Annotated in this window: 56 protein-coding genes, 1 other RNA gene and 1 pseudogene; 39 read left to right on the forward strand and 19 right to left on the reverse strand. The window is 38.6% G+C overall.

From position 1 onward, the window contains the following. Positions 1–1,383 (forward strand): phage tail fiber protein (locus ABN217_RS15980; protein WP_349459614.1); only part of this gene is annotated, 1,383 nt, incomplete at its 5' end. Positions 1,384–1,422: 39 nt separating this feature from the next. On the opposite strand, the gene ABN217_RS15985 is transcribed toward ABN217_RS15980, so the two are convergent. The 5 genes and pseudogenes from ABN217_RS15985 to smpB all read right to left on the reverse strand — a co-directional run bounded on the left by ABN217_RS15985 (position 1,423) and on the right by smpB (position 3,546). Continuing rightward, positions 1,423–1,611 (reverse strand): DNA polymerase III subunit theta, encoded by a 189-nt coding sequence (locus ABN217_RS15985; RefSeq protein WP_349459634.1) that lies wholly within the window; start codon positions 1,609–1,611, stop codon positions 1,423–1,425. Continuing rightward, entirely contained in the window at positions 1,577–1,738 is a 162-nt protein-coding gene (locus tag ABN217_RS20695; RefSeq protein WP_215534280.1) for a YnfU family zinc-binding protein, read from the reverse strand. The genes ABN217_RS15985 and ABN217_RS20695 overlap by 35 nt, the downstream gene beginning before the upstream one ends. 162 nt (positions 1,739–1,900) lie before the next feature. Next, positions 1,901–2,276, reverse strand: a pseudogene (locus tag ABN217_RS15990) (hypothetical protein). A gap of 361 nt (positions 2,277–2,637) precedes the next feature. Next, positions 2,638–3,004, reverse strand: a transfer-messenger RNA (tmRNA) gene (gene ssrA / locus ABN217_RS15995). A 59-nt stretch (positions 3,005–3,063) separates the two neighbouring features. Next, complete coding sequence (gene smpB, locus ABN217_RS16000) at positions 3,064–3,546, reverse strand: SsrA-binding protein SmpB (RefSeq protein ID WP_072068734.1); 483 nt, start codon at positions 3,544–3,546, stop codon at positions 3,064–3,066. 155 nt (positions 3,547–3,701) lie between these two features. Between smpB and ABN217_RS16005 the strand changes: the two genes are divergently transcribed. Next, the gene (locus ABN217_RS16005; RefSeq protein WP_006533588.1) at positions 3,702–4,136 is read left to right on the forward strand and encodes an SRPBCC family protein; all 435 of its coding nucleotides are present in this window, start codon (positions 3,702–3,704) and stop codon (positions 4,134–4,136) included. After that, complete coding sequence (locus ABN217_RS16010) at positions 4,126–4,422, forward strand: RnfH family protein (RefSeq protein ID WP_502929693.1); 297 nt, start codon at positions 4,126–4,128, stop codon at positions 4,420–4,422. Before ABN217_RS16005 ends, ABN217_RS16010 begins: the two co-directional genes overlap by 11 nt. A gap of 201 nt (positions 4,423–4,623) precedes the next feature. Here ABN217_RS16010 and bamE read toward each other — a convergent pair whose 3' ends face one another. The 3 genes from bamE to nadK form a co-directional block, all read right to left on the reverse strand. Beyond that, on the reverse strand, positions 4,624–4,986 hold the full coding sequence (bamE, locus tag ABN217_RS16015) for an outer membrane protein assembly factor BamE (RefSeq protein ID WP_036935295.1): 363 nt from the start codon (positions 4,984–4,986) through the stop codon (positions 4,624–4,626). 113 nt (positions 4,987–5,099) lie between these two features. After that, the gene (gene recN, locus ABN217_RS16020; RefSeq protein WP_340893462.1) at positions 5,100–6,761 is read right to left on the reverse strand and encodes a DNA repair protein RecN; all 1,662 of its coding nucleotides are present in this window, start codon (positions 6,759–6,761) and stop codon (positions 5,100–5,102) included. Between the two features lie 87 nt (positions 6,762–6,848). Continuing rightward, on the reverse strand, positions 6,849–7,748 hold the full coding sequence (gene nadK / locus ABN217_RS16025; RefSeq protein ID WP_072068732.1) for an NAD(+) kinase: 900 nt from the start codon (positions 7,746–7,748) through the stop codon (positions 6,849–6,851). 100 nt (positions 7,749–7,848) lie between these two features. On the opposite strand from nadK, the gene grpE reads away from it, so the two are divergent. Then, a complete protein-coding gene (grpE, locus tag ABN217_RS16030; RefSeq protein WP_196553823.1) occupies positions 7,849–8,460 on the forward strand; it encodes a nucleotide exchange factor GrpE in 612 nt (203 codons plus the stop codon). A 118-nt stretch (positions 8,461–8,578) separates the two neighbouring features. On the opposite strand, the gene ung is transcribed toward grpE, so the two are convergent. Then, complete coding sequence (ung, locus tag ABN217_RS16035) at positions 8,579–9,259, reverse strand: uracil-DNA glycosylase (protein WP_196553822.1); 681 nt, start codon at positions 9,257–9,259, stop codon at positions 8,579–8,581. Between the two features lie 334 nt (positions 9,260–9,593). Here ung and grcA point away from each other — a divergent pair, with 334 nt between their 5' ends. After that, complete coding sequence (grcA, locus tag ABN217_RS16040; protein ID WP_023581591.1) at positions 9,594–9,977, forward strand: autonomous glycyl radical cofactor GrcA; 384 nt, start codon at positions 9,594–9,596, stop codon at positions 9,975–9,977. Between the two features lie 145 nt (positions 9,978–10,122). Here grcA and srmB read toward each other — a convergent pair whose 3' ends face one another. Continuing rightward, positions 10,123–11,487: an ATP-dependent RNA helicase SrmB gene (srmB, locus tag ABN217_RS16045; RefSeq protein ID WP_197268988.1), complete on the reverse strand. Its 1,365-nt coding sequence runs from the start codon at positions 11,485–11,487 to the stop codon at positions 10,123–10,125. 264 nt (positions 11,488–11,751) lie between these two features. Between srmB and trmN the strand changes: the two genes are divergently transcribed. The 12 genes from trmN (at position 11,752) to acpS (ending at position 22,339) form a co-directional block, all read left to right on the forward strand. Next, a complete protein-coding gene (trmN, locus tag ABN217_RS16050; RefSeq protein ID WP_115350081.1) occupies positions 11,752–12,507 on the forward strand; it encodes a tRNA(1)(Val) (adenine(37)-N(6))-methyltransferase TrmN in 756 nt (251 codons plus the stop codon). A gap of 296 nt (positions 12,508–12,803) precedes the next feature. After that, positions 12,804–13,382, forward strand: coding sequence for an RNA polymerase sigma factor RpoE (gene rpoE / locus ABN217_RS16055; protein WP_023581594.1), 579 nt, complete (start codon positions 12,804–12,806; stop codon positions 13,380–13,382). Between the two features lie 38 nt (positions 13,383–13,420). Then, positions 13,421–14,050: an anti-sigma-E factor RseA gene (gene rseA, locus ABN217_RS16060; RefSeq protein WP_349440905.1), complete on the forward strand. Its 630-nt coding sequence runs from the start codon at positions 13,421–13,423 to the stop codon at positions 14,048–14,050. Positions 14,051–14,096: 46 nt separating this feature from the next. Next, positions 14,097–15,065 carry a sigma-E factor regulatory protein RseB gene (gene rseB, locus ABN217_RS16065; protein ID WP_072068726.1) on the forward strand — a complete coding sequence of 323 codons (969 nt, stop codon included), beginning with the start codon at positions 14,097–14,099 and terminating at the stop codon, positions 15,063–15,065. 12 nt (positions 15,066–15,077) lie between these two features. After that, positions 15,078–15,542, forward strand: coding sequence for a SoxR-reducing system protein RseC (rseC, locus tag ABN217_RS16070; protein ID WP_072068725.1), 465 nt, complete (start codon positions 15,078–15,080; stop codon positions 15,540–15,542). A gap of 302 nt (positions 15,543–15,844) precedes the next feature. Beyond that, positions 15,845–17,641: a translation elongation factor 4 gene (gene lepA, locus ABN217_RS16075; RefSeq protein WP_115350079.1), complete on the forward strand. Its 1,797-nt coding sequence runs from the start codon at positions 15,845–15,847 to the stop codon at positions 17,639–17,641. A 14-nt stretch (positions 17,642–17,655) separates the two neighbouring features. Then, complete coding sequence (gene lepB / locus ABN217_RS16080; protein ID WP_196553819.1) at positions 17,656–18,627, forward strand: signal peptidase I; 972 nt, start codon at positions 17,656–17,658, stop codon at positions 18,625–18,627. Positions 18,628–18,822: 195 nt separating this feature from the next. Continuing rightward, on the forward strand, positions 18,823–19,503 hold the full coding sequence (rnc, locus tag ABN217_RS16085; RefSeq protein ID WP_072068722.1) for a ribonuclease III: 681 nt from the start codon (positions 18,823–18,825) through the stop codon (positions 19,501–19,503). Further along, positions 19,500–20,408, forward strand: a complete 909-nt coding sequence (gene era / locus ABN217_RS16090) for a GTPase Era (RefSeq protein WP_036935334.1) — start codon at positions 19,500–19,502, stop codon at positions 20,406–20,408. Before rnc ends, era begins: the two co-directional genes overlap by 4 nt. 9 nt (positions 20,409–20,417) lie before the next feature. After that, complete coding sequence (gene recO / locus ABN217_RS16095) at positions 20,418–21,155, forward strand: DNA repair protein RecO (RefSeq protein WP_196553818.1); 738 nt, start codon at positions 20,418–20,420, stop codon at positions 21,153–21,155. Positions 21,156–21,227: 72 nt separating this feature from the next. Next, the gene (gene pdxJ / locus ABN217_RS16100) at positions 21,228–21,959 is read left to right on the forward strand and encodes a pyridoxine 5'-phosphate synthase (protein WP_072068720.1); all 732 of its coding nucleotides are present in this window, start codon (positions 21,228–21,230) and stop codon (positions 21,957–21,959) included. Further along, positions 21,959–22,339: a holo-ACP synthase gene (acpS, locus tag ABN217_RS16105; protein ID WP_072068719.1), complete on the forward strand. Its 381-nt coding sequence runs from the start codon at positions 21,959–21,961 to the stop codon at positions 22,337–22,339. Before pdxJ ends, acpS begins: the two co-directional genes overlap by 1 nt. A gap of 53 nt (positions 22,340–22,392) precedes the next feature. Here the strand turns inward: acpS and ABN217_RS16110 are convergent, their stop codons facing one another. After that, positions 22,393–22,653 carry a YfhL family 4Fe-4S dicluster ferredoxin gene (locus ABN217_RS16110; protein ID WP_072068718.1) on the reverse strand — a complete coding sequence of 87 codons (261 nt, stop codon included), beginning with the start codon at positions 22,651–22,653 and terminating at the stop codon, positions 22,393–22,395. A 340-nt stretch (positions 22,654–22,993) separates the two neighbouring features. On the opposite strand from ABN217_RS16110, the gene ABN217_RS16115 reads away from it, so the two are divergent. Together ABN217_RS16115 and tadA are read left to right on the forward strand one after the other, a co-directional pair. Further along, positions 22,994–23,629: a LysE family translocator gene (locus ABN217_RS16115; RefSeq protein ID WP_340893457.1), complete on the forward strand. Its 636-nt coding sequence runs from the start codon at positions 22,994–22,996 to the stop codon at positions 23,627–23,629. Positions 23,630–23,736: 107 nt separating this feature from the next. After that, positions 23,737–24,267 (forward strand): tRNA adenosine(34) deaminase TadA, encoded by a 531-nt coding sequence (tadA, locus tag ABN217_RS16120; RefSeq protein WP_196553816.1) that lies wholly within the window; start codon positions 23,737–23,739, stop codon positions 24,265–24,267. Between the two features lie 8 nt (positions 24,268–24,275). Here tadA and ABN217_RS16125 read toward each other — a convergent pair whose 3' ends face one another. From ABN217_RS16125 to mltF, 6 genes are all read right to left on the reverse strand, one after another. Continuing rightward, on the reverse strand, positions 24,276–24,824 hold the full coding sequence (locus tag ABN217_RS16125; protein WP_072068715.1) for a fimbrial protein: 549 nt from the start codon (positions 24,822–24,824) through the stop codon (positions 24,276–24,278). Beyond that, on the reverse strand, positions 24,824–25,894 hold the full coding sequence (locus tag ABN217_RS16130; RefSeq protein WP_072068714.1) for a fimbrial protein: 1,071 nt from the start codon (positions 25,892–25,894) through the stop codon (positions 24,824–24,826). The genes ABN217_RS16125 and ABN217_RS16130 overlap by 1 nt, the downstream gene beginning before the upstream one ends. 25 nt (positions 25,895–25,919) lie before the next feature. Then, a complete protein-coding gene (locus ABN217_RS16135) occupies positions 25,920–26,684 on the reverse strand; it encodes a fimbrial biogenesis chaperone (protein WP_072068713.1) in 765 nt (254 codons plus the stop codon). Positions 26,685–26,714: 30 nt separating this feature from the next. Further along, the gene (locus ABN217_RS16140) at positions 26,715–29,201 is read right to left on the reverse strand and encodes a fimbria/pilus outer membrane usher protein (RefSeq protein WP_349459618.1); all 2,487 of its coding nucleotides are present in this window, start codon (positions 29,199–29,201) and stop codon (positions 26,715–26,717) included. Between the two features lie 180 nt (positions 29,202–29,381). Further along, positions 29,382–29,930 (reverse strand): fimbrial protein, encoded by a 549-nt coding sequence (locus ABN217_RS16145; protein WP_072068711.1) that lies wholly within the window; start codon positions 29,928–29,930, stop codon positions 29,382–29,384. Positions 29,931–30,741: 811 nt separating this feature from the next. Beyond that, positions 30,742–32,214 carry a membrane-bound lytic murein transglycosylase MltF gene (gene mltF / locus ABN217_RS16150; protein WP_349459620.1) on the reverse strand — a complete coding sequence of 491 codons (1,473 nt, stop codon included), beginning with the start codon at positions 32,212–32,214 and terminating at the stop codon, positions 30,742–30,744. 264 nt (positions 32,215–32,478) lie between these two features. Between mltF and purL the strand changes: the two genes are divergently transcribed. The 7 genes from purL to ABN217_RS16185 all read left to right on the forward strand — a co-directional run bounded on the left by purL (position 32,479) and on the right by ABN217_RS16185 (position 43,850). Beyond that, the gene (purL, locus tag ABN217_RS16155; protein ID WP_349459622.1) at positions 32,479–36,369 is read left to right on the forward strand and encodes a phosphoribosylformylglycinamidine synthase; all 3,891 of its coding nucleotides are present in this window, start codon (positions 32,479–32,481) and stop codon (positions 36,367–36,369) included. Positions 36,370–37,058: 689 nt separating this feature from the next. Beyond that, on the forward strand, positions 37,059–38,507 hold the full coding sequence (locus ABN217_RS16160; RefSeq protein ID WP_196553811.1) for an ATP-binding protein: 1,449 nt from the start codon (positions 37,059–37,061) through the stop codon (positions 38,505–38,507). Beyond that, positions 38,507–39,562, forward strand: coding sequence for a two-component system QseEF-associated lipoprotein QseG (gene qseG / locus ABN217_RS16165; protein WP_349459623.1), 1,056 nt, complete (start codon positions 38,507–38,509; stop codon positions 39,560–39,562). Before ABN217_RS16160 ends, qseG begins: the two co-directional genes overlap by 1 nt. A gap of 11 nt (positions 39,563–39,573) precedes the next feature. Further along, the gene (gene glrR, locus ABN217_RS16170; RefSeq protein WP_087803278.1) at positions 39,574–40,911 is read left to right on the forward strand and encodes a two-component system response regulator GlrR; all 1,338 of its coding nucleotides are present in this window, start codon (positions 39,574–39,576) and stop codon (positions 40,909–40,911) included. A gap of 73 nt (positions 40,912–40,984) precedes the next feature. Then, positions 40,985–42,601, forward strand: a complete 1,617-nt coding sequence (locus ABN217_RS16175; protein ID WP_196553810.1) for an NAD+ synthase — start codon at positions 40,985–40,987, stop codon at positions 42,599–42,601. 15 nt (positions 42,602–42,616) lie between these two features. Next, positions 42,617–42,955: a nitrogen regulatory protein P-II gene (glnB, locus tag ABN217_RS16180; RefSeq protein WP_109392985.1), complete on the forward strand. Its 339-nt coding sequence runs from the start codon at positions 42,617–42,619 to the stop codon at positions 42,953–42,955. A 247-nt stretch (positions 42,956–43,202) separates the two neighbouring features. Further along, positions 43,203–43,850 (forward strand): hypothetical protein, encoded by a 648-nt coding sequence (locus tag ABN217_RS16185; RefSeq protein ID WP_196553809.1) that lies wholly within the window; start codon positions 43,203–43,205, stop codon positions 43,848–43,850. Positions 43,851–43,955: 105 nt separating this feature from the next. Here ABN217_RS16185 and hmpA read toward each other — a convergent pair whose 3' ends face one another. Further along, the gene (gene hmpA / locus ABN217_RS16190; protein ID WP_349459625.1) at positions 43,956–45,152 is read right to left on the reverse strand and encodes an NO-inducible flavohemoprotein; all 1,197 of its coding nucleotides are present in this window, start codon (positions 45,150–45,152) and stop codon (positions 43,956–43,958) included. A gap of 366 nt (positions 45,153–45,518) precedes the next feature. Between hmpA and glyA the strand changes: the two genes are divergently transcribed. After that, positions 45,519–46,772, forward strand: a complete 1,254-nt coding sequence (gene glyA / locus ABN217_RS16195) for a serine hydroxymethyltransferase (RefSeq protein WP_197268999.1) — start codon at positions 45,519–45,521, stop codon at positions 46,770–46,772. Between the two features lie 92 nt (positions 46,773–46,864). Further along, on the forward strand, positions 46,865–48,019 hold the full coding sequence (locus ABN217_RS16200) for a 3-phenylpropionate MFS transporter (protein ID WP_072068701.1): 1,155 nt from the start codon (positions 46,865–46,867) through the stop codon (positions 48,017–48,019). Positions 48,020–48,113: 94 nt separating this feature from the next. Here ABN217_RS16200 and suhB read toward each other — a convergent pair whose 3' ends face one another. Further along, positions 48,114–48,917 carry an inositol-1-monophosphatase gene (gene suhB, locus ABN217_RS16205; RefSeq protein ID WP_349459627.1) on the reverse strand — a complete coding sequence of 268 codons (804 nt, stop codon included), beginning with the start codon at positions 48,915–48,917 and terminating at the stop codon, positions 48,114–48,116. A 124-nt stretch (positions 48,918–49,041) separates the two neighbouring features. On the opposite strand from suhB, the gene trmJ reads away from it, so the two are divergent. The 11 genes from trmJ (at position 49,042) to ABN217_RS16260 (ending at position 57,511) form a co-directional block, all read left to right on the forward strand. Then, the gene (gene trmJ / locus ABN217_RS16210) at positions 49,042–49,770 is read left to right on the forward strand and encodes a tRNA (cytosine(32)/uridine(32)-2'-O)-methyltransferase TrmJ (RefSeq protein WP_072068756.1); all 729 of its coding nucleotides are present in this window, start codon (positions 49,042–49,044) and stop codon (positions 49,768–49,770) included. Positions 49,771–49,901: 131 nt separating this feature from the next. Then, a complete protein-coding gene (gene iscR / locus ABN217_RS16215; protein WP_006533450.1) occupies positions 49,902–50,396 on the forward strand; it encodes a Fe-S cluster assembly transcriptional regulator IscR in 495 nt (164 codons plus the stop codon). A gap of 68 nt (positions 50,397–50,464) precedes the next feature. Next, positions 50,465–51,679: an IscS subfamily cysteine desulfurase gene (locus tag ABN217_RS16220; RefSeq protein ID WP_072068700.1), complete on the forward strand. Its 1,215-nt coding sequence runs from the start codon at positions 50,465–50,467 to the stop codon at positions 51,677–51,679. A 24-nt stretch (positions 51,680–51,703) separates the two neighbouring features. Continuing rightward, entirely contained in the window at positions 51,704–52,090 is a 387-nt protein-coding gene (iscU, locus tag ABN217_RS16225) for a Fe-S cluster assembly scaffold IscU (protein WP_036935393.1), read from the forward strand. Positions 52,091–52,179: 89 nt separating this feature from the next. Next, positions 52,180–52,503, forward strand: coding sequence for an iron-sulfur cluster assembly protein IscA (gene iscA / locus ABN217_RS16230; RefSeq protein WP_036935396.1), 324 nt, complete (start codon positions 52,180–52,182; stop codon positions 52,501–52,503). Between the two features lie 48 nt (positions 52,504–52,551). Further along, on the forward strand, positions 52,552–53,073 hold the full coding sequence (gene hscB / locus ABN217_RS16235; RefSeq protein WP_196553806.1) for a co-chaperone HscB: 522 nt from the start codon (positions 52,552–52,554) through the stop codon (positions 53,071–53,073). An 11-nt stretch (positions 53,074–53,084) separates the two neighbouring features. Further along, positions 53,085–54,935, forward strand: a complete 1,851-nt coding sequence (hscA, locus tag ABN217_RS16240; protein WP_340893447.1) for a Fe-S protein assembly chaperone HscA — start codon at positions 53,085–53,087, stop codon at positions 54,933–54,935. A gap of 2 nt (positions 54,936–54,937) precedes the next feature. Then, on the forward strand, positions 54,938–55,273 hold the full coding sequence (gene fdx / locus ABN217_RS16245; protein ID WP_006533442.1) for an ISC system 2Fe-2S type ferredoxin: 336 nt from the start codon (positions 54,938–54,940) through the stop codon (positions 55,271–55,273). Positions 55,274–55,288: 15 nt separating this feature from the next. Continuing rightward, positions 55,289–55,483 carry a Fe-S cluster assembly protein IscX gene (gene iscX, locus ABN217_RS16250; protein WP_072068697.1) on the forward strand — a complete coding sequence of 65 codons (195 nt, stop codon included), beginning with the start codon at positions 55,289–55,291 and terminating at the stop codon, positions 55,481–55,483. A gap of 279 nt (positions 55,484–55,762) precedes the next feature. Continuing rightward, complete coding sequence (gene pepB / locus ABN217_RS16255; RefSeq protein ID WP_072068696.1) at positions 55,763–57,058, forward strand: aminopeptidase PepB; 1,296 nt, start codon at positions 55,763–55,765, stop codon at positions 57,056–57,058. A 27-nt stretch (positions 57,059–57,085) separates the two neighbouring features. Continuing rightward, positions 57,086–57,511: an enhanced serine sensitivity protein SseB C-terminal domain-containing protein gene (locus tag ABN217_RS16260; RefSeq protein WP_349439283.1), complete on the forward strand. Its 426-nt coding sequence runs from the start codon at positions 57,086–57,088 to the stop codon at positions 57,509–57,511. Positions 57,512–57,671 lie beyond the last annotated feature (160 nt).

A 57,671-nucleotide genomic window follows, 5' to 3' on the forward strand; every position in this document is an offset into this window, starting at 1 on the left:
AATACGAATATTCCGTATATGATTAAATCCGTTAATTCCGATACTGAATTAGTATTAGCACAACCTGCATTAGCCACAGCAACTAACACCACATTCTCAATTCATATTACTGAGCCAGATAATAATAGTGATGCAGCAAGAACGATGGTTGCAATAAATGCATACACACAATATTTCCTTGATGCAATGAATACATGGATGAGTGAAACAGGGCAGACAAAAATTGAGATGCCAAATGGTGAAGTTATCACACTCGATAGCATTAAGAAGATGCAGGGGGATATTAGTAAAAAAGCGGATGATGAAAAAACTATTCATATTGGTGATTTTGGATTAGGCCGTTCAAACACAACGGGAGATAAGCATACCCCTAATGCAAATGATATAAAATTCACAGGTGTAGCTACACCACCGGGTAGTAATGGAACTAATTACTGGAATAATTATTATCCGTTATTCAGCATGGTTCGTGGCGGGGGAAATATAGGCAATAATGTTCAGCTACAGATTACTCCTGAAGGAGTTGCATATAGGCGGACATCAACTAACGAGTGGGTTGATTGGATAAAACTAGTGAGTCCCGGTGATTACGGAATCGGTGGCGGTTCAAAGTCAGGGGCAGTACCACCAACATTTACAGATGCTCATGAAATCAATAACAGTGGTTTTTTTGCCGCATCAGGAGGGGATTCGAAGAACTTTCATGATAATTATGGCTCGATTATTGTTGGTGCCAGGAATGGGGGAACTGATGGGACGGGATTTTTAACGCTAATACAAGCGAGTACAAAATCATTAGCATATAAAACCCGTGCAGGTAATAGATATAGCGGATGGATTGAAACATGGGGCTCTGCAAATACAACGATAGATAGTAATGGCTTTATTAAACGAGCCTCTCCCATCATTGACATTTATCCCAACGGTACATTTACCACCAACGACGAATCAGAAGGTGCTACGGTTACTCGAGTAGCTCAAGGTGAGTATCTCATTGAAGGAGTTCTTGGGTTTAACGCTGACGCAGGCTGGGGCGGTGTTGATGGCGGTATTGAAATTCCACTCGATGTAAATAAACAACCCCTTATTTGGGTTAACTCTAAAGTTAATAAAGACGGTTCGATTCTCGTTAAAACGTATCACCGAACTCACCCCAACGCACCTAAGTTCGCCCGTAATGATATTGATGGCTATAATGATGGCGACCCAATTGATATCCCTGATGGTCGTTTTATTTCCGTGCGTGTACAGATGCCAGAAGGCTCAATCTATAACGTGAGAATGCGTGAGATGGAAGAAGCTCAGAAAGCGGAAGAGGAGCGCAGGCAAAAAGAAGAGATGGAAAATCAGGACACCAATAGCGCACCAGAAATTGATAACTGATTGATTATATAACTCGGTCGGTTCCATCGAGCATCGGCACTACTCTGTTTTTAAATACTGCACAGAATTAGCATCTGGCAACTTCTTGCTTCTCTCACGATAAAACGCTAATCGTTCATTAAAGTACGCTCTCAAATGTGCTGGTTGTTGTCGTTCAACTTCTACGGCAATAGCCAGCATATTGAGTTTAGTTTTATATTTTATTGAAATAAAACATGTAACCGCAATTCGGACACAATAAGATTAGGTTTTTCTTAAGTTTATGTTTGTTTTGTTTGGCAACATAAGAACAACTTGGGCAGGTAACTTCTACTAGTGCGTCTTGAAACATTCTGATCACATTAAAAGCTTTCATATCTTTCACCCATTATAGGGATATCGTGATTCAGTGTACGCTACTTTGTATTTAATTGCTTAATTTTTGTTCTTTTATTTGTGGTGACAAGTTTTATTACACCACATGATAAAGCACAGCAAGTACGTTTGAGTATTTAAGGTGCCAGAAACTGCCTGTTGGTTAGCCAACTACCATACACTCACCTTCAATAAAATCCTCTCCGTCATCTTCGCATTTCACAATACGACACTTTCCACATAAGCCATACCGACTAACGACACAATGAACACCTGGAGAGCTACCTGAGCCTTGGTGTTTGTTTTGTCACCTCTCATAGCTGGATATTTTTTCTAACAAGCCATCTTTAACCATACTATCTAATGTTCTGCGAGTAGATTCGAGAATACTTTTCTTATCAAAAGAATCCATTCCTTTAAGCATATAAGCTACACCTGAAACGTCGAAAGGTGGTGCGCCAATTTCACCCGTTACCAATTCAAGATTGTCGGGTTCAAATAATTCCATTATCTCTTTTTTTGCGTGAAGTCATTCTAATTTTTAGCATTCCTTATTGTGGGTTGCATCCATCCTACAATAAGGAACCAATAAGACATACAAATAAAAGGGTTTATCATCCTGACGTGTTAAGCAAGCGGATTAGGTGATATGCATATTATTTCGTATTTAATGAATTAATATTGCTCAGAAATTCTTTCTAACGAAGGGATTGAATGAAATATTTTATTACACTTTGTTACAAATAGAAAACCCCAAGGAGTTACCCTCGGGGTTCTTTATTCAAATGCACGTGCATTTCGCGTGCACTTTCAAGTCCTTTTGTTGTCAGTGTGTAGTCTTGATGATTTCGCTAACTTCTTGTTTTTGAAATCGTTGTCCTATCACTGACCCACCAAATTTGGTGGAGCTGGCGGGAGTTGAACCCGCGTCCGAAATTTCTACATCCTCGGTACTACATGCTTAGTCTAGTCTTTAAATTCACTTACCTACTGCGGACAGACACGCCATAAATAAGCTAGCTTGATTAAGTTTAACGCTTTGACCCCAAGCTAGGTCTCCACGCGATCTCTTTTGGGTTTGACTTCTCTTGATCCCCGTCTTAAGAGCGGAAGCTAGGGAGAGAAGGCTCTAAGTAGGTTATTAAGCTACTAGTGCGCGTTTTTGATCGTCGTTTGCGACTATCTTTTTGCGGCTTTTTACGAGGCCAACCGCCCCTCGGCATGCACCTTGGGTTTCGCAAATCCCGTCGAATCCAGAATCAGCCCCAAGTTGTTGAAAGTGAGTATATCAGAAAAATACTTGTAATTGCTAGTACTTAACGCAATTTAGCGGTTAGCATTTTTCATGATACGTGCTTTGTCTAATTTCCACTCACGATCTTTAATGGTTTCACGTTTGTCGTGATCTTTCTTACCTTTAGCAACGCCGATTTTAATTTTACACCACGCGTTTTTCCAATAAAGAGAAAGCGCAACGACGGTGTATCCATCACGGTTGATTTGACCATAAAGGTTATCAAGTTCACGTTGTTTTAATAACAGTTTACGGGTACGTGTCGGATCACAAACCACATGAGATGATGCAACATTTAAAGGCGTAATGGTTGCACCAAAAAGATAAGCTTCACCGTCACGCATGACAACGTAGCTATCACTGATGTTGGCTTTTCCTGCACGCAGTGATTTAACTTCCCAGCCTTGTAACGACAGACCCGCTTCAATCTCATCTTCGATGAAATATTCATGGCGAGCACGTTTGTTTAACGCAATGGTCGCGGAACCAGGTTTGTGTGATTTTTTCTTTGTCATAATGTCCACATTATACTGTATGAGCAACAGAAAGAAATCATTTAACCGACTGTTTTCTTTTCAATTGCATAAAACTTAAGCTATATTCCATTAGATTTTTAATTAGTCACTGTTCAATGATATGATCCACACAGTGTTGTCGTACAGGAATAACTATGCCTCAGATTAGTCGATCTGCTCTCGTCCCTTTTAGTACAGAGCAAATGTTTAAACTGGTTAATGATGTTCTTACTTATCCTGATTTTCTACCAGGATGCGTTGGAAGTAAACTGATCAAAAGCACACCAGAAGAAATGATTGCATCAATAAATGTCTCAAAAGCGGGAATTAGTAAAACATTTACTACCCATAACTTTTTAAAGACTAATGAACGTGTTGATATGCGTCTTGTTGATGGCCCCTTTCGTAAATTGACTGGGGGATGGGTGTTTACCGCACTCGATGATAATGCGTGTAAGATAGAATTTCAGCTAGACTTTGAGTTCACTAATAAACTAATTGAGTTGGCTTTTGGCCGTATTTTTAAAGATTTAACGAACAATATGGTTCAAGCATTTACTCACAGAGCGAAAGAGATCTATCGTGACTAAAATATGGGTAGAGGTAACCTACGCGTTACCCGATAAACAGTACCTTATCCCTGTAGAACTAACGCTAGGGGACACTGTTGAACAAGCCATTGTTGCTTCAAATATCTTAACGATTTGTAATGATATTGATTTAACTAAGAATAAAGTTGGTATTTATAGTCGTCCAGCAAAGCTAAGTGATAATGTGAGAGACGGTGATAGAGTTGAAATTTATCGACCTTTAATTGCCGATCCTAAAGAAATGCGTCGTAAACGTGCAGAAAAAGCACGACAAAAAGCGGATTAATATCATGTTTTGCCCAATATAGGGTGTCACATACTGCATTAATAGGCCACTTGATTACAGACAGATACAATAAAAGATAACACTACCATAAAGTAATTTTTCTTTATAAAAACACACCCCAACGTAAAGTTTAACGTATGGGGTGCAATTCGTTTTTGCCAATCTTATACAAAACTAAGTTTTCTTAGCGCGATGATAGCATTATGCTTTTGTTGCAGGCGCTGAGAAATTAGGCATATTGCCTTGTTTATCAATCTTAGTCAGTATGCCATTGCTATCAAAAGTTAGTGTCAGCGTTTCTTGACGTACTTTCTGGTGACCTGGCTCTTCACGGAAAACATAATACCAAGTTTGGCTTCCGAAAGGATCTTTAAGCATTGGCGTACCAAGGGCAAATTGAACTTGCTGCTGTGTCATTCCTTGCTGAACTTTTGCGACTTCGGCTGGTGTTAAATAATTTCCCTGATTGATATCTGGGTGATAAACCAGTCTCTCGAACATAGAGCAACCTGAAGTCATTACGACTAAAGATAAGGCGGCAACTTTTAACAGTTTAAAACGCATGGTTATTACATTCCTTTTAGGGTCATAGTGACGATGATAATCGACAACGCAGCAATTGAAAACCTTTCACGCTCTGCCTATGACCCTAAATATCAATAAAAGTTTGTTAATCGTTATGCAGCCAACAAATCTTTCGCATTTGCTAAGGTGTTTTTGGTGACTTCACTTCCTGCTAATAAACGGGCGAGCTCTTGTAAACGTTCTTTTTTCGATAATAGTTTCATTGTGGTTTCAGTTTCTTCACCATTTGTCTCTTTATTAACAAAATAGTGTTGATGTCCACAACCAGCTACTTGAGGTAAGTGGGTAACACACATTACTTGAGTTGATTCACCCAATTCTCGCAATAATTTACCTACGATAGCGGCTGTAGGGCCACTGATCCCTACATCGACTTCATCGAAAATCAGGGCTGGTGTATCCATTTTTTTCGCTGTGATCACTTGGATTGCGAGCGCAATACGAGATAACTCACCACCAGAAGCCACTTTAGAAAGCGCTTGATGAGGTTGTCCTGGGTTTGTGGTGACATTAAATTCAACTTTTGTGGCACCATCGATTTGCAGTGAGCTGTCATCAAAATAGGTATCAACAGTAAAGTAACCATGAGGCATTGATAACTGATGCATACTGTTAGTGATAAGTTGACTTAATTCATTTGCATATTGTTGGCGAACTTGATGCAGTTGCTTTGCAACATCTAATGCAATTAAATGGTCAGCTTTGACTTGTTCTATTAAAGCGTCACAATCATCATTTTGACGAAGTAGGGCATTCTTTTCTTCAATTAATTGCTGATGAAGGTCATATAATTCTTCAGGCGCTACACGATGCTTACGTGACAAACTTATGTATTTAGACATACGTTTTTCAACTTCAAATAAGCGGTTAGGGTCCATTTCTAAACGATCACTATAGTGGCGAAGTTCGTCACTAACTTCACTAATTTGGATCGTGGCTTCATCCAGCATCTCTAATAACGAATTAAATTGGCTTTCCATTGATGCCAATTCTGTAATTTCATGCTTGGCAACATTGAGCATGCTTAAGATATTTTGTTCTTCATTATCACTTAAAATTTGTAAACTATTTTGGCTTAAAGTCAAAAATTGTCCACAGTTGGAAAGACGTTTATATTCTTGATCTAATTCAGGATATTCGCCTTGAATGGGCTGAAATTCATTAAGCTCTTTTAAATGATAATCAACCAGTTGTTGCCTAGCTTCTCTTTCTAGAGAGAGTTGTTGAAACGAGGCCAATGTCTGACAGCTTTGATGCCATGTTTGATAGGCAGATTTCATGCTTTTTAATAGAGCAGGTTCATGAGCATAAATATCAAGCAGGTGCTTTTGATAACGAGGCTCTAAAAGTTGTTGGTGAGCATGTTGCCCATGAATTTGGATAAGTAAAGAACCTAGCTCTCTTAATTGTGAAAGGGGTACGGAAGTACCGTTGATAAAACCACGAGAACGCCCATCAGCAGAAATGGTTCTTCTTAATAGGCATTCGTTATGGTCATCAAGATGATGTTCTTCAAGCCAACGTTGTGCCGATGGCGTGTCAGAGAGTGAGAATCGTGCGCATAAATCAGCTCTAGCTGCACCTGGGCGCACCATATTTGCATCACCACGGTTACCTAAGCATAAACCTAGCGCATCAATTGCAATAGATTTACCTGCACCAGTTTCACCCGTAATGGTCGTCATGCCACCAGAAAAATCGATTTCAAGTTCACGGACTATGGCAAAATGACTAATAGTTAATTGAGTCAGCATAGTGCCTCTCCTGTGTATAAAAACATATCTGTGATTACATACAGTATAAACTGGTTTTTTATACAGTAAAGTAGCGAGGCACAAAAATTAGAACATTTTTTTTGACCAACCTAATTTTGAGCTGAGTGTATTAAAATAATTGTAATCAGTAGGATGAACCAAATTGAGTTTTTGACGGCTACGTTTAATGATGACTTCATCACCTTCTTTTATAGGTAAGACTAATTGACTATCACAACTGACTTCATAATCAATATTCGTTTGTGAGAATTTTAGGCGAATTTGACTATCACTGCTGATAACTAAAGGGCGTGCTGATAAGGTATGGGGGAACATAGGTACAAGCGCAATAGCATCAAGATTAGGAGTTAAAATGGGGCCTCCAGCAGACAATGAATAGGCAGTTGAGCCTGTGGGGGTAGCAATAATTAAACCGTCAGAACGCTGTGAAAAGGCAAAACGATCATCAATATAAACCTCAAACTCAATCATATGAGCCACTTTACCAGGATGAAGCACTACTTCATTTATCGCTGTACCAATACGTGTTCTTTGACCTTCAGCGCAGACTCGAGCTTCAAGTAAGAACCGTTTTTCTTCACGATAATGCCCAGCAAGAACATTGGTTAATTGTTGTAAGGCATTATCAGGATCGAGATCAGTAAGAAAACCTAAGTTACCACGGTTAACGCCAATTACTTTGATATTATAGCGAGATAACACACGCGCAGCACCGAGCATGTTGCCATCACCTCCGACGACAATCACAAGATCAGCGATTTTACCCACTTGTGTTAAATCACCCGTTTGTGCATTTTTAAGTTTTAGCTCTTGAGCGACTTGTGTATCAATAATAACATCATAGCCTTGAGCTTGTAGCCAATGATAAAGCATTTCATGTGTTGAAAGTGCCTCTGGATGGCGGGGATGGCCGACAATGCCAATACATTTAAAGTGTTTTTTTTCCGTTACGGTATTATCTGGCATTTTTTTACCCTCGTTTTGCGCCAATTCCTTGAAACCCGTTTATTGATCCCCATAATAAACTAAATATGAAGATGAATACCAAAACTACGCGGAGATGTTCATGAGTAGTAAAGAACAAAATATACATGAAGAGCAAGTCTCAAAAGAAAAAGAAGGAATGGGATCTGTAATGGATGAATCTCAAGAGCAGGTAATGACCGAAGAAGCACAAGCGGATTTTAATGCTCAAGCTGAGTTAGCTGAGGCGTTAGCGCGTATTGATTCTCTCGAAAAACAACTGGAGCAATCACAAAAAACAGAGCGTGAAGCTATGGCTCGTGCTTTGGCTGAAGTTGAAAATGTACGTCGCCGTACTCAACAAGATATTGAGAAAGCACATAAATTTGCACTTGAAAAATTTTCTAATGAATTATTGCCAGTACTTGATAATTTAGAGCGCGCTTTATCTGCTGCTGATCATGAAAATGAATCGCAAAAACCAATGATTGAAGGGTTAGAGTTAACACTGAAGTCATTCTTAGATGCCGTACGTAAATTTGGCATTGAAGTAGTTGAAGAAAAAAATGTAGCATTCAACCCTGATGTTCATCAAGCGATGACATTGATTGATAGCCCTGAACATGAGTCTAATCATGTTGTTGATGTTATGCAAAAAGGATATACCTTGAATGGTCGTTTATTACGTCCAGCTATGGTTATCGTTTCTAAATAGCATTAATAAAAGTATTCGTTATCACACGTTTTATTCAGTGTAGATAAAGTAAACCGCACAATACGAAGTTTATAAATCTTCTAGTTATTGTGCGGTTTTACATTTTTAAAGGCAGGACTTACTCAATCGCATCAAGATACCAATTGATAGGTGTTCGGCCTTGTTGCTGTAAAATATCATTAGCCTGTTTAAAATGACCACAGCCTAAAAATCCTCTATGTGCAGAAAGTGGTGATGGGTGGGGGGCTTTTAAGATAACGTGTTTTTTTGTATCAATAAAACGACCTTTTTTCTGAGCATGAGCTCCCCAAAGTAGGAAAATAACTCCTTCTCTACGCTGATTAATTTGCTCAATAACAGCATCTGTAAATATTTCCCAACCATAATTAGCGTGAGAATGTGCTTGGCCTTTCTCTACGGTCAATACGGTATTAAGCAATAAAACCCCTTGTTTTGCCCAACTTTCTAAATAGCCATGGTTAGGGCGCTTAAAATCAGGGTATTCTTTTTCAAGCTCTTTATACATGTTAACGAGTGAAGGGGGAGCAGGTACACCTGGGCGTACTGAAAAAGAGAGTCCATGAGCTTGGTTTGGGCCATGATAAGGATCTTGTCCTAAAATAACGACATTCACATTTTCAAAAGGTGTAAAACGAAAAGCATTAAAAACGTCTTCCTGAGGGGGATAAATAATTTTGCCTGCTTCTCTTTGTTGCGCGACTTGAGACATAATTTGATGAAAGTAAGGCTTTTCTTTTTCAGCACCTATTACATCATGCCAAGTTAATGCAGTAGTCATAACATAAAATCCTTATTGATATCTTATAGTGCCTAAGCTTACAGATATCATTGAATGAATGAAAATATAACAGTTTAAAAATTAGAATTAATTGAGTTCTCAAATTTTCTTTTAAAATTTACAAAAAAAATTGCAAATCAAGAGAGGGCGATTGTTGATTTAAAACAACACTTTGCACCTTGGTTGGTAAAGTGCTTATGAATTTTATTGATATTAATCAAAGAATGGCGCCATTTATACTGGTATATAAGTAGATAGAAACATTGGTTAGACCAAATACCCAAGTTCTGATCCAAGATTAGAATTTGATTTTGTGCCCATATTGGAGGTCGAAATGATTACTGGTATCCAAATTACTAAAGCTGATAACGACGATTTATTACACTCTTTCTGGTTATTAGATGATGAAAACGGCGAAGCGCGTTGCATCTGTGCTAAAAAAGGCTTTGAAGAAGGCCAAGTGATTAACCGTAAAGAATTAGGCAATATCGAATACCGTGAAGTGCCTGTAGAATCTAAACCGGTTGTTCGTGTAGAAGGTGGTCAACACTTAAACGTTAACGTATTAAGCCGTGAAACACTGGAAGATGCAGTTAACAACCCTGAGAAATACCCTCAATTAACTATTCGTGTTTCTGGTTATGCAGTGCGTTTTAACTCATTGACTCCAGAACAGCAACGTGATGTTATTACCCGTACTTTCACTGAAAGTCTGTAATTTTTCACTAAAGTAATAAGTTATTGATAAAGCTCGATATGAAAATATCGGGCTTTTTTATGTGTAAAATTTCACATTGATAAATAAAAAAGCCGTAGCGATATTAATTCACTACGGCTCTAAATAAATGAAGAAATAATGCAGATTATTCGCTATCTGTCAGTGTTTCTTTTGCTGAGTTTATTGGCACTGTACTTTTTGTCGTGCTATTGGTTGCCGTTTTACGACGCTTACCAATATTTTTACGATCGCGAGCACGTACTTTTTCTTTAACTGCTTTTTTCTCTTCGTCTTTTTTCGCTTTACGTTTAGCCAGCACTTTTTTAGATGGTTTAAACGTTGCTTTTTGACTTGGTGCTTTAGTGGTTGGGCGTAACTCAGCGACGACACGGTATTTAATTGGCTCTTGAACATAACGGCCAATCTTACCTAATAATGGGTGATCGTGTGCTTCAACTAATGAAATGGCGATACCTTTGCGGCCAGCTCGTCCTGTGCGACCAATACGATGCAAATAGACGTCAGCAGTGCGAGGTAAATCAAAGTTAAACACATGGGTGATGTCGTCCAAATCAAGACCACGAGAAGCAACATCTGTTGCGACTAATACATTCATTTGGCCTGATTCTAATCGTTTTATTGCATCATTACGTTGTGTTTGCGCCATCTCACCTTCAAGATAGCTACATTTAATACCTTGTTTTTCTAATGCAGAGACGAGCTCTCTTACTCGTTCTCTTTTACGTACAAAGACAATCGATTTTTTAACATCGTCTTGCTTTAGTAATGCGGCCAGTAATGCTGTTTTATGTTCAAGATTATCAGCATGATAATAGAATTGCTGAATTTTTTTACGTTCACGACGTGAAGGATCAGCATTCAGTTCAACGGGCTCATTAAGGATACGTTGTGCAAAATCAATGACGGCATTACCTTCAAGTGTTGCAGAGAATAGTAATGTCTGTTTGCGCCAGCGAGTTTCGCCCGCGATGGTTTCAATATCATTAGCAAAACCCATATCTAACATGCGGTCTGCTTCATCTAAAATCAGCATTTCTACCGCACGGCAGTCAAAGTTTTCTTCTTTGATGTACTGTAATAAACGACCTGTTGTTGCAACAACGATATCTTGGTTCTCGCTAAAGACTTCAGCGTGATTCATATAAGCAACACCGCCCGTGATAGTGGCGATATCTAAATGAGTGTGCGCACATAATTCTTTTGCCTGCTCGGCAACTTGCATGGCAAGTTCGCGTGTTGGTGTCAGGATAAGAATACGTGGCGGACCTGATTTTTTACGTGGGTAATCAAGCAAGTGTTGAATTGCCGGAAGCAAAAAGGCCGCAGTTTTCCCTGTGCCTGTTGGCGCAGAGCCTAAAATATCACGTCCATCCATTGCTGCTGGAATAGCATCTGCTTGAATTGCAGTAGGACGTTGATATCCTTTTTCTTCTAATGCGGTCAATAAACTTTCATCAAGTTCAAGACTAGAAAATGTCGTGGCTGTCATTGTATACCTCTGTTTAGGGCGCGGATTTTGACATTATCCCCTGCTAAAAGCCAGCGGATTTACCGCTATCACATTATATATTACCGATAGACGAAGGTATTCGTTGTTTTTAGGCTTAATCTAAATAAGCGCGCATCGTATACAAATAGTTTAATGTTAAGATAGGGGTTGCAGAAGCGTTATCATACCATATATCTCTTTTTCAATGACATGAATGATAAGTAATAAAAAAGAGATAGTAATACGAATCAATAGAGCTTATAGATGAATCAAAAGAAAGTGAAAAAAGCGGGATTACGCAAAGGCGGTTTTACATTTAAGCAATTTTTTGTTGCTCATGATAAGTGTGAAATGAAAGTAGGGACAGATGGCGTTTTATTAGGAGCCTGGGCACCCGTCGAGAATGTAAAAAGAGCTCTTGATATCGGTACGGGGAGTGGGTTAGTTGCTTTAATGTTAGCTCAACGGGCTAACCAAATTGAGTGTATTGATGGTATTGAACTTGATGAAAATGCAGCATCACAAGCTGCCGAAAATGCACAAGGATCGCCATGGCATTCGTTAATTCACATTTATCATAATGATATTTATCATTATGCAGAGAAAATAAAAAATAAATATGATTTGATCGTAAGTAATCCACCTTATTTTGAACCTGCTATCGCTTGTCGCAATGATGTTCGTGAACAAGCGCGTTATACCAAAACGTTAACGCATGAGGGATTATTGGACAGTGCACAATCACTTATTACAGACGACGGTTTATTTTGTGTTGTGTTGCCCTATGCTATTGGCGAACAATTTATTGAAATAGCAGAAAAAAAAGAGTGGAATATTGTCAAGCGAGTGAATATCAAAGATAGCGCGGACAAACCCTACCATCGAATATTGTTAGCATTTCAAAGACAAAGTGAAAGTTGCATTGAATGTAATATAGAAGAGCTTATTATTCGTCATAATGAAGGTCATTACACGGATAAGTTTCAATCTTGGGTAACTGACTTTTATTTATATTATTAAATCTATATTTAATAATACACTGTTTAAGATAATATATATTGTTGTAAGTAATCGTATATATCTAAATAATATCATTGTGTTATCGTTTCTTTATTGGCAAATTGCATATTGGTTGGTGATCACCATGATAATTTTTTTGTGATTCATCTCTTAAAATAATGATTGAATTGAACTTCATACTATTTTTACGCTCTAAGTCATGTAGCTCATAAAAAACGAGAAGGAATAACGAGAGTAAATATGACGGAGTCATTTAAAAATAGTGCGAAGCTTGACTTCGGGAGAGTCCATCTCTAATGAGCGAGCAGTTAACGGACCAAATGTTGGTTGAAAAGGTACAAAATGGTGACCAGAATGCGTTTAATTTGCTGGTTATCCGCTATCAACACAAGGTAGCAAGCCTGATTTCCCGTTATGTACCACAGGGTGATGTGCCAGATGTTTCGCAGGAAGCCTTTATTAAAGCTTACCGAGCCATAGGTTCTTTTCGTGGTGATAGTGCTTTTTATACATGGCTTTACCGAATTGCGGTGAATACCGCAAAAAATTATCTGGTGGCACAAGGGCGACGTCCGCCTTCAAATGATTTAGATGCGAGTGATGTTGAAAATTTTGAATCACCAAACGCATTAAAAGAAATTTCGAACCCTGAGAATTTAATGTTGTCTGAAGAGTTACGGAGAGTGGTTTTTCACACCATAGAGTCATTACCTGAAGATCTAAGGGTTGCTATAACACTTCGGGAACTTGACGGACTGAGCTATGAAGAGATAGCCGTCATTATGGATTGCCCTGTCGGAACAGTACGTTCACGTATTTTTAGGGCGCGAGAAGCTATTGATAATAAGGTTCAACCATTAATACAAGAGTTTTGATTGTGGGTGAACCATCATTGACTGAAGGGTACTTTTACATGCAAAAAGAAAAACTTTCTGCATTTATGGATGGCGAAGTTCTTGATAAAGAATTAATGGGAACAATTGCACGTGATGACTCCATGAAGGAAACATGGCAACGTTACCATTTAATTCGTGACACAATGCGTGGTGATGTAGGTGAAGTAGTCCACTTTGATATCGCAAGTCGCGTTGCGCTCGCTTTAGAGAATGAGCCTGTCCGCATAAGTCCTGAACAACAACGAGAGCAGCAACCTGCGCCATCACAATGGCGTCAGCACTCTTTTTTACAAACGTTACGTCCTTGGGCAAGTCAGTTAACTCAAATCGGTGTCGCGGCTTGTGTTTCATTAGCTGTTATTGTTGGTGTTCAGCAATATAATGGAAAGAATGGTTCTGAAGATTTTCAAGTAGACACACCTGTATTTAATACCCAACCTATCATGGGGTCAGGTGCACCAGTAAGTTTAAATCTTCAAAACGATACTTTAGGCAAAGATCAGCAAACACGTTTACAAGAGCGCAATCAGCGTCTTGGCTTAATGTTGCAACAGTACGAATTAGATCGTCGTATTTATAATGCACCACAAAATGAAGCACCTGCGAATGAACAAGGTGTAACTCAACCAGTAGTTGCACAGCAATAATAACGGCGTGAATGTATAAATAACGTGTGGGAATGAAACAGTCGTAATGAAAAAATCATGGTTATCCGCCTTATTGTTGGTGGGCAGCCTGTCAATGTCGATACAAGCCTTGGCACAACCTCAAACAGGTAGTGTCGAGGCTTTGTTGCAAAAGATGGGTCATACAAGTAAAACTTCTACCTATGAATTATCTTTTATCAATATCAATTCTCAAGGTATTGTTCCTATTCGCTATCGTCATACTCTTATTGATGGCAAACCCCTTGCACAGCTAATGCAAATGGACAGTACACGTCGTGAAATTGTTCAACGTGGTAATGAAATCAGCTATTTTGAGCCTGGATTAGATGCCTTTAGCTTAAGAAATGATCATATTGTTGACTATGTCCCAGCTATTATCTACCAAGATTTCAATGAGTTATCAGGGTATTATAACTTTATCGATGCAGGTAGAACCCATATTGGTGATATTCCAAGTCGCGTTGTGCGTGTATTATCAAAAAATAATGACCGTTATGATTATGTCCTGTTTATTGATGAAGAAAGATATCTTCCTCTAAGAGTGGATCTTTTAGATAAAAATAATGACATTATTGAACAATTTAGGGTGATTACGGTGAATGAAGGCAATGAGGTTGAAACCAAATTGAATTCATTGCGTACTGTGAATATGCCACCAGTATTACTTATCCCTAAATCTAAATCTTTAGTTTATAACTGGTCAGTTAATGAGTTACCTGATGGTTTCAAAGAAGTAAAACGTAGTAATCATCAGATTTCTGAAACTGAGTTTAGTCAGTCTATTTTATTTAGTGATGGCTTATTTGACTTCTCTATTTATGTTAATAAAAGTGGTCAGCAAACAAATTCGCCCGAACGCGATAAAATGTTAAGGTATGGTCGTAATACAATTTATACCTATGACAAAGAAGGCAATGAAATTACCTTTATTGGTCAATTACCATTTTCTACGGCACAGAAGATAGTTAACAGTGTTGTATTTACGAAAAAGTAAAAGGTATAAGTTATGGTTAAAGAGTGGGCAACAGTTATACATTGGCATGAAGGAAGAGCGTTATTGCGCTACGGTTCCTCTTCTGGCTGTGGTAGTTGCCAAGCTCGTGCTGCGTGTGGCTCTTATTTATTAAATAAAATAGGGCCCGAAACTGTTCATCAACTCGAACTTCCTGTTGCACAACCTTTAGTTGAAGGGCAAAAAGTGGAAGTAGGGATACCCGAAAATAATTTACTCCTTTCTGCTATGTTGGTGTACTTAACGCCACTTATTGGCCTATTTATTGTTGCGGGCATTGCGAGCCTTTGGTTTTCCAGTGAATTTGCTATTTTTTGTAGTGGCCTTGCTGGTGGCCTTCTTGGTTTTTTATTAGCAAAAAAAGTGGCAACATGGTGGAGTAAAGACGAAGGGTTTGAGCCAGTTATATTACAAATAGGCCTTCCTCCTCATGAACTTAAGGTTCAATTTCAAGAGTAGCTGGCAGATAAAAAAGATGGGGCATTGGCCCCATTATTTTTTGCTTGGCTAATTTCGTTATCGTTTTCATCTTAAATTAACACGCTTCGATATCTGGAAATTACCTCAAAAAAATCACAAATAAATGTAGGTCTTAGCATAAATGTTTGTGTTTGATGAACGTTTCTTTGAGTATAATGTCTCTAGTGTGTAGAATGCGTCATCAATAATAACTCCTGCAATATAGAGTTTTCGCTTTGTGTCCATGAATGACTCCAAAGCCAGATTTATAGAGCAAAGCAATAGAGAAAAATAATTTCAGAATGAAAAACATACGTAACTTTTCCATTATCGCACATATTGACCACGGTAAATCGACGTTATCAGATCGAATTATTCAAATTTGTGGTGGCTTATCAGATCGTGAAATGGCTGCGCAGGTTCTTGATTCTATGGATCTTGAGCGTGAACGTGGTATTACAATCAAAGCGCAAAGCGTAACCTTGAATTACACCGCAGATGACGGTGAAGTTTATCAGCTTAACTTTATCGATACCCCTGGACACGTTGACTTCTCTTATGAAGTATCTCGTTCACTTGCTGCTTGTGAAGGCGCCTTATTGGTCGTTGATGCAGGACAAGGGGTTGAAGCACAAACATTAGCAAACTGCTATACGGCGATGGATATGGATCTCACCGTCGTTCCAGTTTTAAATAAAATAGATTTACCTGCAGCTGAACCTGAGCGCGTTGCTGAAGAAATTGAAGACATCGTGGGAATTGATGCCACAGATGCAGTACGTTGTTCCGCAAAAACAGGTATAGGCGTTAAAGAAGTTATTGAACGTCTTGTTAAAGAAATTCCAGCACCTGAAGGTGATCCTGAAGCTCCATTACAAGCGCTGATCATCGATTCATGGTTTGATAACTATCTTGGTGTTGTTTCACTGATCCGTGTTAAAAACGGTAAAGTAAGTAAAGGCGATAAAATCAAGGTGATGAGTACTGGTCAAGTTTATAACATTGATCGTATTGGTATTTTCACACCAAAACAAATTGATACAACATCATTAAATTGTGGTGAAGTGGGTTGGGTTGTTTGTGGTATTAAAGATATTTTAGGTGCCCCTGTTGGGGATACTTTAACAGCTGCACAAAAACCAGCAGATAAACCATTGCCGGGCTTTAAAAAAGTGAAGCCACAGGTTTATGCGGGTTTATTCCCAATTAGCTCTGACGACTATGAATCATTTCGTGATGCATTGGGCAAATTAAGTCTGAATGACGCATCATTATTCTATGAACCAGAAAGTTCAACAGCATTAGGTTTTGGTTTCCGTTGTGGTTTCTTGGGTCTTCTTCATATGGAGATCATTCAAGAGCGTTTAGAGCGTGAATATGACCTTGACCTGATCACAACAGCACCAACCGTTGTTTATGAAGTTGAAATGACGAATGGTGATATTGTATTAGTGGATAGCCCGTCTAAATTACCGCCACTGAATAATATCGAAGAAATCAGAGAGCCTATTGCTGAATGTCATATGTTATTACCGCAAGAATACTTAGGTAATGTAATTACTTTATGTATCGAAAAACGCGGTGTTCAGACCAATATGGTCTATCATGGTAATCAGGTCTCATTGACTTACGAAATTCCGATGGCTGAAGTGGTCTTAGATTTCTTTGACCGATTAAAATCCACATCACGCGGTTATGCCTCTTTAGACTATAACTTTATCCGCTTCCAAGGTTCTAACATGGTGCGTGTTGATGTCTTAATAAACGGTGATCGTGTTGATGCATTAGCATTGATTACACATAACGATAATGCACCTTATCGTGGACGTGAATTGGTGGAAAAAATGAAAGAATTTATTCCACGCCAACAGTTTGATATCGCTATTCAAGCGGCAATTGGTAACCATATTATTGCTCGTTCAACTGTTAAACAGTTACGTAAAAACGTATTAGCCAAATGTTATGGTGGTGACGTTAGCCGTAAGAAAAAACTGTTACAGAAACAGAAAGATGGTAAAAAACGTATGAAGCAAATTGGTAACGTAGAGTTACCGCAAGAAGCGTTTTTAGCCATCCTTCATGTTGGTAAAGATAAATAATTTAAGGAGAAAACATGGCTAACACGTTTGCCTTGATCCTAACACTGGCAACGCTAATAACGGGAGTTTTTTGGGGAATTGAGCGCTTTAAGCTCAAGCCAGCCCGAAAAGCAAAACTAAAGCGTCTTCAAGAGATGACGCAAGGGACCGAGGATCAGCAAGAGTTAGCAAAATCAATCAATAAGCCAAGCTGGGCTGAAACCTTGGGTTCTCTTTTCCCAGTATTGATTATTGTTTTGGTTTTGCGTTCATTTGTGTATGAGCCGTTTCAAATACCTTCTCGCTCCATGATGCCAACCTTATTGGTTGGTGATTTTATCTTGGTTGAAAAGTTTGCTTATGGATTAAAAGATCCAATAACACAAACAACGTTAATAAATACAGGAAAGCCAAAACGAGGTGATATTGCTGTCTTTAAATATCCTCGTGATCCTTCTACTGACTTTATTAAACGTGTTATTGGGTTACCGGGCGATAAAATTGTTTATGATATGATGTCGAAAAAAATACATATCTACCCAAATTGTAATAAAGCGATTTGCAACGATGAGATTTCGGTGACTTATGGTACCGCTTATCCAAGTGAATGGACGTTGTTGTTACAAAATGTACCGGGTGGCCAGCGTATAAATGGCATGAAATCAATCCCAATTGAAGATCCTATTTCAACAGCAACTCAATTACGTGAAGAAGAACGCGTAGAAACAATAGGAAAAGTCTCTCACCGTATTATGACGATACCTGGTGATATGACGATGCCTGAGTTTATCCAACCAGGATTACCTGTTGGTACTTGGATTGTTCCTGAAGATCATTATTTTATGATGGGGGATAATCGTGATGGGAGTTCTGATAGTCGTTTCTGGGGCTTTGTGCCAGAGAAAAATTTAGTCGGTAAAGCGACAACGATTTGGATGAGTTTTGAAAAACAAGAGAATGAATGGCCTACAGGTGTTCGTCTCAGTCGTATCGGTGGCATCAAGTAACTATTGACAAAATAGCTACAGCATTCCTTTCTATCTCAGTGTAGAATATGCCACTTCTTTAAATATGATTGGCTCCTGTTATTCACAGGAGCCAGTGCAAACGCAACAGTTCTGTTATCCAACCCGATAATTTCTCGTTGTCTTAAACAGATTTGTTGCGTGTGCTTCAAATTAAGTTATGGAACTTGATCGCACATGAATACTTTATTAGTAAACCAGTTACAAAAGAAACTGGGCTATACTTTTACGCAAAATGAATTATTACTACAGGCTTTGACGCATCGTAGTGCAAGTAGCAAACACAATGAACGTTTAGAATTTTTAGGTGATTCAATTCTGAGCTATGTTATTGCTAATGCGCTCTATCATCGATTTCCTCGTGTTGATGAAGGGGATATGAGCCGAATGAGAGCAACGCTTGTTCGTGGTAATACACTCGCTGAATTAGCGCGTGAATTTGAACTAGGTGAATGTCTGCGTTTAGGCCCTGGAGAATTAAAAAGTGGCGGTTTCCGCCGAGAATCAATTTTAGCGGATACGGTGGAAGCTTTAATTGGTGCTATTTTCCTTGATAGTGATATTCAAAATATCGAAAAGATTATTTTAAAATGGTATGAGAATCGTTTGGCTGAAATCAGCCCGGGCGATAAGCAAAAAGATCCTAAAACTCGTCTGCAAGAATATCTGCAAGGGCGCCATCTACCACTACCATCTTATATTGTGGTGCAGGTTCGCGGTGAAGCCCATGACCAAGAGTTTACGATCCATTGTCAGATAAGCGGTATCGATCAACCTGTCAAAGGGATGGGTACAAGCCGTCGAAAAGCTGAACAAGCCGCTGCTGAACAGGCATTAATACAACTGGAGCTTGAATGAGCGAAGAACAAACCTATTGCGGATTTATTGCGATAGTCGGTCGCCCAAATGTGGGAAAATCAACACTACTGAACCAATTATTGGGGCAGAAAGTTTCTATTACATCACGTAAACCGCAAACAACGCGTCATCGTATCATGGGTATTGATACTGATGGTGCTTACCAAGCGATTTATGTTGATACACCGGGCTTGCATATTGAAGAAAAGCGAGCTATCAACAGACTAATGAACCGCGCAGCAAGTAGCTCGATTGGTGACGTTGAACTGGTGATTTTTGTTGTTGAAGGCACCAACTGGACGCCTGACGACGAAATGGTATTAAACAAATTAAAATCATTGCGTTGCCCTGTTTTATTAGCAATTAATAAAGTGGATAACGTCATTGATAAAACCAAGTTACTTCCACATATTGGCTTTTTAAGCCAACAAATGGATTTTCTTGATGTTGTACCAATTAGTGCAGAAAAAGACATGAATATCGATACGATTGCAAAAATTGTTCGTAAATGTCTGCCAGAAGCTATTCATCATTTCCCTGAAGATTATATTACTGATCGCTCTCAACGTTTTATGGCATCAGAAATTATTCGTGAGAAATTGATGCGTTTCTTAGGTGAAGAATTACCTTATTCTGTCACTGTTGAAATTGAGCAATTTGTTACTAATGAACGCGGTGGTTACGATATCCACGGATTAATTCTGGTTGAACGAGAAGGCCAGAAAAAAATGGTTATTGGTAATAAAGGCGTAAAAATCAAGAAAATTGGTACCGAAGCCCGTATGGATATGGAAGACCTATTTGAAAACAAAGTTCACTTAGAACTTTGGGTGAAGGTTAAAGCTGGCTGGGCTGATGATGAACGTGCTTTACGTAGCCTTGGCTATGTGGACGATTTAAAGTAGGTAACTGAAGTGGATGGCTGGCAACGTGCATTCGTTATCCATGCTCGCCCTTACAGTGAAACGAGTTTATTACTCGATTTTTTCACTGAAAATGAAGGGCGAGTACGCATATTGTCAAAAGGCGCGCGAGGCCGTCGTTCACCCTTAAAAGGGGCACTTCAACCTTTTACTCCTTTGCTCATTCGTTGGAGTGGGCGAGGAGAAGTTAAAACCCTTCGTGATGCTGAACCTATCTCTTTAGCTTTACCATTAACAGGCTCTGTTCTTTATAGTGGTCTGTATCTTAATGAACTCTTGTCTCGTGTTTTGGAAAATGGCACTTCTTACAGTGTGCTTTTTTTTGAATATCTTTCTTGCTTACAAATTCTTGCAGCTAGCGACACTACATCAGAAGCAGCCTTAAGACGCTTTGAACTGGCGTTATTAACCCAACTTGGTTATGGCTTAGATTTTTTGCATTGTGCAGGAAGTGGAGAGCCTGTTTCAGATTCGATGACTTATCGTTATCGAGAAGAAAAAGGTTTTATTGCAAGTTTAGTGGTTGATCATAATAGTTTTACTGGATTTGAATTAAAATCCTTAGCCAGTCGCGAATTTCCTACTGTTGAAACATTAAAAGCGGCAAAAAGGTTTACTAGAATGGCATTAAAGCCCTATTTAGGTGGAAAACCATTAAAAAGTAGAGAACTTTTTAGGCAATTTGCTATTAAAAAAGCCCCAAAGAAAAGAGCATTGATAGTAGAATAGTAATATTGTCTTTTTCTTCTCTATGGAATGTGTAAACTAAGGTAATGCAACGTTATTTTTCAGGAGAAGAGCATGTCTGATATTCTACTTGGCGTTAATATTGACCATATCGCCACCCTTCGTAATGCCCGTGGCACAACGTATCCCGATCCTGTTCAAGCGGCTTTTATTGCAGAACAAGCGGGCGCTGATGGTATCACTATTCATTTACGTGAAGATAGACGTCATATCACTGATCGTGACTTAATGCTGATAAGCCAAACAGTTCAGACAAGATTAAATCTGGAAATGGCAGTCACTGAAGAAATGATCGAGATCGCGTGCCAGACACAACCTGATTTTTGTTGCTTAGTGCCTGAGAAACGCCAAGAAGTAACAACAGAAGGTGGATTAGATGTTGTTGCTAATGAAGAAAAGATATCCGATGCCATTAAACGCTTATCTTTGGCGGGTATTAAAGTTTCTCTGTTTATTGACCCTGACCATGAACAAATTAACGCAGCGGATCGTGTTGGCGCACCTTTTATTGAGATCCACACTGGCGCTTATGCTGACGCTGAAGATGAAATGGCTCAAGAAAAAGAATTTGTACGTATTCGTGATGCTGTGACTTATGCTGCATCTAAAGGCTTAAAAGTGAATGCAGGGCATGGTTTGCATTATCACAACGTACAGCGCATTGCTGCTTTACCTGAATTGTATGAACTGAATATTGGTCATGCCATTATTGGGAGAGCTGTATTTAGTGGTTTAGCGCCCGCAGTTGAAGAAATGAAACGTTTAATGCGAGAAGCGCGTCGCTAATGGCTATTGTTGGTTTAGGTATGGATATTGTTGAAATATCACGTATCGAAGAAATTATAGGGCGTTCTGGTGAACGCCTTGCTCGTCGCATTCTTACTAATGCAGAATGGGAAATTTATCAATCCCATAAACAGCCAATACGCTTTTTAGCTAAGCGGTTTGCAGTAAAAGAGGCTGCGGCAAAAGCATTAGGAACAGGTATTCGTTTAGGATTAGCTTTTAATCATTTTGAAGTGCGTAATGATGAATTAGGCAAACCCACATTGCATTTTTTAGCGGTTGCAAAAGAGATGGCAGAGAAAGCGGGGATAAACTCTATTCACGTGACACTTGCTGATGAACAGCGCTATGCCTGTGCGACAGTTATTTTAGAGAAATAGTTTAGAAAAATAGCTCTCTTAGATTTATCACCCACAAAATCATGGAGTAAGGTTTAGATCTTATCTGCGTGGTGGATCAACACAAATTTTTCCCATAATTCATCTTGAGATTCAGTATGAGTAGGATCAATGATGATCGTGTTAGTAATCGGACAAACCGATTGACAAGTTGGTTTATCGTAATGCCCTACACATTCAGTGCAAAGATCAGGATTAATTTCATAAATATCATCCCCCATTGAAATAGCATCATTTGGGCACTCTGGTTCACACATATCGCAGTTGATGCATTTCTTCGTAATTAGTAAAGCCATATCAGTCACTTAATATATAAATTATTAAATTTCAGTAACTTATATCTTGCACTTATATGTTACCATCTATCAGTTTTGTGTCGCTATATCCGATAAAGTCGTGCTTTATCATTTTAATGGAGATATCGCCCAATCTTCTTGCTTTAGGTATGAAGCAAAGAAAGTAAGATTACCATTTATAAGGGATTTCCTAAAGTAACATCACTCAAATGATCTATCAGATTATGTGAATAATAGTCTAAACATTGGTATTAACACTAAAGAGTATGTTTTGTGGTATTCAGCACATCTAATACCCTGTTATTGATGTTAAATAACGCAATAACATAAGGGGTACGTCATGCCAACACTGTTTAATATGTGGACATTTGCGATTTTGTCCTTGGGTTTGGTACTAACACCGGGCCCTAATATGATTTACCTGATATCACGCTCAATCTCTCAAGGGAAAAAAGCTGGGTTTATTTCATTAATCGGCGTGGCTGTTGGCTATATTTTTTATATGTTATTAGCTGCATTTGGTATTACTGCAATTTTTATGGCAGTGCCTTATGCTTATGATATCTTAAAAATTTGTGGCGCAATTTATCTGTTTTATATTGCTTGGCAGTCTATTAAACCCGGTGGTCGCTCTATCTTTCATCCAAAAAAACTCCTTTCAGGTAATACGACAAAGCTTTTTGTGATGGGATTTGTCACTAATCTTCTCAATCCTAAAATTGCATTGATGTACCTTTCACTTCTACCTCAATTTATAACCATTGGAAATGGCAGCGTATTAAATCAGTCATTAGTCCTTGGTAGTATCCAAATTGTTATTAGTATTGCAGTGAATGCCTTGATTGTTATTGCTGCGGGCTCAATAGCTGGATTTTTTATGCAAAGACCACGTTGGGCATTAATTCAACGTTGGTTTATGGCAACAATTTTAGGGGTTTTAGCGATTAAATTAGCAACAGAGGCTCGTGTAAACTAAAGTTATATTTGGCTATTTTTGTCATAAACAATTCAAGGCAATCTCTTTAGTTATCAATAGAAAACAGGGTACAATAGCCCGCTATATGATAATGAAGAGATATCCTTGTGAATAAAGTTAAAGATGATATTTATTGGATGAATAAAGCGATTGAGCAAGCGCACAAAGCACAAGAGATCGGTGAAATACCGGTAGGCGCTGTATTAGTCGTCGATAATAAAATCATTGCTAAGGGATGGAATCATTCAATTATCGATAACGATCCTACAGCACATGCAGAGATTATGGCATTACGTAAAGGGGGAAAGCATTTGCAGAATTATCGACTCCTCGATGCTACTCTATATATTACTCTCGAGCCTTGTGTAATGTGTGCTGGCGCGATTGTGCATAGCCGAGTAAAACGCGTGGTTTATGGTGCATCTGATCTAAAAACAGGTGCGGCTGGTTCATTCATTGATATCTTGCAGCATCCCGGAATGAACCATAAAGTTGAAATAACGTCAGGTGTATTAGGTGAAGAGTGTTCACAGCTTTTAAGTCAATTTTTTAAGATGAGAAGGGCTGAAAAAAAACAACTTAAAAAGCAAAAGAATAGCCCTGTTTTAGTAAATACAGACCAAGCAACAAAAGAATAAATATCTGTTTACTGATAATTAAGGGTATAGGTTGCTTGTGCTTGGAAAGGGCCTGTTAGCAATGTTTGATTTTTCAGCGCAGAGGGTGATGCCTCAACATATGTCATAAAATTAAACTGAATACGTTTATTATTAAGAAGTCGAGTTGTGCTCGGCTTTTTTAATTGAATAACATTGCGTTGCACATCGGTAAATACAATCCCGATACTTTTAGGATCTTCAGATCCTGTTCCAACAACGGCAAGATGATTTGGCATAGTTGGATGCTCTTTTCCATCAAGTGTAATTGTGACACTTTTATAAATATCTTGGCTGCAATTTTCTAAACTAATACTAAAAGCAACGGATTCACTTTTTTGAAAGGTATAGAGATCTTTTGCGGATATCTGCTTAAAGTCGATTACCTTATTTTCATCACCAGCAACTATGGTACAACCATGTGCAACCACAACACCTTTAAATTCCATATCACCACCAATAAGCTCTGTCACAGCAAAGGCTGAAGGTGATAGTAACAATAAAAGAGAAATAGCAGATTTTATTATTGGATTTACCATTACATAAACTCCGCAACTAATGTGGCATGTGCTGAAAACTCACCTTCAGTAATTTTGCTTCCTGCTTTTGCAATAGGAGCCGCAGTGACTTCCCAATTACCTTTAAAATTATTCAGTTTCCCGACAGAAAAATATTTATTAGGCGGCACTATCGCTCCTGATTTGTCTCTTAAAACAATACCCAGATTTGTTCTATCTACAGGTCCTGTTGTGCCAAGATAATTAGGGTTAAAGCTAGCGACACCTGAGCTTCCTGTTTGAATTTTAAACATAATTCGGCTGTTAGGATTAGTAAAACTACCACCTTCACATTTTATTGGAATATTGCGCGTGATCTTGTAGTTTTGGCCATTCAAATAGTCAGAAGTATTGCCAACATTGCCAAAATCAAAGGTAATTGGAGAGCCATTATTAAATATGCATCTATCTTCTGTGGTTAATATTCCTGAGTTAATCACTAATTTTGAGATTGGTTCAGGACCATAGTCTTTATATAAGCCATTACCTACACGGGCATACATTTGAGCTACAGCTTGCCCCGTTAATGAAACCCCATTAATAATTGGTTTTTTCAGGCGAAATACTAATACACCGCTGCTTCCTGACGACATGTTAGGTTTGGGTGATTCAGGAACGCGACAACCTTGTTGCCCATTTCGATTGTTAGGTTTTTCAATAAAAGGAACCGTTGGAAGAGTTTCTGGGCCCCAAATAGAAAACTTGATCTGAACATCGACGTATTCATTAAGTTCATAGTAATTATTACCTAAATAACGTAGGTCAGAATCCGCCATATAATAGGTGCGAGAATTCGGAACTAAGGGATCTCTAGGGCAATAAACCGTTGCTAAATATCTATCAGGCAAAGAAAAATTTACTGTGGCTGTTTCACCGGGTCTGTTATTAGGAAATGTTGTGTTATTTAACTCAACTCTAAAAATATTAGGTCCTCCAACAGTGCGAACTTCACCATGAATATAAGCGGATACCACCATTGGAGTACATAATATTGCGCCAGTAAAAAATAATTTTAGCGTATTGAAATAAAAATTTGCTGTGGTTGGTTTCATTTTATTCCTACCGGCGTCAAGTTAATTAATATTTTGGTTGTTGTTCTTTCGGTGCCACTTTGCAGCTGTTTTGTTGGCAAACAAATTTCAATTCAGGGTGTCCACCATAATCATTTACATACATCATATAAAATTGATTGACGTTATTGGTTTTAACGGGAATCTCCAGTGATGATTTAGGTGCAATCATTAAACCAGGGAATGTAGTTAATTTATCACTATCTTCACCATTTAGTTTATTTGAAAGACCAATAATAGTGATGTAGTAAGGTGTTGGGTTTTCTGCGATAAATTGATTTTTTTGTTTTTTAAATACCAACTGATCTTGCCAAACCATGCCCGGTTTTTCAGGAATAATAGCCGTAGGTCGATAGAATAATTTAATTCGTGACTGCATTGCCATTTGTAATACATTCGCTTGTTTTGGTGCTGGTGGAATTTCACGAACGTTTAAATAAAACAATGATTCTCTATCTTGTGGCAAAAGCCCAATTTCTGCAGTTTTGGTTATTCTCACAACCCCTTTTTGGTCACCATCAAGACGCTGTAAAGGAGGTAGTGCGACTAAAGGAGAGGCAATTTTTTGCCCGTGTTCATTTTCAACCCATGATTGAGCCAAAAATGGAATATCAGGACTAGTATTTTTTAAATTTACGCTGGCTGAATTTTCATTGCCAGTTAACACGATCCGCGTTCTATCTAATGACACACCAGCTTGTGTTGTATTCACCATGCTTAATGCAAGTAGTGAACCACAAAAAAGTGTTTTAAGTGTGTTGAATGAGTTCATACATTTATCTCTAATAATTCATTTTGTTCATTAAAATCCCTGGCATAATAACAATTCGCGTTTTAGTGGATCGTTAATTGCTGCCGGGATCGTAATCGTACATTGGGTTTTACCACCCCAGATCACGTTTAATGATTCATTGAGGTTAACGCCCGCAATATAAACTAGGCCTTCTTCCATCACCATTCCCATATTCTCACCATCTTTATTAGTGACTTCAGCACCAAACGGAGGATATTTTTGATTAGCTGTTTGCAAGATAGCCATTAGACGTTCACCTTGACGCACTGGGAATGTGTAGTAACCAATAGCTCCTTCAGTTAATGTTGTGGAGGTGATGGCTTTATGTGTTTCAATATTTGAGTCCATTTTATCAACATCAATACGTGCATCAACGTTGTTATAGCTGGTTAAGTCAGTGAGTACCCCGATGCCAAATAGATTTGTTGTCGTACTTTGGTTGTTAAACGGCACACCTGAAACACCATCTGTATCAACCATCATTCGAGCTGTACTGGATGTCATGCTGCTACTATGCAATGCAGCCCCATGGCGAGTCGCTGTAAATCCGCCTTTCACGGTCGCACCTACAGCAACATAATTATCTTGTTGATAGCTTGCATTGGCATTAATTTCTGCATATTGCGAACGGTGTTGATAATAACCATCAGTATTGGCTTTATGATCTGAACTTAACCCCGCACGGATACGCCACAAATTGTTATAATTGCTATTATCAGAATAAGAGGCCATTTGGTTCACTTTTCCGTTATTGTCTTGCAGGCTATAACCTATATTTTTGCCACCGCCTAAGGGAACTGAAATATTGAAAGAAACACTGTCATCAGTATTTCCTTTATGCTGAGTACGAAATGCAGACAAGTTAGTATTAACCTGCTCTATGCCCATAATAGAAAAGTTACGACTTACCGTTACACCATATTGCTCTTGTGTATTTTTATCCCAATAATTTTGATGACGATAAGAAAGATAAAGCGTTGTCGATTTCTCAATATCATCAGCCCAGAAAGTTTTGTTACCAGTAATGGTATACATCTCTTTTTCATAACCATTGCTACTAATATCGTTGTAACGTTCATCAATATATTGAGAAAAAGATCGGAATGTTTTCTCTGAAAAGCGGTAGCCCGCAAAAGTAATTGTACTATGGTATTCATCGAATGTTTTAGCATAGTTCAGTTTGAATGACATTCCGTTGATATTTTCATTATCATAGGTTTGGCTATAAGATTGAGTAATATCACCAGAAAGTGTACCTAGACGCCCCATATCGTGACCTAAACCTAATGACCACGCATTGTAATCTTTAGCTGTTAATAAAACACCACCATACAGCGACCATGTGTTGTTCATACCCCATGAAAAATCACCTTGATAAAAAACAGGGCCCTGCATTTTATGGTTATTGAGCGATGGCTGGCCGATGGATGTGTTATAACGCACTGAACCAGGGCGTGTCATATAAGGTAAGTTAGCTGTTTGTACTTGAAATTCGTTTACTTTGCCGTTTTGTTCTTCCACTCTAACATCTAATTGACCTTGTACCGTATCTTGTAAATGTTTAATAATAAAAGGGCCAGCAGGAACTGTGGTTTCATAAATTAAGCGACCATTTTGAGTCACGGTAACTTTAGCATTGGTATTTGCAATACCATGAATTTCTGGTGCATAACCTTGCAAAGATGGCGGTAACATTCTTTCATCACTTTGGATATTGGCACCCGTAAAACGAAAACTATCAAAAACTTGGGAATTTAAATACGTTTCACCTAACGTTAATTTAGCAGCTTGATTGGGCAGTGGTTTATAGGCGTAGATCTGATTCCAATCAAAGCTATTGTTTGATGAGTATTCAGATGAATAATTTCCTTGGTATTCAGCACGTAAACGCCATTCACCAAAATTAATACCCGCTTGCCCATAGCCTGTCAGCGAGTTGTTATTGTTACCTTTATTAGGACGTGTCGATATTCCTGTTAAGGTATAATCAAGTAATACCCCTGATATGCCTGGGTCCCATAATTCGGGAGGAGTCCAGTCTGCATCTTCATATTTCATTAATGAACGAGGAATAACAATATCAAGAATACCGCCATCATTTTTGATGGAGATACCTGGTAATTGATTGATATTGAAGCAATCAGGGGAAATCTTTTCGATAAATTTTTGATTTTCTTCGTTAATGGTTAATTTTTTTAGAAGAGAAGGGTCAATACAAGCAACAGAATAATTAGGTTTTACTTCAACATAATTAATGTTTTGGCGAGGGAAATCTCGTCCATTTATGCGAATATCCAGATAGTACATACCAGGAATAATGTAATTAGAAGTCGCAAAGCGAGACAGATCGACATTACCTCTATCTTCAGCATCTAACATGTGAATGTTAAATTCCACAGAATCATCTTGCTCGGCTTGAGCGAAAAACGCTAAGCACAATAGCAAAATGGCACAAATGTTTTTCCATATTGTGCTGTGAAAATAAGAAATTAACATGAATAAACGCCTAATTATTAATTAAATAGAAACTAATTAATTAAATAATGAATATTTATTTAATTACTTTTTATTTTTATTTTTTATTAAATTGAAGTGTTTTATCAAATTTAACGCAGAGGAAATCCCCTGCGTTAATGCAGTAATTTATTATTTAATTAATTTAAATAAATAAAATGATTACTGATAATCAACTTGGAAGTTGATAACGGCTTGGAATTCGCCCGGAGTTACGGCTGCGTCTGCTGATTCAGCTTGAACGTAAGCAACGAATGGAATTTTTGAAACACCATTAACTAATTGTACTGGTGTTGTTGCTGTATTCCATTTAACTGATTTGCTACCAGCATCCATTAAACCGATACCTGCACCAGAAGCTGAGCCAGAAACGAAAGAAGCTAAATCTTTGTTTGTTGCATTAACAACGCTTGGTGTATAGCTAACAGTTGCTGTTTTTGCTACGGTAGTATCACAGTCTTGTAGTTCGATATCTTTTTTAACGTTACCCGCTTTTTGCATATTCGCTAATGCAGATGTTGGGATTTCGCTGAAATCAACAATAACTGGACTTGAAGAAGCTGCTAATCCACAAGCTGAATTAACAATTTCACCTTTTAATTGAATTTCGCCTTTAGTTGCGCCAATTTTTGGTGTGGAAGTTTCAGCAGTTGCAACAGAATTAATACCAAATACTAAAGCAGCAGCTAAAGCAATTTTACTCAGTTTCATTATAGATAATCCCTTGAAGATCGTGCGTATTATTATTTATGAAAAAATAATATTAATGTCGGAATATAAAAATTGATTTGCATTATATTTCGAGTTGTTTCGAATAATGACTGATTTATATGATATCAACAAAGGCGTTCTATTTGATATAACGTTTTGTTAGTTTCCGCAAATTTCAGATTTAATCTGGCCTATTCCACATTAATAGAGTTTTATATAGATTTATTCATTTTATTACTCAATTTATGGGTAAAAAAGTTTATCAGGCAGATAAATTTAATAGACAATACAATTAACATTGTTTTAACTTTATAGGAATTGATATTATTAACATTACTTTAAGAAAATTAATAAAATCAATTATAGATTATCATAATACATACAATTCAAAGGGTTATATGTTAATAATATAAATATCAGGTTAATTCTTATCACGAAAAAAGTTTTCTAAAAAGAATAATCATAAAATGAATAATAACTGATGAGATAATTCCTACGTATTTAAGTTAATTTTTTCTTATATTTCACCTATTCTGATAGTCAAAAAAGGACTTGTTGGGCTGTTTTTGATGCGTTTTACTCATCTAGTGAGTGGTTTAACTAATGAATGTTACCATTTTTTAACACGATTTTTTTCCAACTTTAGTTAAATAAAGGTAAGAGAAAATGTAACAAATTTTAATATTAAGAAAATATTAAGGGGATATAGAGAGAGGAATATCTGCTATGAGATATCAGAAATGACAGGATAAATGTGTTAAGCCTAGAGTAAGCCTCTATAAAAGAGGCCTGAACGGTATGTAGTGCATCATTAATGACGAGATGATTCTTGAGATAATGTTAATGATGATGTCTCTTGATCCGCACTTTCATTACTTTCTTTGTCTTTAGATAGGATCTTGTTTTTACTCTCTTTAGCTTGGAGATAGCCTACGAGGCTCAGTTGATATCGACGAATATTCTCAACGTAGCGATAAGCTTCATGTCCTCTCGCGTAGCCATAAGGGAGATCAACATAATATTTCTTCTGGCTAAGTAGCGGTAATCTTGATTTTACATCTAACCAACTGTCAGGATCTGCGCCTTGTTGTTCGGTCAGTCTTCTGGCGTCAAGCATATGACCAAATCCCATGTTGTAGGCGGCTAATGCAAACCAAATTTTCTCATCTTCAGGAATAGATCCAGGTAAACGAGAAAGAAGATGTTTAAGATATTGAGCACCACCGCGAATACTTTCTTCTGGATCAAGCCTATCAGTGACTCCCATACTTGATGCAGTAGGGCGTGTTAGCATCATAAGACCTCTAACACCTGTTGGTGACGTTGCATGAGGATCCCAATGTGATTCTTGCCATGCCATTGCTGCTAATAATCGCCAATCAAAGGTATCTGCGTATTTCTCAAAAAGAGGCTGATAGTTTGGCAAAATGGAATCAATTGCAGTAATAAAAGAGATAGTGTCGAAGTAATCAAATGAACCTACATGACCAAAATACTTTTCTTCCAATCGTGCTAATACATCTTCTTGAGATAATTGGTTAAAGTAATCTAGCATAGCGGCATACAAACTATTATCTTCGCTATCAGGTAAATACCATGTCAGAGGGCGGCTTTCAGTCACCTCAAATCCTACGGCAACATTAGGGTGAATGCGTTGTTGTACTGCAACACTGATTGAGTCGGCTAAAACATAGGTAATTTTGCCTTCTGATAACGCTTCAAGTAGCTGAGAGGTTGTTTGATTGTCTGATTCTTCCCACTCAAGCTCAGGGTATTGCGTTTCTTTTAGTGTACGCAATAAGCTTGCATGGGCCGAACCTGCCGTGACGACAAGGCGCCCATCTAAAGCATCAAAGCTACGTGGCCTTAATGTTCCTTTACGGTAAATTAATTGCTGAGATACTGAAAAGTAAGCAGGCCCACTACGTGTCGTATCTAATCTCTCTTTGTTATAAAGTAATCCAGCTGCGATAAAATCTGCTTTATTATTCTCCAGATCATCAAACATTTGGTTGATATTTGTCCGCATATTAACGACAAGCTTCACGCCTAGATAATCAGCAAAGCGTTTCACTAATTCATAATCGAAACCTACGGGGTCCTTTTTATCGTTCATCGTTATCAATGGTGACGGCATCGTACTAATTCTTAACTCACCACGAGATAAAATCTTATTTATCTGCGCTTTTTGCCTATCGGGCCAAGTAATATTCAACGCAATAATTGCCGCTGAAAAGAGCGCTATGATAACGATAACGAAATAGTTTATCCTTATATTATTCAATAGGTTATTTCTCGTTAACGTTGTTTGTTGTTGTGTGTAAAATCGTTATCTTAACATGGATAAATTTCCAGTAATCGAGCATTTTGCTTAACATATTGGCAATACGCAACTTGATTACACCAATTAATCATTAAAACACACTAAGTTAAATGCCGTTATTTTGTTCACGCAAACGGTTTCGTCTGGGCGGTTATTCTATTATACTAGGCGCGTTTCCCCTGAATGATTGATCAGGCTAGCTGCTAAAAGAGAGAACTCAATACTATGGAAATCCTGCGTGGCTCCCCCGCTTTATCCGCGTTTCGTATTAATAAATTACTCACTCAATGTCAGGAAAATGACCTTCCTGTACAAGGTATATATGCGGAATTTGTTCATTTCGCAAAAGTGGAAGGGCAGTTATCTGAAGATGACCACATTAAATTAAGCCAATTATTGCATTACGGGCCTTCATTAACAGAGCATGAGCCTATTGGGGAAATGCGAGTGGTGACACCTCGCCCTGGAACTATTTCACCTTGGTCTTCTAAAGCAACAGATATTGCACATAACTGTGGTTTATCCAAGGTGGTCAGAATTGAACGTGGTATCGCTTACTTTATTGAAGGCGATACGATGACAGAAACACAATGGCAACAGCTTTATGGTTTGATTCATGACCGAATGATGGAAACCATTTTCTTAAATTATCAAGATGCGAATACACTGTTTGCGGAGCAAACGCCAGCACCATTAAAAACGATAGATGTGCTTGCTAAAGGTAAAGATGCGCTTGTTAAAGCAAACATTGAAATGGGATTAGCACTTGCTGATGATGAAGTTGATTATTTAGTCGATGCTTTTAATCGTTTAGCTCGTAATCCAACTGATGTTGAACTTTATATGTTTGCACAAGCCAACTCTGAACATTGTCGCCATAAAATATTTAATGCAGATTGGATTATTGATGGTAAAGCGCAAGATAAATCATTATTTAAAATGATTAAAAATACGTTTGAGCAAACTCCTGATTATGTCATGTCAGCATATAAAGATAATGCGGCTGTTATGGAAGGATCGGTTGCTGGACGTTTTTATCCTGATGCTGAAAAAGGGCATTATCATTATCATCAAGAACCCGTACATATCTTAATGAAAGTGGAAACACATAACCATCCAACAGCAATTTCACCTTGGCCGGGAGCTGCAACAGGTTCTGGTGGTGAAATTCGAGATGAAGGTGCAACGGGGCGTGGTGCCAAACCTAAAGCGGGTTTAGTTGGATTCTCAGTATCTAACCTGCGTATTCCAGGATTTGAACAACCTTGGGAAGAAGATTTTGGTAAACCAGAACGTATTGTAAATGCATTAGATATCATGACTGAAGGACCATTAGGTGGTGCGGCATTTAATAATGAATTTGGTCGTCCTGCATTACTAGGCTATTTCAGAACTTATGAAGAACAAGTTAATAGCCATAATGGTGTTGAAATTCGCGGTTACCATAAACCAATTATGCTAGCTGGTGGCATTGGTAATATTCGTGAAGATCATGTTCAAAAAGGGGAGATCACTGTTGGCGCTAAGTTGATCGTATTAGGTGGCCCATCGATGAACATCGGTCTGGGTGGTGGCGCGGCTTCTTCTATGACTTCAGGGCAATCTGATGCAGACTTAGATTTTGCTTCTGTTCAACGTGACAATCCAGAAATGGAGCGACGTTGCCAAGAAGTTATCGATCGTTGCTGGCAGTTGGGTGACGATAACCCTATCTTATTTATTCATGATGTAGGGGCAGGAGGTCTTTCTAATGCGATGCCTGAATTAGTTAATGACGGTGGTCGTGGTGGTCGTTTTGAACTGCGTGATGTTTTAAATGATGAGCCAGGAATGAGCCCACTTGAAATCTGGTGTAATGAATCTCAAGAACGTTATGTGTTGGCAGTATCACCAGAAAAAATGCCTCTGTTTGATGCATTATGCCAGCGTGAAAGAGCACCTTATGCCGTAATTGGTGAAGCAACACAAGAGCGTGAATTAGTATTAAACGATACACACTTTGATAATAAACCTATTGATATGCCATTAGACATATTATTAGGTAAAGCACCTAAAATGTTACGTGATGTGAAATCACAAAAAACAGAAGGTGAGTATCTAGATCGTAAAGATATTGATTTAAAAGATGCAGTCTATCGAGTGCTTCATTTACCTACCGTGGCTGAAAAAACCTTCTTAATTACCATTGGTGACCGCACTGTAACAGGCATGGTTGCTCGTGATCAAATGGTTGGCCCTTGGCAAATTCCTGTTGCTAACTGTGCTGTTACTACAGCAACATTAGATAGCTATTATGGTGAGGCAATGTCTATTGGTGAACGAGCGCCAATCGCACTATTAGATTTTGCTGCATCTGCACGTATGGCAGTTGGTGAAGCCTTAACGAATATGGCCGGTAGTGATGTACAATCACTTAATCGTATTAAGCTTTCCGCTAACTGGATGTCAGCAGCGGGGCATCCTGGTGAAGATGCTGGTTTGTATGATGCGGTGAAAGCTATTGGTGAGGAGTTATGCCCAGCGTTAGGTATCACTATTCCTGTTGGTAAAGACTCTATGTCAATGAAAACACGTTGGCAGGATAAAGATGGAAAAAATAAAGAAGTTACCTCTCCACTCTCTTTAGTCATTACTGCATTCTCTCGTGTTGAAGATGTTCGTAAAACGGTAACACCTGAATTATCGACACAATCAGGTAACCGTTTATATCTGATTGATCTGGGTAATGGACATAACGCATTAGGTGCAACAGCTTTAGCACAAGTTTATCGCCAATTAGGTCAAAAAGCCGCAGATCTTCGTAATGTAGAACAGCTAAAACAATTCTTTAATGTGATGCAACAATTGGTCAATGAAGGCAAATTGTTGGCTTATCATGATCGCTCTGATGGAGGTTTATTTGTCACTCTTGCAGAAATGGCATTTGCCGGTCACTGTGGGTTAAATGTTGATATTAGTGCTTATGATGAAGATATCTTAGCGGGACTCTTTAATGAAGAGTTAGGTGGTGTGATCCAAATTAGCGCTGAGCATCAAGATGTAGTTGAAGCATTATTTACACAATACGGTTTAGCTGATTGCTTACACTATTTAGGTCAAGCAACACAAGATGATGCCGTTATAATTCAAAGTCGTGAAACTGAAGTTTATAATGAGAAACGCAGTACGCTACGTCTTTGGTGGGCTGAAACAACATGGCAAATGCAACGTTTACGCGATAACCCTGAGTGTGCTGATGAAGAACATCAGGCAAAACAGGATATCAATGATCCGGGGTTAAACGTGCATTTAACCTTTGATCCAAGCGAAGATATTGCAGCTCCTTATATTGCAACAGGAAGTCGCCCTCGCATTGCTGTACTAAGAGAGCAAGGTGTTAACTCTCATGTTGAAATGGCGGCAGCTTTTGACCGAGCTGGTTTTGATGCTATTGACGTTCATATGAGTGATCTACATTCGTCACGACGTTCATTGAGTGATTTTGATGTGCTGGTGGCGTGCGGAGGATTCTCTTACGGTGACGTATTAGGTGCGGGCGAAGGTTGGGCTAAATCTATTCTATTCAATTCTCGTTTACGAGATGAATTTGCTCAATTCTTTGAACGACAAGATACCTTATCGCTTGGTGTCTGTAATGGTTGTCAAATGATGTCAACATTATCTGAACTTATTCCGGGGGCGGATTTATGGCCTCGTTTTGTTCGCAACCGTTCTGAACGTTTCGAAGCTCGCTTTAGTTTGGTTAAAGTGACAGAAAGCCCATCGTTATTGCTACAAGGCATGGTGGGTTCACAAATGCCTATTGCTGTTTCTCATGGGGAAGGTTTTGCAGAGTTTCGTCATGCTGAACAATTGGCACAATTAGAGAAACAAAATTTAGTGGGATTACGTTTTGTTGATAATTATGGTCAACCAACAGAACAATATCCATTAAATCCTAATGGTTCAGTAAAAGGGATCACCGCTGTTACAACAAGGGATGGACGTTCAACTATTATGATGCCTCACCCTGAACGTGTATTTAGAACGGTCAGTAACTCTTGGCATCCAGACAGCTGGGGTGAAGATAGCCCTTGGATGCGATTATTCCGCAATGCAAGGAAGCAGTTTGATTAATTAGCGGTAAATTATCTTAGGAGTAATTACATAAAGCCTCTACTTTGCGAGAGGCTTTATTATATTGATAATAAAGGTATTATTTTTTATTGTGTAAAAACAACGACACCTGGCCATTAATCTGTCTCTTTTTGGCGACATTTAACTTATTGAAATATAAGTATTTATAAAATTTGAGGTAACTCTGTCTGGATATGGAGACAGCTTGGTTACTTTATAACTAGATAAAAGAGAGATGTAAATAAAATACCATGGGTGTTTTTTTATTTTTTGTTTATTTTCAATCGGTTAATTTTTTTATTTAAAAGTTGGCACGCGTTATGCATTATATAAATCAGTTGCTCATTCAACTTTTTATGTCGGTCCACAATATGGGTGGGAACATACCACATAAGCCAGGAATGACGCCAGAGTAAGGTGCCTACCGTCCAACATCATGATACTCGTCTTCGGACCTTATCAAACACAGGGCGACACGTGGAGTGAGGCACCACCTTCATTCTCTTTTAGAGAGAAAAGAGATGAAATCTTGACGGGCGGAATATCTCAGTAAGATATTCCGCTCTCCCACTTCTAGAGCCTGTCATATTTTCTCGCTTGTGTTTGTTATCCTCACCTGATTTTCTAATGTCGGACTTTTTTCTTGTTATCAAGTCATGTAGCATCGCATTACTCTAATAGGTGTTGAGATGATTTCATTGAAAAAGTGGCGTATTTTTCCTCGTTCTTTAAGACAGCTCGTGATAATGGCATTTTGGATGGTGCTATTACCTTTACTTGTCCTTGCTTATCAAGCTTATCAAAGCCTCGATCAATTAAGTAATCAAGCAGCAATCACTAATAAAAATGCATTGGCTGATACTGAACGTAGCGAAGTTATGCGAAATTTAGCTATTGAGATGGAAGGAAACTATCGTCGTTATTGTGTTTTACGCGATAAAACTGATGATGATATGTATCAACAACGCTATCAGCAATACACCAAACTCTTCTCAACATTACAACAAACCATAATCCCGCTTTCTTCATCTAAAGAAGCTGACGTGCTTAATTCCTCCCTTGAAAAGCTAAAGTCTATTCAGTGTGAAAGTAGTGAACCTACGAAAGACATGCAACAAGCTCTAGAGCAGTTCTCTTATGCCAATAATCGTATAGTGATGCTAACAAAAGAGATTATTTTTAGCCGTGGCGAACAGTTACAAATGGCAATTGCTGAGAAAGGACGTTATTTCGGCTGGCAGAGCCTTATTGTGTTCGTATTCAGTTTGATCCTCATCGCACTATTTACCCGAATGATCATCGGCCCTGTTAAAGGGATTGAAAAGATGATCAATCGATTGGGAGAAGGTCGAACACTTAGTAACAATTTGGATTCTTTTCAAGGACCTCGGGAGCTTCGATCGTTAGCTCAACGTATTATTTGGTTAAGTGAACGATTAGCATGGCTTGAATCACAACGGCATGAATTTTTACGTCATATTTCTCATGAGTTAAAAACGCCACTTGCTAGTATGCGAGAAGGTACAGAATTATTAGCTGATGAAGTTGCAGGTCCTTTAACGCTCGATCAAAAAGAAGTGGTTTCTATTCTTGATAATAGTAGTAAGCAGTTACAGTTATTGATTGAACAACTGCTTGATTATAACCGTAAACTTTCTGAGGTTCCTCAGCAAATTGAAGAGATCGATTTAACTCATTTAGTGAATGATGTGGTATTAGCACACAGCTTACCGGCCAGAGCGAAAGAGATTAAAACGATAATTTCACTTAATCTGACAAAATGTCGAGCAGAAGCAACATTATTATCACGAGTTATCGACAATCTCTATTCGAATGCGGTGCACTATGGTGCTGAATCAGGTAATATCTGGATCTCTAGTTATCAAGTTGAACAGAAGATAGTGATTGATATAGCCAATAAAGGAACGCCTATCCCTGAATCTGAACAAAAAATGATTTTTGAGCCCTTTTTTCAAGGTTCTTTACTACGCAAAGGTGCTGTAAAAGGAAGTGGTTTAGGTTTAAGCATTGCTCATGACTGTATCAAAAGAATGGAAGGTAAATTAAATGTTGTTCCTTCTGACTATGCCGATGTCTGTTTTCGTATTGAATTACCGCTACTTTCTGAGAATAAATAATGCAAATCAGGTCACAAATACAAGCATCTCCTCATCATGAGTATAAAAAAATAAATAAACAGATGCTTGGTACTGAACCGTTATCTATGGCTCCTGCATCAACTAGAAAGATCGCATTAAATTGGAAACAGTGTGTCTTGATTTTTATGCTTCCACTGGTTCTTTCAGGTTGTACGCCAAAGTCGCCTACTGCATCGTTAGAACCCGAGCCTGATGCACCCGTTGTTAAACAAAGAACAATTGATTACCGTTGGGCTGAATGTAAAACATTAAGCGCTTTTTATGATGAAGGCATTAATAATGCACTTTATTGGTTACGTATAATTGAATGTACGAATCGCATTATGACTACAGAAGCGCAACGCCAAGCAAATAGTGTTGTCGTTACAGGCTGGGATGATGCATTTTATAAAAGCATTTTATTAGAGCGTGCTGGTATGACGATTGCTGATCGTCGAACACAATTAGTGTTACTAGAAAGCTACAAACTTCAATTTCCAAGCTCTATGCGTGTTTTATTATCGACATGGATTGAAAATCAAACACTCATTCTCTCTTTAGCAGAAGAAAAAAATCGTTATCGTCGTTTAACTACTGAAACGGACAATAGAATAGATGCACTAAGAAAAGAGAATAATGCATTACAGCATGAACTGAATATCACACTGAAAAAGCTTGAAAGTCTTACTCAAATTGAAAGGCAGTTATCGAATAGAAAACAAAGTGGCTCTGTTGATTCGTTATCACAAAATGAGGATTTAACGGAGAGTGTGGTAACCACATCCCCAGAAACAGAAAAAACAGTTGTTGAAAAAACGACTGAAAAGCCTACTTCTACACAATCGATAACAGAAAAACCAAAGAGTGAGGAAAGAACACCTTCTGCAACAGCGGTTAAACCTGAGCCTTCAAAACCAGAATCTGCAAAACCTGAAGCGGTTAAACCTGAACCTTCAAAACCAGAATCTGCAAAACCTGAAGCGGTTAAACCTGAGCCTGTTAAAACTGAAATAAAAAAACAGGATGCTAAACCGACTGAAGTAGGATCTAAATAAGGAGAATGTGCATGGCTGGCCATAAATCAGCAAATCTTTTACTTGTCGATGACGATCCTGGGTTATTAAAGTTACTTGGTATGCGGTTAACAAGTGAAGGTTTTCATATCTTCACCGCTGAAAGTGGGCAAGAAGCACTAAAACTTCTCTTAAAAGAAAAAATAGACCTTGTTATTAGCGATCTGCGCATGGATGAAATGGATGGTATGGCATTGTTTGCTGAAATACAGCGTCAGCAACCAGGAATGCCAGTCATTATTTTAACTGCCCATGGTTCTATTCCTGATGCAGTTGCAGCAACACAACAAGGTGTATTTAGTTTTTTAACAAAACCCGTTGATCGGGACGCACTTTACAAGGCAATTGATGAAGCACTTGAATTAGTAACCACAGTTTCAGATGAAGAGTGGTCTAAAGATATCGTGACACGTAGCCCACAAATGCTACGTTTATTAGAGCAAGCAAAGTTAGTTGCACAATCTGATGTCAGTGTACTTATTAACGGCCAAAGTGGCACAGGTAAAGAAGTTCTTGCTCAAGCCATTCATCGTGCAAGCCCTAGAGCTAAAAAACCTTTTATAGCCATTAACTGTGGCGCCTTGCCGGAACAACTTTTGGAATCTGAATTATTTGGTCATGCGAAAGGTGCTTTTACAGGAGCCGTAAGTAGTCGTGAAGGTCTATTTCAGGCGGCTGAAGGCGGTACACTGTTTTTAGATGAAATTGGCGATATGCCAATGGCATTACAAGTTAAATTATTACGTGTTTTGCAAGAGCGAAAAGTTCGCCCATTAGGAAGCAATCGTGATATTGATATTGATGTCCGTATCCTTTCTGCCACACATCGTGATTTACCTAAAGCGATGGAGCGTAATGAATTCCGTGAAGATTTGTTCTATCGTTTAAATGTGGTGAATTTACGAATTCCGACATTAAGTGAGAGAGCTGAAGATATTCCTGTTCTTGCTAATCATCTATTACGTGAATCGGCTAAACGCCATAAGCCTTTTGTCCGAAGTTTTTCTACTGATGCTATGAAGTGCTTGATGACAGCAAGTTGGCCAGGAAATGTGCGCCAATTAGTTAACGTGATTGAACAATGTGTCGCTTTAACGACAGCTCCAGTTATTAGCGAAGCTTTAGTGACACAAGCCTTACAGGGTGAAAATACCGCTTTACCAACATTTGCTGAAGCAAGAGGGCATTTTGAAATGACTTATTTGAGAAAGTTACTGCAAATGACGAAAGGTAATGTGACTCAAGCAGCACGTATGGCAGGACGCAATCGCACTGAGTTTTACAAATTGTTATCTCGTCATGAACTAGATGCGAATGATTTTAAAGAATAACCTTTTCAGATAACGAATATATTTTTAAACTAGTTTTCCTTTAATGCGAAAGATAGCGGAGAGACTAATTTTTATGAGTCGTAAATTAAAACTCGCAATGGCTCAACTCAATTGGGTTGTTGGCGATATAGAAGGTAACTGTGAACGCATGTTATCTACCGTTAAAGCGCAAGAAGAGGCCGATCTGGTCATGTTTTCTGAGCTGGCTTTATGCGGTTACTCTCCTGAAGATCTGCTATTTCGTCCTGATTTCCAGCAACGTTGTGAAACACAACTTACGCGTTTAGAACAAGCAAGTAAAAAAACAGCGATTGTTGTTGGACATCCTTGGTGGCAAAACGGCAAAATTTATAACGCACTCTCATTTTTCTATAAAGGCGAGTTACAAGCACGTTATTTCAAACAGCAATTACCTAATTACGGTGTGTTTGACGAAAAACGTTATTTCCAACAAGGAAATGAACGTTGTGTTGTGCCATTTAAAGGTTACCATTTAGGTTTGTTAATTTGTGAGGATATCTGGATTAATGAGCCTATCGATGCATTAAAACAAGCAGGGGCAGATCTTGTTTTATCTATTAACGCCTCGCCATATAACCGTGAAAAACCCCATGTTCGTACACAGTTAATTAAAGAGCATTGTCAAAGAACGCATCTTCCTGTGATCTACCTTAATCAAATTGGTGGCCAAGATGAGTTGGTCTTTGATGGTTGTTCTAAAGTATTTGATGAAAGAGGTACGATCACACATCGTTTAGCTGCATTTGATGAGCAAACAGCAGTTGTAGAGTTTGATGAATTAACCATCATCCCGATGGTAAATCCAGCACCAGAACTTTCACCTTTAGCGCAAGTGTATCAAGCATTAGTGCTTGCAACGCGTGATTATGTCACTAAAAACGGTTTTAAAGGGGCAATTCTCGGATTATCTGGGGGGATTGATTCTGGATTAACAGTTGCTATTGCGGCTGATGCATTAGGAAAAGAGAGTGTTCAAGCAGTTATGATGCCTTTTCGTTATACTTCCGAAATGAGTATTCATGATGCCAAAGAACAAGCTGATTTATTAGGTGTTGAATTCGATACGGTATCTATTGAACCAATGTTTGATGCCTTTATGGCACAGTTAGCACCAATGTTTAAAGATACTGCCGCTGATACTACAGAAGAAAATCTACAGGCTCGCTGTCGCGCGGTGATTTTGATGGCGATGTCGAATAAACGCCGTCGCTTAGTGCTCACCACAAGCAATAAAAGTGAATCCGCTGTGGGATACTCGACATTGTATGGTGATATGGCGGGGGGCTTTGATGTGTTAAAAGACGTCCCTAAAACATTAGTTTTTGAACTATCTAAATATCGTAATACACTTTCACCGGCTATTCCTCAACGTGTGATTGATAGACCACCATCAGCAGAATTGGCGCCGGGACAAACTGACCAAGATAATTTACCACCTTATGACATTCTGGACGCTATTCTTGAAGGTTATGTTGAACAGGATAAATCTGTTTCTGATTTAGTTGCTGCTGGATTTGATGAAGCAACGGTCCGTAAAGTGATAAAATTAGTCGATATTAATGAATACAAGCGACGTCAAGCCCCAGTAGGGCCACGTATTACAAGTCGTAATTTTGGTAAAGATCGCAGATACCCAATAACAAGCGGTTTTGGTCGCCACAACTGGTAATAGCAGGATAATACGATGAAAAAAATTGAAGCGATAATTAAGCCGTTTAAGTTAGATGATGTAAGAGAAGCGCTTGGTGAAGTGGGTATCACGGGGATGACCGTAACTGAAGTGAAAGGTTTTGGTCGTCAAAAAGGGCATACTGAACTTTACCGCGGTGCGGAATACATGGTTGATTTTTTACCTAAAGTAAAAATTGAAATTGTTGTTGCTGACGAAATTGTTGAAACTTGTGTAGATACCATTATGACAACAGCACAAACAGGTAAAATTGGTGACGGTAAGATTTTTGTTTTTGATGTGAATCGTGTTATTCGTATTCGTACTGGCGAGCAAGACGAAGAAGCTATTTAATTATTTAAGTTAAATAATACATTTTATTAAAGCCTGATATTTTTTAGTCAAAATATCAGGCTTTTTCTGTTTTTGGTGCATGATTATTTTTTTATGTTTTGCCTATAGTGCTATTTATATCTTATACAAGTCAATTGATGATAATGAACAATTTATTTTACTGTTTATTATAAACTTTAAGGCACAAAATGTTATTTAATAACTTTTTAAGAAAGTTATTATCATCAATATTAAAAATCATTAAGGTATGGGCAAAATAGTGTTTAATTATTTATTAAAGCGGCTCGCTTTATTTTTATGTGCAGCAGTGCTTATCGCCATCACGACGGGATTTATTTTTCTTGATATTTTGGTGCTTGATAATGGTATTTCAGAGACATCAGTGACGGAATTAGGGCAAGAAATTATCGTTGCGATTATTAGCTTATTCTTTTTTGTTAAAGCGTGCCAAGACAGTGAACAGCGGGGAGCGTTTACTCTAATTATGGGTTTTTTTCTGTGTATTCTAATTCGTGAGTTAGATGGTGTATTTGATCAGATTGCACACGGCTCTTGGGTTTGGTTTGCCCTAACAGTGGCATTTATTAGTATTGCTATCGCGATTAGAGAAGGTAAAAAGACATTAAAAGGATTAATGCATTTTATTACCCATCCAAGTCACGGAATGTTAGTTGCAGGTCTATTATGTATTTTGTTGTTTTCTCGCCTATTTGGGATGGGGATATTGTGGCATAAATTATTAGGTGAAGATTATAATCGTGCGGTTAAAAATATGGTAGAAGAGGGCAGCGAATTATTTGGTTATACACTCTGTCTAATTAGTGTTATTTGGTACGGCTTTTCTGCTAAAGATCATGTTATTCCCACTGCAATTGAAAATAAATATCAACCATAAAACAACATGATATAAATAACAAAAGCGCTGATAAATGTAATTCTATCAGCGCTTTTTATTTAATTTATTTTAAAGCTTAGTTTTAATGGTTTGATTATTTATTGATTATAAATCTTGCAGAATAACAGCATGAGGGCCAAAACATTCATAATGAAGTTTTTCACTATTAACGCCTAATTCAATAAGCTGTTTGGCAATAGATTGCATAAAAGGTAATGGCCCACAAAAATAGAAATGCATATCAGGAATATTTATCCAATTTTCAACTTGTTTTAATGTCATTAAGCCTTCAAATTGATAATCTTTATCTTGTACATCTTCAGGCCGTGGTGTGCGATACCAAACCGCTTGTTGATAATGTGGAAGTTTACTACTGACTTGATGAACTTCACCTTTAAAGGCATGAACACCACCATGTTCAGCAGCATGTAACCAATTAACATTGGCTTGATGAGCAGAAAGGGTGTGTAACATTGATAACATGGGTGTTAAACCTACACCCGCTGAAATTAATGTAACAGGTGTTGTTGGTGATACCTCTAAATAGAAATCTCCCCCTGGTGCGGCGACTTGTAAAGTATCCCCTTCTTGAATATGGTCATGAAGAAAATTCGATAAAATACCTTTCTCTTCGCGTTTGACTGCGATGCGGTATGTTTTATTATTTGAAGATTGAGTTAATGAATATTGACGTATTTCTTGGTTTTCAAAACGTTCATCGCGGATATAAAGGCTTAAATATTGTCCAGCTTGATAAGGTGTAACATCAAGGCCGTCTTCAGGAGCTAATTCAAAGCTGGTAATAACATCACTTTGTTTTACTTTATGTGTGACTTTAAAAGCTCGTAGCCCTCTCCAACCACCGCTTGTTTGTTCTTTTTGTTGATAAATTTGTTCTTCACGATTAATAAAGACATCCGCTAACACTTGGTAAGCGGCGCCCCAAGCGTCTAACACTTCTTGCCCTGGGTTAAACATTTCATCAATTGTGGCCAATAAATTTTCACCTACGATGGGGTAATGCTCAGGAAGAATATTTAAACTGACGTGTTTTTGTGCGATTTTTTCGACTGCAGGTAAAATTGTAGGTAAATTTTCAATATTGATTGCATAAGCGCATATCGCATTAAATAAGGCTTCACGTTGGGCACCACTACTTTGGTGGCTCATGGTAAAGATATCTTTTAGCTCAGGATGACGAGAGAACATTCGATCATAAAAATGTGCGGTTAATGCAGGGCCTGTTTTAGCAATAAGAGGAATTGTTGATTTAATTGTCGCGATAGTTTGTGCATCTAACATAATTGCTCCTGAAAAATTTTCAGTTTATTGTGAATTTTTATAAATTGCATTTTATATGCAACTTATCTCTTTTTGATTATTTTGTAAATAACTGTTTTTATTTTTTAACAAAAAATCTCAAATCTTAGAGAATGATGCGGGGTGTTTGCATAATAAGGCGTGATGTACCTCAAAAAGAGGAATAAGCACAGGATAAAATGAGGTTGTTAAAAAGTAATAAGGTGCTGTTATAATTGGGTGGCAAACGATTGCGTATTTTTTCATTAGGGGCTATCTCAATGAAGAAAAAGAGTTTACACTGTATGCCATTCTTTCTCCCGTATGGGAGTTTGTCTTTAGTGAAGTTAGCTGAGTCAGGAGATCTGAATGTTAAAACGTGAAATGAATATTGCTGATTACGATCCAGAGTTATGGAATGCAATGGAAGGTGAAGTGACTCGTCAAGAAGAGCACATCGAACTTATTGCTTCTGAAAACTATACCAGTCCTCGTGTTATGCAGGCGCAGGGATCTCAGCTGACAAATAAATATGCTGAAGGCTATCCGGGTAAACGTTACTACGGTGGTTGTGAGTATGTGGATGTTGTAGAGCAACTGGCAATCGATCGTGCAAAAGCATTATTTGGTGCTGACTATGCTAACGTACAACCTCACTCAGGTTCACAAGCGAATGCCGCTGTTTATATGGCATTACTAAAACCGGGTGATACTGTTTTAGGTATGAACTTAGCACAAGGCGGCCACTTGACTCATGGTTCACCAGTTAACTTCTCTGGTAAACTATATAATATCGTACCTTATGGTATTGATGAATCAGGTAAAATTGATTACGAAGATATCGCTATTCAAGCTAAAAAACATCAACCAAAAATGATTATTGGTGGCTTCTCTGCCTATTCTGGTTTGGTTGATTGGGCAAAAATGCGTGAAATCGCTGATAGCATTGGTGCTTACCTGTTTGTTGATATGGCGCACGTTGCGGGTATGATTGCTGCGGGTGTTTATCCTAACCCTGTTCCTCATGCTCACGTTGTTACGACAACAACGCATAAAACATTAGCTGGCCCACGTGGTGGTCTTATCCTAGCTAAAGGTGGAGATGAAGAGTTCTACAAAAAACTGAACTCAGCAGTGTTCCCTGGCTCTCAAGGTGGCCCTTTAATGCACGTTATCGCGGGCAAAGCGGTTGCATTAAAAGAAGCAATGGAACCAGAGTTTAAAGTTTATCAGCAACAAGTTGCTAAAAACGCGAAAGCAATGGTAGACGTTTTCTTAGATCGCGGTTATAAAGTAGTGTCTGGCGGAACTGAAAACCACCTGTTTTTATTAGATTTAGTTGATAAAGACATTACAGGTAAAGATGCGGATGCAGCGCTCGGTCGTGCAAATATCACTGTTAACAAAAACAGTGTGCCAAATGATCCACGTAGCCCATTTGTTACTTCTGGTGTTCGTATTGGTTCTCCAGCAATTACACGTCGTGGTTTTAAAGAAGCAGAAGCTCGTGATTTAGCCGGTTGGATGTGTGATGTCCTTGATAATATCAATGATGAAGCGAACATTGAGAAAGTGAAACAAAAAGTCTTGGATATCTGCGCTAAATTTCCAGTTTACGCATAAGTTTGTAACGATATAATAAAACCCGTTGTACAAGCCCGCTTCGAGAACTTGTTCTTGGCGGGTTTTTTTGCATCTTAAAAATGGGGGATTGGATGGTTATTCCATCAACATTGTGGCTTGCCTTAGATTATTTTACGTATTTCTTCTCGTACGGTATCTTTTTACCTTTTTGGTCAATATGGCTAAAAGGAGAGGGTGTCGATCCTGCAATGATAGGTCTGTTATTAGGTGTAGGTTTAACTGCACGTTTTGTTGGTAGCCTCATCTTAACGCCTGCAGTAAAAGATCCATCAAAACTTATCACTGCATTACGACTATTCGCCTTTCTCTCATTACTCTTTACTGTTGCATTTATGATGGGCAGCCATTGGGCATGGTTATTCTTTGTGATGACTGGATTTAACGTATTCTTTTCACCTATGGTGCCTTTAGGGGATTCCTTGGCTGGAACTTGGCAAAAACAGTTCCCCTTTGATTATGGAAAAATCCGTGTTTGGGGCTCTATTGCTTTTATTATTAGTTCATCATTGTTAGGGATTTTAATTGATGCTTTTGGGCATCCCATCATTCTTTATGGGTTGATTGCCAGTACCCTTGCATTATTCCTTACATCGATGCTTCGTCCTAAAGTCATGCCTCAAGGTAAGGTGAAAAAAGCAAAACACAGTAATGTGTCTTTTATGAAACTCATTTCTGATGGGCCTGTTTGGCGCTTTTTGTTATGTGTTTCTCTATTGCAAGGCGCGCATGCGGCCTATTATGGTTTTAGCGCGCTTTATTGGGAAAAAGCAGGATATGACACTGCAACAATTGGCTATCTTTGGTCATTAGGTGTGGTATCTGAAGTCATCGTTTTTATGCTTAGTCACCGTTTATTCCGCCGGTGGAGTGCAAGGGATCTGCTGTTACTTTCTGCTTTTGCTGGGCTTTTACGTTGGGGATTAATGGGGAGTTTTACCGCATTACCTGCACTTATTGTCGTTCAAATCTTACATAGTGGTACGTTTACAGTATGTCATTTGGCTGCAATGCGTTTTATTAGTGCCCGTCAAGAACACGAAATTATTCGTCTGCAAGCTGTGTATTCTGCTTTAGCAATGGGAGGAAGCATAGCCATTATGACGATTATATCGGGCTGGCTATATGAAAAACTCCCAAATCAAGAATCATTGATCTTCTGGTTAATGGCTGCGTTAACGATCCCAGCGATGTTTATCAGACCTAAAGTCAAACCTCAAAATAGTTAACAACTAAAAACATATAGACAATAAAAAAGACCATAACTTGATGGTCTTTTTCTTTTATACAGCTATACAGCCGCCATTATAGGTATCGACACAATTAACGTTTTAATGCATCCGTTAATTCGCTACGAACTTCAGCTAATAATGCTCTAACGACACGTGGGTTACCAGCAACAATATTACCTGTTTGGAGATAGCCGTGGTTACCAGTAAAGTCAGAAACGATAGCACCTGCTTCACGAGCAATTAACTCACCACCTAAGAAATCCCAAGGTTTTAAGCCAATTTCAAAGAAACCATCAACACGGCCAGCGGCAACATAAGCTAAATCTAATGCAGCTGAGCCTGTACGACGGAAATCAGCACAAGGAACAAACAGTTTACCTAACATGTTCATATAAGCTGCTGAATGTTGTTTGCTTTTGAATGGAAAACCAGTAGCAAGAACAGCACCATCTAAATCACGGGCATTAGAGCCACGCAGACGATAACCATTTAATTGAGCGCCTTGACCGCGAACAGCTGAAAATAACTCGTTACGCATAGGATCATAAACAACTGCCACTTCAGTACGGCCTTTAATGCGTACAGCGATAGAAACAGAGAAGTGTGGAAGACGTTTAATGAAGTTAGTCGTGCCATCAAGTGGATCAATAACCCATTGTATGTCGTGATCTTCACCGAGTAACTCGCCACTTTCTTCCGTAATAATGGTGTGTTTTGGATAAGACTTACGGATGATTTCAATGATTGCTTGTTCTGCGTCACGGTCAACATTAGTGACAAAATCATTGGTACCTTTCTGATTAGTTTCTACAGATTCAGGATTTTCGTAATTTTTGGCGATTAAATTACCAGCCTTACGTGCGGCACGTATGGCAATATTCAGCATCGGATGCATGGTTATCTTCCACAAGATGTTAAAGAACGGGGATAAAAAACGTGCGAGAGTATAACAGGCATTCGTGTTTCTGGCTACATTTGTGATAAAATAGATGGATCACAAAGCAATTAACAAGAAATCAATGTTAGAAAATATTCGCATCATCCTTGTAGAGACCTCACATACAGGCAATATGGGCTCTACAGCTCGAGCTATGAAAACCATGGGATTGACCAACCTTTATTTTGTTAATCCGAAAGAAAAACCAGATTCACATTCTATTGCCCTATCAGCAGGTGCAAGTGATGTTATTGGCAATGCACACATTGTTAATAGTATCGATGAAGCGATTGAAGGTTGTGGTTTAGTGATTGGAACAAGCGCTCGCAGTCGCACACTTTCTTGGCCTATGCTTGCCCCCCGTGAATGTGGTGAGCGTTGTGTTATGGAAGCTAAAAATAAGCCAGTTGCGGTAATTTTTGGTCGTGAACGCACAGGTTTAACCAATGAAGAATTACAAAAATGTGACTTTCATCTATATGTTCCGACTAATCCAGAATATGGTTCTTTAAATTTAGCGATGGCAGTTCAGCTTGTTTGTTATGAAATTCGTATGGCAGCACTTGCCCAAGAAGAAAAACAAGAGGAAAATACCCCATCAGAGATTGATTATCCACCTGCTGATGATATTGAACGTTTTTATGTTCATTTAGAACAGGTGCTGAATGAATCAGGCTTTATTCGTCCTAAACATCCAGGGCAAGTGATGAGCCGTTTACGCCGTCTATTTACGCGTGCACGCCCAGAAACACAAGAGCTTCATATCTTACGTGGTATTCTAACGTCAGTTGAGAAATGGGCTAAGAAATAGAGGGTAAAGTTGATTAACTTAAGTCAACTTTGGGCTGAGTATAATACTTGACTAAAACACTCGGATAAATAGTTGACTAAATTACTCGGGAATGACACAATTTGATTATTGTTCACCACGGAGTATTTGTTATGAGACTGACATCAAAAGGGCGTTACGCAGTTACTGCAATGCTTGATGTTGCATTGCATTCACAGCAAGGCCCTGTTCCCCTCGCCGATATTTCAGAGCGTCAAGGGATTTCCCTTTCTTATCTTGAGCAGCTTTTCTCGCGTTTGCGCAAAAATGAACTAGTTGCAAGTGTTCGAGGCCCTGGTGGCGGCTATTTATTAGGCCGTGATGCTGGGCAAATTTTTGTTGCTCAAGTTATTTCTGCGGTTGATGAATCTGTCGATGCTACCCGTTGTCAGGGTAACAAAGAAGGTTGTCAAGGTGGCGATCGTTGTCTGACTCATACTTTGTGGCGTGATTTAAGTGATCGTATAACCAGTTTCCTAAGCAGTATCAGCCTTGAAGAGTTAGTGAATAACGAAGAGGTTATGGATGTCGCCGATCGTCAAGACAATGAAAAACGCCATGCTATCAATGGTCGTTTACAAGAAACCATTGTTAATATGCGAGTTTAACGGCGATCTCTAGGTAGGCAAAAACAAAATTATTAAAGAAGATCCGTCGTCTTTGGAGTTAGTGAGCAATGAAATTACCCATTTATCTAGATTATTCAGCAACCACTCCTGTTGATCCGCGAGTTGCTGAAAAAATGATGCAATGCCTAACTATTGATGGCATTTTTGGTAACCCAGCCTCTCGTTCACACCGTTTTGGTTGGCAAGCAGAAGAAGCTATTGATATTGCACGTAATCAGATTGCTGATTTAATCGGTGCTGATCCTCGTGAAATTGTATTCACATCAGGTGCAACTGAAGCTGATAACCTCGCACTAAAAGGTGTTGCTAACTTTTACCAGAAAAAAGGTAAGCACATCATCACTTCAAAAACCGAGCATAAAGCCATTTTAGACACTTGTCGTCAACTTGAGCGTGAAGGTTTTGAAGTCACTTATTTAGCACCAAAAAGTGATGGTCTGATTGACCTGAAAGAGCTTGAAGAAGCAATGCGTGAAGATACTATTTTAGTTTCTATCATGCATGTAAATAACGAAATTGGTGTTGTTCAAGATATTGCGGCTATCGGTGAATTATGCCGTAGCAAAGGGATTATTTACCACGTAGATGCAACGCAAAGCGTTGGTAAGTTACCTATTGATCTCTCTAAGTTAAAAGTTGATTTACTTTCTCTTTCTGCACATAAAGTATACGGCCCTATGGGTATCGGTGCGCTTTATGTTCGCCGTAAACCACGCATTCGTTTAGAAGCACAAATGCACGGTGGTGGGCATGAGCGTGGTATGCGTTCAGGTACATTAGCCGTTCACCAAATTGTAGGTATGGGCGAAGCTTACCGTATATTGAAAGAAGAAATGGCTGATGAAACTAAACGCTTAAACGAATTACGTTTACGTTTATGGAATGGCATTAAAGATATTGAAGAAGTTTATATCAACGGTTCTTTAGAACACACTGCGCCAAATATTCTTAATGTAAGTTTCAACTATGTTGAAGGCGAATCATTAATGATGGCACTGAAAGATCTTGCTGTTTCTTCAGGTTCAGCCTGTACTTCAGCAAGTTTAGAACCTTCTTATGTACTGCGTGCTTTAGGATTAACAGATGAACTTGCACACAGTTCTATTCGCTTCTCTCTGGGCCGTTTCACAACAGAAGAAGAAATAGATTATGCAATTAAACAAATCCACAGTGCTATTGGTCGCCTACGTGATCTTTCGCCACTTTGGGATATGCATAAACAAGGTGTTGATATCAACAGTATCGAATGGTCTCACCATTAATCAGACGTTTTCAGGAGTTAAATCATGGCTTATAGCGATAAAGTAATTGATCATTATGAAAACCCTCGTAATGTGGGCTCATTTGATAACAACGACCCTTCTGTAGGAAGTGGTATGGTAGGCGCACCTGCTTGTGGTGATGTCATGAAACTGCAAATTAAAGTTGATGATAACGGCGTAATTGAAGATGCGCGTTTTAAAACTTATGGTTGTGGTTCAGCGATTGCATCAAGTTCACTGGTTACAGAATGGATGAAAGGTAAAACATTAGATGAAGCCGAATCCATCAAGAACACCGCAATTGCAGAAGAATTAGAATTACCACCAGTGAAAATTCACTGTTCAATTCTTGCAGAAGATGCAATAAAAGCAGCGATTGCAGACTATAAAAGCAAACGCCAAGGCAAGTAATTGTCTTTTATAATAAAAAAATAAAATATTGGCGGATGCTGAAACTTTTTTTCAGTATCCGCTTTCGTTCTTTATGAGTGAGGTGTGCCATGTCAATTTCCCTTACAGAATCCGCCGCTAATCGTGTTCGCTCTTTCCTGTCTAATCGAGGTAAAGGTGAAGGTTTACGTTTAGGCGTAAGAACATCCGGTTGTTCTGGAATGGCTTATGTTCTTGAATTTGCTGATGTCATCAATGACGAAGATACTGTTTTTGAAGACAAAGGTGTGAAAGTTATCATTGATGGTAAAAGCATGGTCTATTTAGATGGAACTGAGCTTGATTTCGTCAAAGAAGGATTAAACGAAGGCTTTAAGTTTAACAACCCCAATGTATCCAATGAGTGTGGTTGTGGTGAAAGCTTTACAGTGTAATTTGTGTTAAAACACGGTATTAACGTTAATTAATCCAAGAGTAGATGTATGGACTATTTCACACTATTAGGCATGCCTAATCGCTTTGATATTGATAAACAGCAACTTGCTACACGTTATCAAGAAATGCAACGTCAGTATCACCCAGATCGTTTTGCTGGTAAATCTGATAAAGAACAGGCTCAAGCTGTTTCGTTTGCCTCCACTATCAATCAGGCTTATCAGACCTTAAAAAATCCAATCTCTAGAGCTGAATATATGCTCTCTTTGCACGGTATAGATATCGCTAATGAACAACAAACGATGCAAGATACTGTGTTTCTAATGGAACAATTAGCATTAAGAGAAGAGCTCGATAACATTGAATATAGTGCTAATGTTGCTGTTTTATTATCCGATTTCTCTTCACGTTTAGATAAAAACTATATAGTTCGTTTTGATGAAATGGTAACAACGATAAATAGCCATAATTGGAGTGTTGCTGCTGATTGTGTCAGAAAAATACGTTTTTTAACTAAACTTAAAGAACAAGTAGAGCAGTTAGAAGAACGCCTGTTTGACGAGTCTTAAGGGAAACTGTTATGTCATTATTACAAATTAGTGAACCAGGTCAAACACCTGCGCCACACCAGCGCAGACTTGCTGCGGGTATTGATTTAGGAACGACACACTCATTAGTTGCCACTGTACGTAGTGGGCAAGCCGAAGCGCTTTCAGACAGCGAAGGTCGCTATTTATTGCCATCTGTTGTGCAGTATCAAGTTGATCATATCAACGTTGGTTGGAATGCTAAAAAAGAAGCAGAAAAAGATCCTGCTAACACGATAAGCTCAATTAAAAGAATGTTGGGTCGCTCACTAAGTGATGTGACAAGCCGTTATCCTAATCTTCCTTATCATTTTCATGAAAATGAGAATGGTTTACCGTTAATTAAAACAGCGGCAGGTATTGTCGATCCTATTCAAGTTTCTTCTGACATATTAAAAACATTGGCAGAACGTGCAACGCAATCATTAGGTGGTGAGCTTGATGGTGTAGTGGTCACTGTACCAGCCTATTTTGACGATGCTCAACGCCAAGGTACAAAAGAAGCAGCTCGCCGTGCAGGATTACATGTTTTACGTTTATTAAACGAACCAACAGCAGCTGCTATTGCTTATGGTTTAGATTCAGGAAAAGAGGGTACCATTGTTGTTTATGACTTAGGCGGTGGTACTTTTGATATTTCCGTTTTACGTTTAACCAAAGGTGTTTTTGAAGTCTTGGCGACCGGTGGTGATACCGCTTTAGGTGGCGACGATTTTGATATGATGTTGGCGGATTGGATAAGAGAACGCGCAGGTTTTGGCTATCAAAAAGATGCGATATTACAACGCCAACTGCTGGATGTAGCATCAGAAACTAAAATTGCATTAAGTGATAATGATGTTGCTGATATCAGTATTAATGGTTGGAAAGGTGAAATTACTCGTGCTGAGTTTGAATCATTAATTCAATCATTGGTGAAGCGTACATTGTTGTCTGTTCGCCGTGCTTTAAAAGATGCAGATGTTGACATTGATGAAGTTCTAGAAGTGGTTATGGTTGGGGGGTCGACACGAGTCCCATTAGTTCGTCAAATGGTTGGCGACTATTTTAAACGTGAACCACTAACATCTATCGATCCTGACAAAGTCGTAGCTATTGGCGCTTCAATTCAGGCTGATATTTTAGTGGGTAATAAACCTGATAGTGAAATGCTATTGCTAGATGTTATTCCACTTTCTCTTGGTCTTGAAACAATGGGCGGATTAGTTGAGAAAGTAATCCCTCGCAATACCACGATCCCTGTTGCCAGAGCGCAAGAATTTACGACATTCAAAGATGGTCAAACAGCAATGAGCGTTCATGTTGTTCAAGGTGAGCGTGAATTAGTTAGTGATTGTCGTTCTCTTGCACGTTTTACATTACGTGGTATTCCGCCGATGGCCGCAGGTGGTGCTCATATTCGTGTGACATTCCAAGTTGATGCTGATGGCTTACTTAGTGTCAGTGCTATGGAAAAATCAACGGGTGTTGAAGCCTCAGTACAAGTTAAACCCTCTTATGGTCTTAGTGATACTGAAATCGCTAAGATGATCCAATCTTCGATGGAAAATGCCCAAGAAGATTTACAAGCTCGTCGCCTAGCCGAGCAAAAAGTCGAAGCAGCACGCGTGTTAGAAAGTTTAACAGCGGCATTAGAAGAAGATGCTCATCTGCTAAATGAAGATGAGAAAACCGCTATCGACAAAGTTGTAGATACCTTAATAGAGAGCGTTAAAGGAACAGATCCTGTTGCCATTGAAAACGCGATTAAACTACTGGATAAGCAAACTCAGGATTTTGCAGCGCGTCGAATGGATTCATCTATTCGCCAAGCGTTGGCAGGTCATTCTGTGGATGAGATATAACTATGCCTAAAATTGTATTTTTACCCCATAGCACACTGTGCCCTGAAGGTGCTGTTGTTGACGCAACAGAAGGTGAATCTATTCTAGATGTTGCATTACGCAACGGTATTGAGATTGAACATGCTTGTGAAATGTCTTGTGCATGTACAACTTGTCACTGTGTAGTGCGTGAAGGTTTTGATTCACTGGAAGAGAGCTCTGAGCTTGAAGACGACATGTTAGATAAAGCATGGGGCTTAGAGCCTGAAAGTCGCTTAAGTTGCCAAGCTAAAGTGACTGACGAAGATTTAGTCGTTGAGATCCCTAAATATTCGATTAACCATGCAAGAGAGCACTAATTTTAGGAGCCAAGTATGAAATGGAGTGATACTCGTGAAATAGGGGAAGCATTATTTGATCTTTACCCTGACACTGATCCTAAAACTGTGCGCTTTACAGATATGCATCAGTGGATCTGTAATTTAGACGGTTTTGATGACGATCCACAAAAATCTAATGAAAAAATTCTTGAAGCTATTTTGCTTGTTTGGCTTGATGAATTTGAATAATTGATTGCACTATAAATTGAAAAGACTGGCTAACTGCTGGTCTTTTTGCATTATGGCGTCTGAGTTGAATAGACTGAGCGCGTTATCAATAACTCTAAAGAGGGATGCCTTGAGTTTTTGTTATGAGAGATATTCCGAAGAATACAATGCAAGAGCTTAATATCAATTGATGGTGATCGTGGTCTCTGGATTTTTGCAGTAAATTGATCACGCTAAAAGGTAAATATCTGGTAGTCTGAATAGGTTAACTGTCACCAGTAATAATAAGTGAGATAATAAATGAATAAACAAATTATGCCTATCATGCTGTCTAATGAACCTGCAGCAGCATGTTGGGGTGATAAAGCACTAATTAGCACTTGCGAAACAGGCATGACAATCCACTTAACGGAAGAAAACCGTTTAGGTGCTATTCAACGTGGTGGACGTAAAGTTGATAGCCAAGGTATTCGTAATGTTGCTCTTGTGGGTGAAGGCTGGGATATAGAGCGTAGCTGGGCTTTTTGGTTAGGTTTTAGAGCACCTAAAGGCGCTCGTTCTATCGAATGGCCACAATTAAGCGAAGCGGATAAACACGAATTAGAATCACGTATTCGTATCGTTGATTGGGTTAGAGACACAATTAATACGCCAGCTGAAGAATTAGGCCCAGAGCAACTGGCACAGCGTACTGTTGATCTTTTCTGTGGTCTTGATAAAGAAGATATCAGTTATAAGATCACTAAAGGCGCTGATCTACGCGATCAAAACTATGCCGGCATTTATACAGTAGGTCGCGGTTCTTCTCGTGATCCTGTCTATTTAGCATTAGATTTTAATCCGACTCAAGATAGCAATGCCCCTGTATTTGCATGTCTAGTAGGTAAAGGTATCACCTTTGATTCAGGTGGTTATAGTATCAAACCTTCATCATCTATGAATTCAATGAAAGCAGACATGGGTGGTGCAGCAACATTAGCGGGTGCTTTAGCATTAGCTATTACTCGTGGTTTAAATAAACGTGTGAAACTACTGCTGTGTATCGCAGATAACATGGTTAGCGGTAATGCCTTTAAGCTGGGTGATATCATTCGTTACCGTAATGGCAAATCAGTCGAAATCATGAATACAGATGCGGAAGGCCGTTTAGTGCTAGCTGATGGCTTAATTGATGCAAGTAATATTGCGCCAGAACTTATCATTGATGCAGCAACATTAACCGGTGCAGCTAAAGTTGCTGTGGGTAATGACTATCATTCAGTACTAAGTTTTGATGATAAATTAGCGGCTGAATTATTAGCAAGTGCTGAACAAGAAAATGAGCTGTTCTGGCGTTTACCATTAGCTGATTTCCACCGTAGCCAATTGCCTTCAAGCTTTGCTGATCTGAATAATATTGCAGCACCTTCGCATACTGCGGGAGCAAGCACAGCAGCTGCTTTTTTATCGCATTTTGTCACTAACTATAAAAAAGGTTGGGTACATATCGACTGTTCAGCAACTTACAGAAAATCGTCTGTAGAACAATGGGCTGCCGGTGCGACAGGTTATGGCGTGCGTTCTATCGCAAATCTGTTATTAGCAAAAGCAAAATAATAAACATTATTGGATTTGGAGTTTGTAATGGGTGTATCTGAACAATTTGAGACACAAGAAATTGTTTCTGTTGAAGGTTCTTCTTTGAAATTAAGTGTTTTAGAACCACAGCCTGAAAAATTAACAACTGCACTTAGCGAGTTTTTTGGTGAACATAAACCAATTCGCCGTGCCTTTATTGTTAATGCTCAGGAGCAAGATAATGAAGAGGAATTTTATCTTATTGGTTTAGAAATAACTGGCGAAGAAGATGTGATTGCGCAGATACTCCCACAAGCAGCTGAATCGGCTTTTGAATATTTAGAAGAAGGGCAATCCTTAGATTTTTGTTTTGTGAATAAAAAAGAAAAAGGGGTGAGCCATTTTATGATCCACCACGTATCACCTTTTTATCAACGCAAACTTGGGGGATTCTTAAGAAAAGGTATCCCGATAGTAAATTTGGATAGTTAATTTCGCCCTCTAAATTTAGGCGATATCTCATCAGATATCGCTTTTTTTTATCCTATAATAGAATATTGACTAATTTAGCAAATTGTTTGCATTTTTATATAATGCATTGTTTTGTCAGATTTTTATTTTTGGTGTAAAAATAGCGCGACTTTTCCCTGTA

The sequence above is a fragment of the Proteus sp. fly-1067 genome, assembly GCF_040139345.1.
GTDB lineage: Bacteria > Pseudomonadota > Gammaproteobacteria > Enterobacterales > Enterobacteriaceae > Proteus > Proteus vulgaris_B.

Coding starts and splice junctions, on each gene's coding strand:
- ABN217_RS20695 (WP_215534280.1), bottom strand. CDS start 1,738: ATGAAAGCTTTTAATGTGATCAGAATGTTTCAAGACGCACTAGTAGAA.
- smpB (WP_072068734.1), bottom strand. CDS start 3,546: ATGACAAAGAAAAAATCACACAAACCTGGTTCCGCGACCATTGCGTTA.
- ABN217_RS16005 (WP_006533588.1), top strand. CDS start 3,702: ATGCCTCAGATTAGTCGATCTGCTCTCGTCCCTTTTAGTACAGAGCAA.
- bamE (WP_036935295.1), bottom strand. CDS start 4,986: ATGCGTTTTAAACTGTTAAAAGTTGCCGCCTTATCTTTAGTCGTAATG.
- recN (WP_340893462.1), bottom strand. CDS start 6,761: ATGCTGACTCAATTAACTATTAGTCATTTTGCCATAGTCCGTGAACTT.
- nadK (WP_072068732.1), bottom strand. CDS start 7,748: ATGCCAGATAATACCGTAACGGAAAAAAAACACTTTAAATGTATTGGC.
- grpE (WP_196553823.1), top strand. CDS start 7,849: ATGAGTAGTAAAGAACAAAATATACATGAAGAGCAAGTCTCAAAAGAA.
- ung (WP_196553822.1), bottom strand. CDS start 9,259: ATGACTACTGCATTAACTTGGCATGATGTAATAGGTGCTGAAAAAGAA.
- grcA (WP_023581591.1), top strand. CDS start 9,594: ATGATTACTGGTATCCAAATTACTAAAGCTGATAACGACGATTTATTA.
- srmB (WP_197268988.1), bottom strand. CDS start 11,487: ATGACAGCCACGACATTTTCTAGTCTTGAACTTGATGAAAGTTTATTG.
- trmN (WP_115350081.1), top strand. CDS start 11,752: ATGAATCAAAAGAAAGTGAAAAAAGCGGGATTACGCAAAGGCGGTTTT.
- rpoE (WP_023581594.1), top strand. CDS start 12,804: ATGAGCGAGCAGTTAACGGACCAAATGTTGGTTGAAAAGGTACAAAAT.
- rseA (WP_349440905.1), top strand. CDS start 13,421: ATGCAAAAAGAAAAACTTTCTGCATTTATGGATGGCGAAGTTCTTGAT.
- rseB (WP_072068726.1), top strand. CDS start 14,097: ATGAAAAAATCATGGTTATCCGCCTTATTGTTGGTGGGCAGCCTGTCA.
- rseC (WP_072068725.1), top strand. CDS start 15,078: ATGGTTAAAGAGTGGGCAACAGTTATACATTGGCATGAAGGAAGAGCG.
- lepA (WP_115350079.1), top strand. CDS start 15,845: ATGAAAAACATACGTAACTTTTCCATTATCGCACATATTGACCACGGT.
- lepB (WP_196553819.1), top strand. CDS start 17,656: ATGGCTAACACGTTTGCCTTGATCCTAACACTGGCAACGCTAATAACG.
- rnc (WP_072068722.1), top strand. CDS start 18,823: ATGAATACTTTATTAGTAAACCAGTTACAAAAGAAACTGGGCTATACT.
- era (WP_036935334.1), top strand. CDS start 19,500: ATGAGCGAAGAACAAACCTATTGCGGATTTATTGCGATAGTCGGTCGC.
- pdxJ (WP_072068720.1), top strand. CDS start 21,228: ATGTCTGATATTCTACTTGGCGTTAATATTGACCATATCGCCACCCTT.
- acpS (WP_072068719.1), top strand. CDS start 21,959: ATGGCTATTGTTGGTTTAGGTATGGATATTGTTGAAATATCACGTATC.
- ABN217_RS16110 (WP_072068718.1), bottom strand. CDS start 22,653: ATGGCTTTACTAATTACGAAGAAATGCATCAACTGCGATATGTGTGAA.
- ABN217_RS16115 (WP_340893457.1), top strand. CDS start 22,994: ATGCCAACACTGTTTAATATGTGGACATTTGCGATTTTGTCCTTGGGT.
- ABN217_RS16125 (WP_072068715.1), bottom strand. CDS start 24,824: ATGGTAAATCCAATAATAAAATCTGCTATTTCTCTTTTATTGTTACTA.
- ABN217_RS16130 (WP_072068714.1), bottom strand. CDS start 25,894: ATGAAACCAACCACAGCAAATTTTTATTTCAATACGCTAAAATTATTT.
- ABN217_RS16135 (WP_072068713.1), bottom strand. CDS start 26,684: ATGAACTCATTCAACACACTTAAAACACTTTTTTGTGGTTCACTACTT.
- ABN217_RS16140 (WP_349459618.1), bottom strand. CDS start 29,201: ATGTTAATTTCTTATTTTCACAGCACAATATGGAAAAACATTTGTGCC.
- ABN217_RS16145 (WP_072068711.1), bottom strand. CDS start 29,930: ATGAAACTGAGTAAAATTGCTTTAGCTGCTGCTTTAGTATTTGGTATT.
- purL (WP_349459622.1), top strand. CDS start 32,479: ATGGAAATCCTGCGTGGCTCCCCCGCTTTATCCGCGTTTCGTATTAAT.
- ABN217_RS16160 (WP_196553811.1), top strand. CDS start 37,059: ATGATTTCATTGAAAAAGTGGCGTATTTTTCCTCGTTCTTTAAGACAG.
- qseG (WP_349459623.1), top strand. CDS start 38,507: ATGCAAATCAGGTCACAAATACAAGCATCTCCTCATCATGAGTATAAA.
- glrR (WP_087803278.1), top strand. CDS start 39,574: ATGGCTGGCCATAAATCAGCAAATCTTTTACTTGTCGATGACGATCCT.
- ABN217_RS16175 (WP_196553810.1), top strand. CDS start 40,985: ATGAGTCGTAAATTAAAACTCGCAATGGCTCAACTCAATTGGGTTGTT.
- glnB (WP_109392985.1), top strand. CDS start 42,617: ATGAAAAAAATTGAAGCGATAATTAAGCCGTTTAAGTTAGATGATGTA.
- ABN217_RS16185 (WP_196553809.1), top strand. CDS start 43,203: ATGGGCAAAATAGTGTTTAATTATTTATTAAAGCGGCTCGCTTTATTT.
- hmpA (WP_349459625.1), bottom strand. CDS start 45,152: ATGTTAGATGCACAAACTATCGCGACAATTAAATCAACAATTCCTCTT.
- glyA (WP_197268999.1), top strand. CDS start 45,519: ATGTTAAAACGTGAAATGAATATTGCTGATTACGATCCAGAGTTATGG.
- ABN217_RS16200 (WP_072068701.1), top strand. CDS start 46,865: ATGGTTATTCCATCAACATTGTGGCTTGCCTTAGATTATTTTACGTAT.
- suhB (WP_349459627.1), bottom strand. CDS start 48,917: ATGCATCCGATGCTGAATATTGCCATACGTGCCGCACGTAAGGCTGGT.
- trmJ (WP_072068756.1), top strand. CDS start 49,042: ATGTTAGAAAATATTCGCATCATCCTTGTAGAGACCTCACATACAGGC.
- iscR (WP_006533450.1), top strand. CDS start 49,902: ATGAGACTGACATCAAAAGGGCGTTACGCAGTTACTGCAATGCTTGAT.
- ABN217_RS16220 (WP_072068700.1), top strand. CDS start 50,465: ATGAAATTACCCATTTATCTAGATTATTCAGCAACCACTCCTGTTGAT.
- iscU (WP_036935393.1), top strand. CDS start 51,704: ATGGCTTATAGCGATAAAGTAATTGATCATTATGAAAACCCTCGTAAT.
- iscA (WP_036935396.1), top strand. CDS start 52,180: ATGTCAATTTCCCTTACAGAATCCGCCGCTAATCGTGTTCGCTCTTTC.
- hscB (WP_196553806.1), top strand. CDS start 52,552: ATGGACTATTTCACACTATTAGGCATGCCTAATCGCTTTGATATTGAT.
- hscA (WP_340893447.1), top strand. CDS start 53,085: ATGTCATTATTACAAATTAGTGAACCAGGTCAAACACCTGCGCCACAC.
- fdx (WP_006533442.1), top strand. CDS start 54,938: ATGCCTAAAATTGTATTTTTACCCCATAGCACACTGTGCCCTGAAGGT.
- iscX (WP_072068697.1), top strand. CDS start 55,289: ATGAAATGGAGTGATACTCGTGAAATAGGGGAAGCATTATTTGATCTT.
- pepB (WP_072068696.1), top strand. CDS start 55,763: ATGAATAAACAAATTATGCCTATCATGCTGTCTAATGAACCTGCAGCA.
- ABN217_RS16260 (WP_349439283.1), top strand. CDS start 57,086: ATGGGTGTATCTGAACAATTTGAGACACAAGAAATTGTTTCTGTTGAA.